This window comes from Nitrosomonas sp. ANs5, from assembly GCF_050584665.1.
Taxonomy (GTDB): domain Bacteria; phylum Pseudomonadota; class Gammaproteobacteria; order Burkholderiales; family Nitrosomonadaceae; genus Nitrosomonas.
In genome coordinates this window covers 1-50,487 of the sequence record NZ_JBEUDO010000019.1, presented here as the reverse complement: position 1 = coordinate 50,487, position 50,487 = coordinate 1, and the positions used below count along the sequence as shown (strand labels likewise).

Sequence of the window (50,487 nt, the reverse complement as noted above, 5' to 3'; positions counted from 1 at the left end):
TATCCTTGAATCCGAGCGCCCGTTTGGCATCAGCCTCGACACCTCGCAAGCGTTCCTGTGCCTTTTCTTCGGTGGCGGTGATGCGGTCGGCCAATCGTTTTTGTGTGCGCTCGTAGTTCTGGGCAACGCTGTCCAGGTGGGCCGCCTGCGTTACCCGTGGATCAGGGCTATTACGAATAGCCAACAAGTTACGCCATGATCTACTGATTTCATCATGGGTGCTTGCGATTGCGTTCAGGGTGCCATCTGGTGATTTCTTGAATTCGGTTAAGAGCGATTCGCCCCATTTGGTGGAATTGAGTAAATCACTGCCTTCGACTTTTGGAAGCGGAAAGCCGCCTAAATTAGTGTAATCGTTCATCTTTTTTCAAAGCCTCTAGTTTCTTAATGCGATTTTCAATATCGGTGTCGCGGATAATTGACACCATAATCTGCAAGATACTCGCGTATTTGGTGGCATCGGATACCGCCATATCACCCAGCCGGGCTGATTTGTAAATTCGTGCCAATTCTCGCAAGCAATCCCGGCTAGTGGATATTCGGAACCGTCGCGATTTCTTACCACCCGCCTGGGGGTCATCGCTAGGTAGATACGTTTCGCCAGTTAGTGTGTTGATTCCATTGACATTTTCACTCATTCCGCGCCACCTTTAGTTGTTCTTGATTAGTTTTTTCCCAATAATAGTCAATCAATCCGTCGACATCATCGGGTTTTAAGTTTGGTTGGCTTCGCGTCAGTATTTTGATAGCGCCGTCCCTGGTGCCATGACAAAGCCGGGCTAGCTTCACGGCATCGAGCGCGGATTTCAGAACTTTCTGGGCGCGTGCCATGTATTTTTTGTTCTGTTCGTTCATATCGTGCTTATTTGTACGTTATTTGTGAGTGTTTATTGAGTAATAAACATGAACAATTATATCACAAAATATATAAGCTTATGATTATTAAAGTTGTTTAAGGTTCAGTTATAAGGCGTTAATTTCTTTATAACGCATTTGCTCATGACGCTGGCATGCTGAACAGTGCTGAAAATTAAGCAGGTTTTGCCGGGTTGTTTTTTTAGTACCTACGCCAAAGAAAGAAGGTTCTTTTTTGCTGGCTAAAATTAGCCCCTAATTAGCCCCTAATTAGCCCCGCTAGAATCAAGCCTAGAGCCATTCTTAGCCCATTAGCCCAATTAGCCTACCCTATAAAAATATTTATTCCCTGATTTTGCTAAGTATTTGATTATAAAGATATATATATACAAAAAAAAACGAATATTAAAATGCTAAACGGCTAATGCAATAAATGAATAAATTTCTATGGGTCGGGCTAATTGGGCTAATGGGCTAAAACCCGCATGGATACTGGAAACACAGGGGCTAATTAGGGGCTAACAAAAGGCTAATTAGCCCCCCCCTTCAGATTGCCGTCCATTCGTTATTTGCTATTCTTGGCGTCATTCCGTTTATAGATTCTGTCGCTTTTTTTATCCGCCCTTGATTCCGCAATACTGCGATAGCTCTATCCCGCTTAGCGGCTGAGCGCAAGTATTTGGGGGTCACATTCTGTAGCATGTCCTTCTCGCTTGCCGTGGCATCCAGTCGGGACGTGAGCCACTTGTGAAGGTCGTTAGCTTCATTCTCGGCCTCCGTATCCTCGCGCTTCCCGAACAGATCACGCCATGAATTTAAGCTGTACATAAACAGCCTGATAGCATCATTTATATTCTTGGCACTCAGGGTGAAATTCGTTTTTCCATTGGTGTGATTTTCATACGCAGCAAGCACCCCAGCAATCCGACAAACCTGTTCAGCTCCACGTGTGCAAAATGGCTTCAGGTCGTTATATTCATTGTCCTTATCGCGTGATAGTTCCATTTCTTCCCAGAAGGCTGCTAGCGGTTTCCGTGCATCTGCGGATAGCCTTATTACCTGGCGATCACCCTCGGGGATCGAATAACGCTCCTTTAGAAATACGTTGCAACGACTCCAATACAATGCTACGTCAGTATTCTCTCCGGGGTAAAATTCACGGTAAAGCCTGGGCTTCATTGGCTCAGGATGGGCAAGTAATACCCGTGGAAAGAATCCAATAGTTTGGAATATAGGATTATTCAGCGCTTGCGCCACAACTGTTGGCTGGGTCATCCAATGCAGGCAAAAGCGCTTCCCGTCCAAGTGTGTGCGCCCAACGCCTCCGCGCATTACTGATATAGACGTGCCGTCCCATAGTCCGTTAAAGGTTGCCAGTGACTCGCGCATCTGCTCCGCACTCATCCCCCAGCCTGTGAGCATTGTTGCGCCCTCATCGGTGAAGTTACCTTGATCAGGCACGCCCTCGCTAAATGATCTGACCATTCCCTGCACTGTGGCCGATTTCACAGTGCGAAAAGGTGCAATTGGTGGCGGTTCATTCTCTTTTGCTTTCTTGCCTAGCCTGTTCCATTCATCCAGTTTTTTGGCGTAAGGCTTATATTCTGATTTCTCCATACTATTGACACATTCCATTGCTATGCCGTCGGTGGTCGATTTAGATTCACCTGATCCTGCAAGCGTTAACGCATACAGGGAAATAGGTTTTACCCCTGATATTGTTTCGACGTCATATAACGCCTGGGCCAACAATGACACGGCGGCAAGCACTGACTGCCCGGCTGTTTCGATGGGAACTTGCACTTCATCCCGCATGTATTCGCAAACGGCCGCTAACGGGCCTAACGCGTCAACTGGGTATACTGGGGGTGTGTATTTTTTAGGCTCGCGTTCGGGCCATGCTGGCATGATCGCGCTTTCTAGTGGGTTAGTTGCACTCATAGCGCACCCCCTTCTGTCAGAATGTCGTTCCAGTCGCCGGGTTTGTCCGGTATCGCTATCTCGGCATTGACAGCACGGGCCGCTCTGATTGCTGCCTCTTGCCCTACGCCTGATACATCGTTATCACCACAGATGATTATTCGCTCATCGGGCCTCTTTGATCGAATAAACCGCGCTACAGATAGCAGGTTGCCAGCGTTCAGGGCTATTAAAACATTATGAGGTGAGTGTTCGTACAACGATGCGCCGGTCGCCCATCCTTCGCAGATCAAAGTAGTATCGGCCTTGTTGCGGATTTTCATGCACCCGAAACAGCCCTTAATCTCGCCCCCCTTTAAAAAGAGCTTTGTGCCGTCGGGGTGGATGAGCTGCACGTTAGCCAATTTATAGCTATGGTTATATATAGGCACAACCAACGCCCCGCGCCAGACTAGCATTGGCTCTGTCAGCCTTATTTTCTTTCGCACCAAATAGGGATGGTCATTCGTGGCTTGCTCGCCAAATTCCCTGATAATGCTGATTTCCCTAATAGCTAGCTCACGTTTGAGCGCTATATCATCCTCTCGGGCCTTCTTCTTCTTGGCGAAGTCTATTGTGCTGAACGGATTTGGCTCCGCTGGTCGTGCGCCAGACTTCCATTTATGAATTGCGCCGCCGTCCTTGTGGTCTTGATACCAGCCGGCGGGCCAACCGTCGGTATGAAGCTTATAAGCGCCGTTTCGTGTGCCTGCTTTGTCGCCTTCTATATGGAAGCGGTGCAACTCTCCATCGGCTATGATCTCGCCATGATATTGAATACCATCGGCAAGCATTGCATGGCGGAATTCTTCAATAGTGTTATAATGCAGCATAGTTTTGTGATTCCTTGTTCTATGCCGCACTGCGTTAATTTATATTGCTTCTTAATCAATATTGATATATATTTACGCAAGCGGCTATTTTTTTGTGAGATTTAAAAAAGCTGCTTCTATCTGTGATGATAGAGTTTTTACTTTTCTAAACTAAAAAAAGATAGGCAGGGATTCCGGCCCGTACCTATCAAAGAGTATTAATGTATTACCCCTTCAATGCCTCGTTGTCATCATGGCTTCGAGGCATTTCCATTCCTGGCTATCCAAGCAACTGGATTCTCTATAAATTCGTGAATCTCTGCGGATTTGTAGAACTTCATCCGGCTACTTAACACGTGCGGTTGAGGCGCTTTCCCTTGCTTGACCAGACCACGGAACCATTCCCCGCTTCCCGGTAACAACGGGCTAAATTGTGGCATGCGTACCATTATATTTTTGGGCATGGCATCCAGTGATGGGAACGGCTGTAATCCTGGTTTTTTTCCTTCTTCTGACATTTGTTAGTCCTTTGTTTAATTGATGATGGGTTAATTATACGTGCTCAAATGGAGCAATCAAGCGTAGTTTGTTACTAACCTGTTGATTCTAATATAAAATTTGCAACTTTTTATATAAAATCTGCGTGACTTTCTTAAGAGTATGTTCTAAGTGTTTGTTTTGTAACGCCATATCAAATCTGCACGATTTTCTTAAGAATGCGTTCTAAGTATATGTTTATTAACGATTAAAAATATATTCACTTTTTTATCATTTCGCTTAATTTATTTCCCCACCAGTCCATAATTTTGCGCCGTTCATCCAAGTGGATGGCGTGGTTGTAGGCTTTCGCAACCTGGCTACCCTGAAAATGGGCCAAGCAAGCTTCGATGATAACCGGGTCAAAGATTCGTGCCTCATATGCTGCGGTGCTAAATACGCCTCTGAACCCGTGCAGCGTCATCCGTCCGTGGTAGCCCAGCTTATACAGAACTTTTAGCCATGCGGTTGTACTCATGCCTCTGGTCTGATCCCACTCGTTCGGGAATACCATTGGCGAGTATTTGAACTGCTCAAGCTCTCGGAATATCTCAACCGCCGGGCTTGATAGTGGCACGATATGCCCACGCGGTAACTTCATACGCTCGGCTGGGATTGTCCAAAGGCCGTTATCTAAATCAAGCTCATCCCATCGGGCATTTTTAAGCTCACCCGGACGCACGGCCAAGTATGCGAGCAGCAGCAAGGCGTGTTTGCTGTGGAAGTGGTTGTCTAGTGAATTGATGCTATTTAGCAGTTCCGGCATCTCGGCTATAGAAACCCGCTGATAATTCTGTACTTTGTGCTGATACCGGAACACGTCATCTGGCTGCACGTTATACAAAAGATTCGTCGATGACCATTTACGCAAGGCTGCTAACTTCATGATCCTTCGCAGATCGGACAACAGCCGCTTAGCCTGGTCGTGTGAATGCTGTTCGGCATTGTCTAGCACTTGCAAAATCATATCTGTATCAATATCTGATATTGGCGTATCTCCAATTTCAGGGAATGCAAGGCGCTGTAATCTACTCAACACTTGTTGGACGTGCTGCGGGTTTTTGATCTTAGTGCGCCAGCGATCCCACCAGGTAAGCGCTACTTGCTCGAATGTCATTACACCCGGATCTGCCTTGACTGTGGGAAACCAACCGGCAAGCGAATGACTTAGATTTATTTGAGTCATCACACCCGGCTCTGATTTAACTATAGGGCGCGGCTGTTTTCTTGCTTGAACAGGGTCAATGCCTGCTTTTAGTAATTCGGCTTTCTCTCGGCGCACATCCCGGATTTTATCAAGTGACGCTTGCGTGACTGGATGCTCAACGGCTCCAAGGCTCATCATCCGCGCTGATCCATTGAAGCGGTAGCGATAGCGCCAATACTTTTCGCCTGTGGTGGTCACATACAATTGCAAGCCGCGACCATCGGCCAAACCATACGGTTTCTCGCGTGGTTTTGCCCGCTCAACTGCCCGAACTGTTAACTTGCCAATAGAACTCACTTTTTTTACACATCCGCCTAAATACTCACAGAATGTATGATATACAGTGAACTACAAATAAGCAAATAAAACTATTGACTGACTGTAAATAGGCGGCTAAGATACAGGTTGTGAGTAGCGAGCAGTACGAAGTTATAAGGTGGTAATGTCCTCATAACGGACACGCCGGTAACGATTCTTTTTATCGATATCGCGGAAATTGGCATTGCGGGGCGGCTCTTCCCCCATGCTCATGGCGGTGAAATGCCAGCTATGGCCGGAATTCAGACTGGTGGCATTCAGAATCAGCACAGGGACTTTGTGCGTGCGCTGGGAGTTGCCCAATACGCTGTCCCAAGGATGAAAAGTCTGCCCCACGCCTTTAGGCTGGATCAGCAAATCACTCATGCGTATCCGCCGCTCTCCGACATCGATCAGCGGCCGGTAAATGATGCGCTCATAAAGTTCGCCGATGGTATCGGAGCGCGAATAATTCGGCATGACCATGCGCATGTTTTTGAAGGGATTGGCGAAAGTGCGCATAGCCAAATTATGCTGAACAGCTGCCAGAAAATGGGCCTCCAAGCGCTGCACAAGCTCAACGTAGTCAGAATCGGTCATCTCCTGATCGGTTTTCGATTCCAGCAGCGCTTTCAACAATAAATAATAAGCAGCCCCAACGATCGAGCCTCCGGAAACAGTAGAAATGGATTCAACATGCTTGAGCATGCCCATTTCCGCCATGCGCGCCAGCACACCGATATGAAAAAATGACGCCCTGAATCCGCCTCCCGATAACGCAAGTCCTAAACGTTGATTGCTGTCTACCGCTTTCATGATTGACTCCCCGTTCTGAAATATCGCCCCAGTTTTTACGCATGCTGCGCCAGATCCCTTCGGCCGAAGAGTTCCGGATTAAAACCCACATGGCAAGCATATAGCTTATACCATGATGACAATCGGCAATGCATCGCATAGCTTTGCTATACTCTGTGTCATGCAAGTCGTCATCATCAGCGGCCTGTCCGGATCAGGCAAATCGGTCGCGCTCAATGTCCTGGAAGACGCAGGTTATTACTGCGTCGACAATCTGCCTGCGCCTTTGATCGTAAACTTGATCGATCACTTGCGCGGACGCCAGCACCGCCATGTCGCGGTGGCCATCGATATGCGCAGCGGGGAAAGCATCACCATGCTGCCTCAGCAGCTGGAAACGCTCAACACCAAACAGATCCAGACCCGGTTCATTTTTCTCAGTGCCCGCAACGATATCCTGATTCAGCGCTTTTCCGAAACGCGCCGAAGGCACCCCCTCACTGCCGAAAACATCACTCTGGAAGAGGCGATCCAGCATGAACGCGAGGCGCTGGCCACGCTGGCTGCCCTGGGCCACCATATCGATACCAGCTCACTGGGACCCAACGCGCTGCGGCTGTTTATCAAGGATTTCATTGCGGAATGCAAAACGCCGCCGCGCCTGACGCTGCTGTTCGAATCGTTCGGTTATAAGCACGGTATTCCACTGGATGCCGATCTGGTATTCGACGTGCGCTGCATCCCGAATCCACATTATGACCCCAAGCTCAGAGAATTGACCGGTCTTGATCCGGAAGTCATCGGTTTTCTGGAAGCGCTGCCCGATGTATCCAGGATGACCCAGGACATTCGCCGCTTTCTCGACACCTGGCTACCCGTCTACATGCGGGACAATCGGGTTTATCTGACGGTCGCGATCGGCTGCACCGGCGGCCAGCACCGTTCGGTTTATTTCGCTGAAAAGCTTGCGCTCCACTTTTGCGACCTGACCCATGTACTGGTACGCCATCGCAGCCTCGCCGAATACCGCAATCACTACACCCGCAGATAATCCTTCCGGCTTCCCAGCCAGCGGCGCATATGGCAGTGCGCCTGCTGCGGGTAATCGCGCAGCAGGGTGTCCGCGACAGCTCTGGCTGCTTCGAGCAAATCGGTATCCTGCTCCAAATCGGCAAAGCGCAGCATCGGCACCCCGCTCTGGCGGGTGCCCAGATACTCACCCGGCCCCCGCAACAGAAGATCCTGACGGGCAATTTCAAAGCCGTCGGTATGCTTGAAAATGACTTGCAGGCGCTTGCACGCCACTTCAGACAGCGGCTGCTGGTACATCAATATGCAAATACCGGTATCGGCCCCACGCCCGATCCGGCCGCGCAACTGGTGCAACTGCGACAATCCCATGCGCTCGGCATGCTCGATCACCATCAATGACGCATTGGGCACATCCACGCCCACTTCGATCACGGTTGTAGCCACCAGTAGCTGCACCGCACCCTGACTGAAGGCGGCCATGATGGCGGATTTCTCATTGCTGTCCAGCCGGCCGTGAATGAGGGCGATTTTAAGATCGGGGAAAGTCTGATTGAGGGTTTGGTAGGTTTCCACTGCCGTTTGGAGCTGCAATGCTTCCGATTCCTCTATCAACGGACAGACCCAATAGGCTTGCCGGCCAGCGTGACAGGCTTCACGGATACGGGCAACTATCTGCTCCCGCCGGCTGTTGTCGATCAATTTGGTAACCACCGGAGAACGGCCCGGCGGCAATTGATCGATCACCGATACATCCAGGTCCGCAAAATAGCTCATGGAAAGCGTGCGCGGGATAGGGGTGGCGCTCATCATGAGCTGGTGCGGCACCCCATCCGCCTCCATGCCCTTCATGCGCAATGCCAATCGTTGACTGACGCCGAACCGGTGTTGCTCGTCGATGATCACCAATCCAAGCCGGTCGAATTGCACCGGCTCCTGGAACAATGCATGTGTGCCGATCACCAGCATAGCCAATCCACCAGTGATTTTTTCCAGCTCGAGCTTGCGCGCAGCTTTCTTCTGGCTGCCGGACAGCCAGGCGACTGACACACCCAGTGGTGCGAACCAAACCGATAGCTTCTGGTAATGCTGCTCGGCCAGGATTTCAGTCGGCGCCATGATGACCGCTTGAAAACCATTGCCGATCGACTGCAAAGCAGCCAAAGCCGCCACCACCGTCTTGCCGCTGCCGACATCCCCCTGCAACAACCGTTGCATGGGGTGCGGTTGCGCCAGATCACGGCTGATCTCGGCAACCACTTTGCGCTGAGCTTCGGTCAGGGTGAATGCGAGCGATGACAGCAACGCCTTCAACAAGCTATCCGGTCGCGGCAGGACAGGCGCCCGGTGACTGCGCCGCTGGCGATAGTGGGCACGCATGGAAAGCTGCTGGGCCAGCAATTCATCAAACTTCACCCGGCGCCAGGCTGGATGAGTGCGTGCTTGCAGTGGCTGCATGGGGGTGCCCGCAGGCGGGCAATGCAGAAAGGACAAGCTGGCCTCGAATGCAGGCAGGCGATGGGTCGCCAGCACGGTTTCAGGAATGATTTCTGTCAGCAGCGCCGCCTGCTGAACATGTTCGAATGCCTGCCTGATGAGTTTGGCCAGTGTCCGTTGCGGCAAGCCGGCCGTCACCGGATAAACCGGCGTCAGCGCCGTCGCGAGACCCATTCCGGCTTGCACCACCCGGCATTTCGGATGGATCATTTCCAGCCCGTTAAAACCAGCACGGACTTCGCCCAGCACTCTCAATCGTGTCCCTGGCGACCAGGCTGCCACTTGACTGGCATAGAAATGAAAAAATCGCAGGCACAATGTGCCGCTGTCATCATGCAGTTTGCAAACCAGCTGCCGCCGCGGGCGAGTCAGCACCTCCCGTTCGCTGACGACTCCCTCGATCTGCGCCGCCTGACCGGGCACCACCTCACTGATGGGTGACAACCGGGTTTCATCCTCATAGCGTAGCGGCAAATGCAGAACCAGATCGAAATCGCTCAGCAGACCCAGCTTGCGCAGCTTTTGCTGCAGGCTGTCACTGAGCGTATCGAGAAATGCGTGCGGGGCATTCAACCTGCATGCCCTCGCTGGATACTACCAGCCCTGGAGTAGGCGCGATTGACGAAAAACCCGCTCTGCATGCGCGCTCCACTGCCGGCAATGCGACAGTTGATCAAGGCTGAAGCATCCAAGTCAGGCCTGCGGCGACGTTCAAGATTTATCCAGCGACATGACAGCATCCATCTCGACCAGCGCAGCACGCGGCAGCGCGGCCACGCCAACGGCGGCGCGCGCCGGATAGGGCTGACTGAAATGTTTGCCCATAATTTCGTTCACCTTGGCAAAATGGTTAAGGTCAGTCAGATAAACATTCAGTTTGACAATGTCGCCGAGATTGCCGCCACTGGCAATCGCCACCGCACGCAGATTGGCGATTACTTGCTCGATCTGCGCATCGATCCCCTGTACCATTTCCATGCTGGCCGGATCGAGTCCGATTTGCCCGGACAGATAAACGGTTTCCTCCTGCACCACCCGCACTGCCTGGGAATATGTGCCGATCGCCTGTGGGGCGTCTTGGGTCTGGACGATAAATTTGCTCATGCTTGCTCCTTGGATAGTACGATAAAATAGTAATGTTATAAGCGCCCCTAGGAGGCTGTCCGAGAATAGACTGATCTACTGCGGACGAGCCTGATTGGCCGGATTTTACGATCCTTTCCGTTATATAGAACGACTATTCGCCTCAAATGATCGAAAAATCCAACTCAACCAGCCTCGCCCTCGCTACGATCGCCATTCTCGGACAGCCTCCTAGCGGCAGTTTTCTAATCTTTAATAGGGATCTGGATCCATGCAAAAACTCATTATTCAGGGTGGCGTGGAACTCTGCGGTGAAGTCAGCATTTCCGGGGCCAAGAATGCCGCCTTGCCCGTGCTCTGCGCGTCGCTGCTGACTGCCGACACTCTTGTGGTCCGGAATCTTCCCCGCCTCAAGGATGTATCGACCATGTTGGCGCTGCTCAAACAAATCGGCGTGCGTATTTTAGCAAACGATACGGGGGAAGCAGAGTTATCCGCAGCCAGCATCACGAATCCGACCGCGCCTTACGATATGGTCAAGACCATGCGCGCCGCCATTCTGGTGCTCGGCCCGCTGCTGGCGCGGACCGGTCAGGCGCATATTTCCTTGCCGGGCGGTTGCGCGATTGGTTTGCGCCCGGTCGATCAGCATATCAAGGGCCTGCAGGCAATGGGGGCCGAAATCAGTATCGAGCATGGCTATATCCGGGCCCAGGCCCAACGGTTATCGGGTGCGCGCATCATCATGGACATCGTGACGGTGACCGGCACCGAAAATCTGATGATGGCCGCCACGCTCGCTTCGGGAACCACCATCCTGGAAAACGCTGCCCGCGAGCCTGAAGTGGTCGATCTCGCGGACTGCCTGATCAGTATGGGTGCCAATATACAGGGCGCCGGCAGCGATACTATCGTCATTGAGGGTGTCGAATATCTGCATGGCGGCGCTCATTCCATCATGCCTGACCGGATCGAAACCGGCACCTTCTTGACCGCCGTGGCCGCCTGCAGTGGTGAAGTGCATTTGACCCAAACACGCGCCGACACGCTGGATGCGGTCCTGGACAAACTGGTCGAGGCGGGCGCGAATATCGATACCGGAACAGACTGGATACACTTGAGCATGAATCACCGCCCCCACTCGGTCAGCTTACGAACCGCGCCCTACCCGGCATTTCCGACCGACATGCAGGCGCAATTCATGGCCTTGAACAGTATCGCCGACGGAATCGCCATCATGACCGAAACCATTTTCGAAAACCGCTTTATGCATGTCCAGGAATTGAAGCGCTTGAATGCCGACATTCATGTCGAAGGCAATACCGCGATCGTATATGGGATCCCCGAATTGGGGGGCGCGCATGTCATGGCGACCGATCTACGCGCATCAGCCTGCCTGGTCATTGCCGGCTTGATCGCCCAGGGGGAAACGGTGATCGACCGTATCTATCATCTGGACCGGGGATATGAGCAGATCGAACGGAAACTGGTCCAATTGGGGGCGCAAATCAGGCGCGCGACAGCAGAATAGCATGGGCCAGCCGTCGTAACCGTCGCCACGAACTGTGCTTCAAATCAAGCAAGTTCTGGAGAGAAACGAACGGCCGACGTTGAATTACGGTTGCCGGGAAAAATCGTGAATGATGAACATGCGCCCGGCAATCCACAAATCAGGATTAAAGTTTGTAAACCGCGTGAATCGGTATAAGATGCAAACATCTGGATATCTCCGGGAGTATGCGAAATGTTTCAGGATCGTGCAGATGCAGCGGCTCAGCTGGCCAAGCGGCTCCACGCCTATCATGGCCAATCTCCATTGATACTGGCCATTCCGCGGGGTGCGGTGCCGATGGCCAGGATTATCGCCGACCGCCTGGATGGCGAGCTCGATGTGGTGTTGGTGCGCAAGCTGCCGGCGCCTGGCAACCCGGAATTTGCAATCGGTTCCATCGATGAAACCGGCTGGGTCTATCTGGCCGATTATGCCGATCAGATTGTCGACACTGCCCAATATATCGAAACCGAAAAAGCCATCCAGCTAGAATTGCTACGCAAGCGCCGCGCGCGCTACACACCGGTACGTCCGGCGATCGACCCCGAGGACCGCATCGTGATCGTAGTCGATGACGGTCTGGCGACCGGGGCGACCATGATTGCCGCACTCCATGCCACCCGGACCAGACAACCCAAGAAACTGGTGTGCGCGGTACCGGTCGCACCGACTGAAACGCTGGAGAAAATCGCACCCTACGCCGACGAGGTCGTTTGCCTGGAGACCCCCTCACCCTTCTATTCTGTCGGACAATTCTACCGTTCGTTCCCGCAAATCGATGACGAAGACGTGATTGCCACGCTTGCCAGGTAATATACTGTCCAGACCAACTCAAAGCACGTCGGCAAACCCTTTGCGCGTTTTCTGGAACCAGGCGAAGCCGGACCAGGCCATCATGCTGGCCAGCAAGGTGTAGAGCGCCAGACTCGCCCAGTTCATGCCGAGTCCCCAAATCATAACCATGCGCGCCTGCTCGATTACAAACGTCAAGGGATTGATCTGCAGCAGCCAACGAAAATCCTCGGGGAGCGCGGTCACGGGATAGAAAATGGGTGACATGAACATCAAGGCACTGGTTATCAATCCGATCACTTGCGCAACATCACGCAAATAAACCCCGAGCGACGCCAGGAACCAGCCCAGTCCCAGCACCATCAGCATGAAAGGCAGCAACAATACGAACAGCAGCCCAAAAGTGGCCTGAGGAATTCCAAAAAATACCAGGTAAAAAACCAGCCAGACCAGCAAGCTGATCAATAAATGAAAAAAGGCCGAACCCAGAATCACGACTGGCAGTACTTCCAATGGGAACACCACCTTCTTGACGTAATTCACATTGCTCAATATCAAAGCCGGCGCGCGCGTCACACATTCGGCAAAAAAGTTATACAGCATCAGGCCCGCAAACAGCACCAGCGCGAATTCAGTCTTCGAATCCGACCCACCCAGCCAGCGGGCCTTGAAAACCACGCTGAATACAAACGTGTAGATGGCCAGCATCAATACCGGATTGAAGAAAGACCACAACAGTCCCAGGATGGACCCCTGGTAACGCCCGATCACTTCGCGTTTGATCAGGCTGTGTATCAGACTTCGGTGGCTTTTAAGCGAACCGAGCAATGCAAGCGGGGAAATTGAATGTGCGGCGTGTGGATTCAATCTGGATTCCTTATATGGGTATGCGCTGCAGGAACAAGGCCCAGCCACTGATGCTGAAGCAGGCTCGCAGCCGCGCATGAAGTAAAACTTTTAGATGCCTCTGAATGGTTTTCCGTTTCGGCAGACGATCAACCCAGGCTTCTCGGCACGGGCGAGTCAAAAAAACGCATGGATAAATCCACCGCCTGCAGATCTTTGGTCAGACTGCCAATGGAGATGCGGTCGACACCGGTTTCCGCCACTACGCGCACGGTCTCAAGCGTGATGTTGCCAGAAGCCTCGAGCAACGCGGATTTATTGGCAATGCGCTGGTTGAGCGCGACCGCGTCGCGCAACCCCGCCAGATCAAAATTGTCCAGCAAAACCATGCGGGCACCTGCATGCAGGGCCAGCGCCAATTCATCCAGTGTTTCGACTTCGATCTGGATAAAAACATGAGCTGGCGCGCTCGCTCTGGCTTTTTGCAGAACTGCCGCAATCCCCCCGGCAGCAATGATGTGATTCTCCTTGATCAGAATCCCGTCATAAAGCCCGATACGATGATTGATACCGCCACCGCAACGGACGGCGTATTTCTGGGCGAGGCGCAAGCCCGGTATGGTTTTACGGGTATCGACAATGTTCACCCCCGTGCCCTCAACCGCCTCGACAAAGCGGCGGGTACGGGTGGCCACGGCGGATAAAAGTTGCAGAAAATTAAGTGCGGTCCGCTCAGCGGTCAGCAGGGATTTCGCCTCGCCCTGGAGCACACACAAGGTCTGACCGGCGGAGACCGCTTGTCCATCCTCAACCTGCCAATCAATTGTTATCGATTTGGCAAGCTGTCGGAAACATTCCTCGAACCAGGCAATACCGCAGACGACAATCGCCTCCCGCGTCATCACGCGCGCACTCAATGGCTCCCCATCCGGCACCAGAGTGGCCGTCAAATCACCTGACCCGATATCCTCGCGCAATGCTTGACGAACCTGATCGCGAATTGCTTCAATGTCTAACATGCTGCACACTCGTTTATTTAACTGTCAAAAATACTGACCGACGTCATGCCTATCAGCCTGAATTATCTGCTCATCTTCAGTATCGGCACCATTCTGGGCTTGATCGCCGTGGGCGCCATCATTTTGTTCTTCATTCGCGATGTCACGCAGAAAGAGCATGCCATCCTGCGTAATTATCCCATTATTGGGCGGTTGCGTTATTTTTTTGAAATGCAGGGGAAGTATTTCCGCCAATACCTCTTTACCGGTGACCGCGACGAGCTGCCGTTCAACCGCGCTACCCGTGGCTGGGTCTACAAGAACGCCAAGAACAAGGGCGGGATCGTCGGCTTTGGCTCCACTTATGACCTGCGCGAACCCGGCGCATTCATTTTCGTCAACGCCGCCTTCCCGATTCTGGAAGAAGACCAGCTCCCCACACCCAAATTAAGTATCGGTGAAGGCTATTGCAGCCATCCCTTTCAGGCGCAATCCCTCATCAATATCAGCGGCATGAGCTACGGCGCCATTTCGGCACCGGCCGTGCGCGCATTGTCGCTGGGCGCGGCCAGGGCAGGATGCTGGCTCAATACCGGTGAGGGCGGACTTTCACCCTATCATCTGGAAGGCGAATGCGACCGCATCATGCAGATCGGCACCGCCAAATATGGCATCCGCAACGAACACGGTAATTTTTCGGCGGCCCGCGCCAAAGAAATCGCCCAATTCGTCAAGGCATTCGAAATCAAACTCTCGCAGGGCGCAAAACCCGGCAAGGGAGGTGTGCTGCCAGCCTCAAAGGTTCACCCGGAAATCGCTGCCATCCGGGGCATTCCCCCCTACAAGGACTCGATCAGCCCCAATCGGCACCATGATATCGGCAATATCGAACAATTGCTCGACCAGATCGCCTTTATTCGTGAATTGACCGGCCGGCCGGTCGGCATCAAGGTCGCGATTGGGGGCTGGCGTTTTATCAACGAGCTGTGCGACGCCATCCTACGCCGCGGCCTGACCTGCGCCCCCGATTTCATCACAATCGACGGCGGCGAAGGCGGAACAGGCGCCGCGCCGCAGACCTTGATGGACCATGCCAGCCTGCCGATTGCCGAGGCATTGCCGCGCGTGGTTGACGCGTTGATCGAGGCCGGCCTCAAGCAGCGCATACGCGTGGTCGCGGCCGGCAAGCTCGTGACGGCCGCCCAGGGCGCATGGGCATTGTCTGCCGGCGCCGATTTCGTCAATTCGGCTCGCGGATTCATGTTTGCACTGGGATGCATCCAGGCCATGCGCTGCCATCTCAATACCTGTCCAACGGGCGTGACCACACACAACCCACGCCTGCAGCGTGGACTGGTGGTGGAAGAAAAATATTTGCGCGTAGCCAATTACGCCACCAATCTGAACCGGGAAATCGACATGATTGCCCACTCCTGCGGACTGCGGCACGCGCGGGAATTGCGCCGGGAGCATGTGCGCATCGTAGAAACCGCCGGCAAAAGCATCGCCCTGAATATGCTGTATCCTTATCCGGATAAACCATGAACACCACCGGCCTTGACCATGGCATGAGAACCACGAATGGACACCCATGAATACGAATCCTCTGCCCCCGCCATGGCGCGGTTTCTCGTTGCCAACAAGGACCATCTCAGTCAGACCACCTCAGCTCAGTACGGTGCATAAAATGCACCCGCATTCTGTGGCAACAGCCTCCGGTGCGCTTGCGCACCGCAAAGCCCGCAACCAAACCAGAACAAGGATATTCACAGGCCCTGTTCAAAATCATGGGGTCAGCACGCTCCATCCTGCCAACTCAAATATAACTGCCGCAGCAGGTTGAAATTTGCTTATTCCGCCATATAGTATTTAACGAAAACAACACCAGTCATTACTTGAGGAGACGGTATGCGGTTTGACAAATTCACGACCAAATTTCAACAGGCTCTGGCCGATGCACAAAGCATGGCAGTGGGACAGGATCATTCCTATATCGAGCCACAACACTTGCTGCTCGCGCTCATGCAACAAGAGGACGGCAGCACCGTCTCGCTCTTGCAGCGCGCAGGAGTCAACGCCCACCCTTTACGTCAGGCGCTGTCCGAAAGTCTGGGCCGTCTGCCCAAGGTTGAAGGAACCGGTGGAGAAATCAACGTTTCCCGGGATCTGGGCAACCTGCTCAATCTGGCTGACAAGGAAGCACAGAAAAGAGGCGATCAATATATCGCTTCGGAAATGTTCTTATTGGCAGCACTCGAGGATAAGGGAGATACCGGGCGATTGCTGAAACAATATGGCGCGGCACGTTCTGCGCTCGAACAAGCGATCAATTCCGTGCGCGGCGGCGAAAAAGTTACGGATGCGGAAGCCGAGGGCAGCCGAGAAGCCTTGAAAAAATTTACGCTTGACCTGACCGAACGGGCACGCATGGGCAAGCTCGATCCGGTGATCGGGCGTGATGATGAAATCCGCCGGACCATTCAGGTCCTACAGCGGCGCACCAAGAACAATCCAGTTCTGATCGGCGAACCCGGCGTGGGTAAAACTGCGATCGTGGAAGGGTTGGCACAACGCATCGTCAATGGCGAAGTGCCAGACACCTTGAAAAACAAGCGGGTATTGTCACTGGATATGGCAGCACTGCTGGCAGGCGCAAAATACCGGGGCGAATTCGAGGAACGGCTGAAAGCGGTCTTGAAAGAGCTGGCACAAGAAGAAGGCCGAACCATTGTGTTCATCGATGAGTTGCATACGATGGTGGGCGCAGGCAAGGCAGAAGGAGCGATCGATGCCGGCAATATGCTCAAACCCGCGTTGGCCAGGGGGGAATTGCATTGCGTGGGCGCGACCACCCTGGATGAATATCGCAAATATGTCGAAAAAGATGCCGCGCTGGAGCGCCGCTTCCAGAAAGTTTTGGTCGATGAGCCCAGCGTGGAAGCCACCATTGCCATTCTGCGAGGTTTGCAGGAAAGATATGAGCTGCATCATGGCGTGGAAATCACCGATCCGGCCATTGTCGCGGCGGCGGAGCTTTCCCACCGTTACATCACCGATCGGTTCCTGCCGGACAAGGCGATTGACTTGATCGACGAAGCAGCCGCACGCATCCGCATGGAGCAGGATTCCAAACCCGAAGTCATGGACAAGCTCGATCGCCGCCTGATCCAGCTGAAAATCGAACGCGAGGCCATCAAGAAGGAAAAGGATGAGGCCTCGAAAAAACGACTGGCGCTGCTGGAAGAAGAAATCAGCAGGCTGGAGCGCGAATATGCCGATCTGGACGAGATCCTGAAAGCGGAAAAAAGCCGCGCCAAGGGTTCCCAGGAAATCAAGGAAGAGCTCGAAAGACTGCGCCGGGAAGAGGAAATTGCGCGCCGCAAGGGTGATTTGCAGCAAGCATCGGAATTGCTCTACGGGCGTATTCCACAGCTGGAAGCGCAACTGGCCGAGCAACTCCGGCAAACCGAAGCAGGGGGCGAGGTTTCCCAGCCCAAACTGTTCCGCACGCAAGTCGGCGCCGAGGAAATCGCGGAAGTGGTATCACGCGCGACAGGCATTCCGGTCTCCAAAATGATGCAGGGCGAGCGCGAAAAATTGCTGCAAATGGAAAGCAAACTGCATGAACGCGTGGTGGGACAGGATGAAGCCGTCCGGCTGGTTTCGGATGCCATCCGGCGCTCACGTTCGGGGCTGGCTGACCCCAGCCGGCCTTACGGCTCCTTCCTGTTTTTAGGGCCAACCGGTGTTGGCAAGACCGAATTATGCAAGGCGCTGGCTGCGTTTCTTTTCGATTCCGAGGAACATCTGATCCGGATCGACATGTCCGAATTCATGGAAAAGCATTCCGTCGCGCGTCTGATTGGCGCGCCGCCCGGCTATGTCGGTTATGAAGAAGGCGGACATTTGACCGAACAAGTACGCAGAAGGCCCTATTCGGTCATTTTGCTGGACGAGGTGGAAAAAGCCCATCCCGATGTCTTCAATGTGCTGCTGCAGGTGCTGGATGACGGGCGCATGACGGATGGCCAGGGGCGCACTGTCGACTTCAAGAATACCGTCATTGTCATGACTTCCAATCTGGGTTCACAGATGATCCAGCAGATGAGTGGCGATGATTATCAAGTCATCAAGCTGGCAGTCATGGGAGAAGTCAAAACTTATTTCCGCCCGGAATTCATCAATCGTATCGATGAGGTCGTGGTCTTCCATGCACTGGATGAGCGCCACATCAAGTCGATTGCCGAAATCCAGTTGCGCTATCTGGAAGCCAGGCTGGCACAAATGGAAATGAAGCTGGTCATTACCGAATCGGCATTGACAACACTGGCCGAAGCCGGCTTCGACCCGGTATTTGGCGCTCGGCCGCTGAAACGCGCCATCCAGGCGCAAATAGAGAATCCACTGGCAAAAGAACTATTGGAGGGCCATTTTGCAGCCAAGGATACGATCCAGGTGGAATACGTAGACGGCCACATGCAGTTTTCCAAGCAAGCCTGATAACAGGTTTGCTACGCACTGCGAATCTGCTGGCAGCGCAAGCAATCGCACCCGGCAACGGATTCACTTTCAAGCCTGCAGGGTGCGCACCTTGTTGCGCGACCCTCACTCGCGCCAACCTGTCCAACTGGCATTTCCGGGAACCTGGATTCATTCGGGCGGCAAGGCTGTCTTGCAAACCGCCCCATCATCAACCCGGTCCTCGCGGAAAATCCCGGTTGAAGTTGAATGAAGACAGATCCTTTCAGGTAAAATAATCACTTTTATTTGGATCAAGCGCCATGTTTAAAGGCAGTCTGGTGGCTATCGTTACCCCCATGTTCGAAGATGGGGCGTTGGATCTGGACAGATTCTGCGCCCTGATCGACTATCATATTGAACAAAAAACCGATGGCATCGTAGTCGTCGGCACTACTGGCGAATCCCCGACCGTGGATTTCGACGAGCATCATCTGCTCATCCGCACTGCCGTTGCCCATGCGGCCGGCCGCATTCCAGTGATCGCCGGAACCGGCGCCAATTCGACACGGGAAGCGATCGAGCTGACCGTATTTTCGAAGAACGCCGGTGCGGATGCCTGCCTGTCGGTCGCGCCCTACTATAACAAACCGACCCAGGAAGGCTTGTACCAGCATTTCAAGGCAATCGCCGAGGCGGTCGATATGCCCATGATTCTATATAACGTACCGGGGCGAACGGTTGCGGATATCGCAAACGACACAACATTACGGCTGGCACAAGTGCCTGGCATCATTGGCATCAAGGACGCGACCGGCAATATCGCGCGCGGATGCGATTTGTTGCAACGCGTACCGCCTGATTTCCTGGTGTACAGTGGCGATGACGCGACTTCGCTCGCCCTGCTGCTACTGGGCTGTCATGGCGTGATATCCGTCACTGCCAATGTTGCACCCAGCCTGATGCATGCTATGTGCAGCGCAGCATTTGCCGGAGATCTGGCACAAGCTCGCGCCATCAACAACCAGCTGTTCAAACTGCATACCGACCTGTTCGTGGAAGCGAATCCAATCCCGGTCAAATGGGCGGTTGCAAAAATGGGGCTGATCGGCAGCGGCTTACGCCTGCCGCTCACACCACTATCCAGTCAATATCACGAACAAATCCAGGCAGCCATACAACAGGCTGGCGTCAGAGTTTAAAGGTTGGCAATGCTCAAAAAGCGGCAACGCAGGTTTCTCGTATTAAATTTTGTACTCGTAGCACTCATTTCGGGTTGCAACTTAATGCCCGAAGGCAAAAAAATCGACTACAAATCTGCTGGCAAACTCCCTCCCCTGGAAATTCCACCCGATTTGACCATCCCGCAAACAGATGACCGGTTTGCGGTGCCAGATTCTGGTCCGTCTGGCAGCGCCACCTTCTCGGCCTACAGCAGAGGCACGCAAGATGGGCAGCCAAGGATGCGTTCGGAATCATCGGTATTGTCTGTGATGGCCCAGGAGGACATTCATATCGCCCGCGCGGGCACCCAGCGCTGGCTGGTCGTGCCACAGGCACCGCAAGCTGTATGGCCGGTAGTCAAGGAATTCTGGCAGGATATGGGGTTTCTGCTCAAGCTCGAAGCACCGGAGATTGGCATCATGGAAACCGACTGGGCGGAAAACCGGGCAAAAATCCCTCAAGATATCATCCGGAGCGCATTATCCTTTGTTCTGGATAGTCTGTATTCCACCGCCGAGCGCGACAAATTCCGCATCCGCCTGGAACAGAGCGAATTCGGCGGAACGGAAATCTACATCAGCCACCGGGGCATGATAGAAGTGCTGGCTGATCGCAACATCAACCGCACCGTCTGGCAGCCCCGTCCAGCGGACCCGGAACTGGAAGCGGAAATGCTGGCACGCTTGATGCAGCACTTCGGGGTGGAAGAAAAACGCGCGACCGCTGAAATCGTCGCGAGCAGCGAAGCGGTTGAGGAACGGGCGTTTATGGATAAAACCAGAAATGGCGTGCTGATCGTCAGGGAAGCATTCGACCGGGCATGGCGGCGCATTGGGCTGGCACTCGACCGGGTCGGCTTCACCGTTGAAGACAGAGACCGCTCGAGCGGCATCTATTTTGTCCGCTATATCAATCCCGACGAGGAATCCCGCAAAGCCAGCCAAGGGGAAGGCATTCTCTCAAAACTGGCCTTCTGGAAAAGTGACGACGATACAAAAGCGGAGAAATATCAAATCCAGATCAGCGAAGTTGGCCTCAACAGCGAAGCCAGAGTCTTGAATGAGGATGGCACGCCTGAAGAATCGGGCACAGCCAAGCGCATTCTCAACTTGTTACACGAGCAGCTCAAATAAAGTTTCTGCAATCAGTGCCGCAATTGCGGCACCTGAGGCAGGTTGAAAATGCCGAATCTGTCTAATAACGGAGTAACCTGTGCGGATGAGTGCATAAAGGTTGTTCCCAGACCTCCCGGCTGCCGCCATCGCATGGAAAACCATCGCCCCTGTCTGTTTTTTGTCTGCCTGCCTTGATGGCAAAATCGCAGCATTGTAACTGGCTCTGACAATCAACTGCCCGGGGAGCTGCATTCACTCAGAAGCTGCTTGGGGATACTGGATGGTTGTTCATACAGCAGCATAATACATGTCAATATGCGCTGCTTTGTCTAAAACTTGCAAACTCCCCTGCCACCTGTCTGGCAAGGCACCCGGTATCCAGGCCAGTTGACGTTGAGCTGGATACCATGCCCCACTTGAGCGGCTCGCAAAACGGTAGGTTGCGCTTGCGCACCGGCACATACTCGTCATTCACGAAACTGAAAATTGCGAAGCCAGACTTTTCCCGACCACCGTAATTTAACGTCAGCGGGATTTTTCGATCCTTTTCGTTGAATAGAACGACTATTCGCCTCAAATGATCGAAAAATCCCGCTCAACCAGCCTCGCCCTCGCTACGATCGCTATTCTCGGACAGCCTCCTAGACTGCGGCCATCCAGACGCTTTTCGGCGGCAATACATCGCCGCAGTGGACATGACGTTGAAGAAATAGGCCTAAATCGGAGATTTCTAAACAGCTTTTTAGCGATAGTCAATCATTAACCCTACCCAATCAGGCTTTTATACAGGCTTGCGCTTTGCGCCATGCACAACGCCAAATATCCTGACAACCTCATTCGCAGGCATGCGCACAGCGCACCGAGTACACATAAAAAAACCGCCTTACCGGCGGTTTTTTTGACACTCTATGTGACTTAGTGTCCGTCAGGGATACCGCTATCGCCTTCTTTCAAGCACTTGCCGTTTCCGTCCAGGCCATGTGGGCAATCCATTTTTTCACCGGCAACAATTTTTTCGTAAGCTTCTTTCTCGGTTTCAGGAAGCGCTTGCGAAGGACGTCCACATGCAGATAAAAACAACACAGCCGTGACGATAGCAATTGCGTAAACAACTTTCATTATGAGTTTCCTTTTGTTAAAAATTACATAAAACCCTACAGCAAGGTTCAGTATATAACACAATCGTTTCACAACTCAAGCCCTAAAATTCCCCGTCGCGATCTGCTCACGCAGCCGCAAGATAAAACCTGCTACAAGACATTGAATTCAAACTCTTGCGATATAACCACTCCGCAAGAATTGATAAAAAAACAGAATTCAGCACACAATATGCCTAAAGACCATACTCGTCAAGAGGAGATTAAAACTGCACAATCCAACCCTCCTCGACCAGGCTTTTGATCCAAATGGAGACAAAACAACGTTGGCTACCAAACGGTGCGCAAGCGCACCCTGCGCCTCGGCGGCAACAACAACTCCGCAGAGTGTGCTTGCGCACCGCAAAACTTGTGACAAGCTTGACTGCAGGCATCTGCCTGCATGCTGCTAACAATCCAACTCAAAATAGGCATCCCTCTCCTTTTTCGCGGTCACCTCGCCCAAAGTCGATAGCACAACAAGGTTCCGAGGCCGCAGCCAGACAAGCATAGTCAGCGCAATCCATCACGCCACCACGTTATCCAGACGGGGAGCGCTGCAATGACTTACAGCTTTTGCCCGATCACGATAAAATCCCGATTAAAAATAATTTTTCAGTATCATCAATTTATATAAAATGGCTCGGGCTTTGTAATAAGGGAGGGTGGATGGAAAACAAAGAGCGCAATACATCTGAATTACTGCAATTAATCGTGGTACAGAACACCAATGCAGTCATCACAGTCAATCAAATAAAAAACTCACTGCATGAGCGAGGATTTGGCGTTTTACTGGCCATTGCCGCCCTGCCGCTTTGCCTGCCTGTTCCCGTCCCACCGGGATACACGACCTTTTTTTCAATCCCGCTTTTCATTTTCTCGATACAAATGATGTGGGGCATGAAGGCGCCCTGGATTCCCAAATGGCTGGCCGACAAGGAAATCAAGAAAGACAATTTGGAAAAATTAGTCAGCAAGGCGATGCCCTGGCTGCGCAAAATTGAAAGCTATCTGCATCCCAGACTGACTTACATCAGCGTGCACGCCTGGGAACGCATTATCGGGATTTTCGCGTTCATCTTCTCCATTTCCATCGCACTCCCCATTCCCCTGACCAATTTTCCACCCGGCTGGGGCATTCTCATCATGTCGCTGGGACTGCTCAGCAAGGATGGGCTCACCATCATCATCGGCATGATAGTCGGCACCATCGGCATTGGCATCACGGTCGTGGTACTCGCCTTGCTATGGATGGGTATTTCCATGCCGTCCTTTTATGGTTGATCGAAGCGCAGCACATGTCGATTCTTTTTACACTACTTACACCCGTCTTGGCCTCATTCCAAACTACCCTAAGATTCCCATTCATAAACATTTAGTTACACGCCATCACCGCACTCTTAAACGACTTGGCACATATTTTGCTTCATTAGAACTGTATGAAAATATATGCCCATGAAGCATTTTCAGTAACGCTTCAGACAGTTCAGACAAAATGATCATCGCGTTCACGGCGAGCCGCAACAGGTGCGCCAAGCCATCCATTGCTGAGCCGGTAGGGTGCCGCCCGCGCACCATAAAAAACCGGCAAGGGATTATTGCCGGGCCCATGTTCATCATTCACGAAATTGAAAATTGCGAAACCAGGGCTTTTTCCGGCAACGGCAATTTAGTATCAACCGAATGGTGCGCAGGCGCACCCTTGCACTGACTCAGGTTTGACAGCTAGCCACTGAAAGTGGCGTGGAAGCATAAATAAACACAAACCCAGGGCGGAATATTCCAAGGAGGCCTCAGCATGCGCATAGATTCCAGATTATTAGCGATATGGTTGGCTTGTTTAATGACGAGCAGCCTTGCACTCGCTCAGGACAAAAAAACGTCGCCCAGCCAAATCGCACAGGACACCGAAATGCTCGTGGCAGAGGCTCGGCGCCACGAACACGGTGAAGGTGTTCCCCAAGACAGAGAGAAAGCACTGGAATTGTATTGCCGCGCCGCGCAACGGGGTTCAGCCGAGGGACAATACGCGCTGGGATGGATGTACGCCAACGGCCGGGGCGTTGAACGCGACGACAACATCGCCGCACAGTTACTCACCATGGCAGCCGCCCAGGAGTATCTTCCCGCAAAAAAACTGCTGCAATTCATTCCGCCGCCGGATGAAACAAAAACACATTTCCCCGATTGCTGGCAAACATACCTCCACCGACCAACCAAAGAATTTTATGTCAGCCAGCCTGTCTTCGCATTGGTACAAAAATTAGCCCCCCAGTACCAAATCGATCCCTATTTGGTACTGGCAGTCATTTCCGTAGAATCGGCCTTCAATACACAAGCAGTCTCTTCTAAAAACGCACAGGGGCTGATGCAGCTCATTCCCGCCACAGCGGAAAGATTTCAGGTCAAAGATGCATTCGACCCGGAGGAAAACATCAAGGGCGGCATGGCTTACTTAAGATGGCTACTGGCCTTTTTCCAAGGCGATGTCGCGTTAGTGGCCGCCGCATACAATGCCGGAGAAGGCGCCGTGGAAAAACATGGCGGTGTCCCACCCTACCCGGAAACCGTCGACTACGTCAAAAAGATTCTTGGCCGCTACCAGAAAACCACCCATCCCTACCAGCCTGAAGCCACCAACAGAACTGCTTTTATTTTCACTCGCGCCGATCATTGAAGGCGGCTCGACCATAAATCAGGCCGGTATTTTGCACATTTGATCAGGCAGCATCGCACACCGACCTGATGTGTGCGCAGATGAATTTCCCAAAACAGCTCTCCGGTCACACCCTCTCACGACACCACCACAATCCAGAAAGATTAGGCAGCCCGAGCATGCAGGCCACTCCGCAGCCGCGCCAGACAGAAAATCACTTCGGACAGAAGACAAGATAATCTGTCTCCTTTATGAGACAAATAAAACACAAATAGAACAACCAGTTAGAAACTGTAAGTGATTTTTGTCACAAATACGACGACAAAAATTGTCGACACCCTCTAAAAATCTTTATAACACACTGATTAAACATCATTTATATTATTGGCACGAATATTGCTTATATTCCACCAGCGTTTCAATTTATAACTGATCTTTACCTACACTACTGCTTATATATGCAGAACTTTATAGACTGACATGCATTTGATTCGGACAAATAATCTATGAGGAATCGCTACCCATGCAGACCATGAACCAACCTCAGCTAGGAGCTTCAAGAAAAGCCCTTCAAGAAACATACCCGATACAAGATCAATATTCCTCTAATTACTTGGCCTTTGAAAGAGCTGCAGACCCCCTTCCCACTCTGCAATATCGCCCATCGCAAAACTGGATACACCCCACAGATCGAGCGGCCCAGACAGATTGTTTATTGCAAACTGATAGCTACAGCATTCATCTGGTAAGCACGCTCAAGCAACGCATCAAAGCCAGCACTCTCATCAAGCGCATGTACGCCTCTCGCGGCTACCAGACTGACAGTGCGTCAGTCTTCTCCGCAATCCCTTTTCAGTACACTTTCGAAGCACGCTGTGGGCAGCGAATCATTGGCACATTGACTTTAACCATAGATAGCAACAATGGATTGCTTGCCGATACACTTTATCAATCCGAACTAGACCAATTCCGTGAACAGGGACACAAGCCATGTGAAGTATCAAAATTAGCCTTCGCTCCCAACAGCAGCTCCAAGGAAATCTTTGCAGCCTTGTTTCACATTGCCTATCTCTACGCACACGTACTGCATGATGCACAGGATGCTTTTATTGAAATCAATCCACGCCATATGTCTTTTTACCGGCGCATGCTGGGCTTCTGCCAAATTGGACAACAACAAACCTGCCCCCGGGTCAATGCCCCAGCAGTACTACTTCATTTGGATTTGGAATACATGGGCGCGCAAATTACCGCCATGGCAGGACAACTCAGACAGAGGGAAAAAAGCATATACCCCCTCTTTCTCACACGAAGCGAAGAAGAGGGAGTTATTCAGAGAATGCAGCCAGAAAAAACAATCACACACACGCAACGTAAGTGCAACACTGATACTCGATTATCGCTGGCTAGAACATGATCACAGACGCGCCTGCTGCATTTATTCAGCAGCAAAAGGGGCTTGACAATCTTCAAGACACATCAGATCGCGCAACTCGTTATTCCTGTCATCTGTAACAAGCCGCCGCACCCAATCTGTCAGCCTAACACCCCCTGCGCTGTTCTCCAGGTAGAAATAACCATCTGGCGGCACGGGCTTGAACAGATCTATCAATGCTGCATGGAACACTCCTGCGCCTATGTAGTAATTTACATTTCTACTGGCAGCGACCCCATCAAAAGTGTCGCGCATTCTGACATGCCATTGCAGCCATGATTCGGGCGGTATATTGCCCCACTCATCCGGATCGTTAATTCCTGCATCGGTCTTCAGCATGGTATTCAAGAAAAATGCTTGAATACTATCCCATGCAGTGGAATAAAAGGCGAATCGGTCCCTTCTGAAATGGCCAGACAAGTCTGACACCAGCTGCTGATAAAAAGTATTTGCGTCATAACTACCCACACGATCAATACCGGGAATCCAGGTCGCCAGCGTATCTCTAACCCCCCAAGGCCCTCCGTCAACCGAATTAAAAACACGGTTGACAAAAGGTTGTGTGAACACCCCCGCAGCCGCATCTACCAGCAAGGCAACGATAGTTCTATTTGGATAAAGGCTTTGCAATCGTGAAAAATTAAGCACGGCACCATAAGCACCTGCACTTGAACCTGCTATCAGCACTTTTTCAGTATTTTTTCTGTCAAGATTCTGTTTCATCCATTCCCTGACTGCCATGAAATTATCGAATCCCCGATGCTGAACCATTACCGGGTTGCCGGAATTCACGAACCCAAGTGGGTCACTGTACAGCATGTCACGCGAACCGATATGCACATCGCCCGTACAATACGGAATAAAGATGATATTCCATTCACGAGTGGGATTGTCTTCGCGCGCAAGATCCATGATACCGCCGACTATTTCTGGCATATTTTCCGCTTCAATGGTCGGGTTATAAACCGGGCGCTCGCCTGCCACCAAGGAAGTCAAGCAAGTCGCACCATTCCAGCACGCCCCGCCTCCATTGAAATAGATAAGTGTCTTGTCCTTCTTGACACCCTCCCGGAAATAGAAATGAAAAGGCTGATTGGGCACACCCACTTCGTCTGGCAAATAGCTGAATGCGCAGCCTGGTTTGATACTTCTATCTTGACCATTATCATCTTCCACGGTCATTGTCGTACTTGAAACGTCTATTTTTTGCCAACCACTTGCAGCCACATTGAAAGCTAATAATACACATAAAAGATTTAGCAAGAATTTTATAAACCCCAGAAATCGGATCAAGTTCATTACCAATCCTCCCAAATGTAAAAGGCCACCAATATTATTATTGGCGGCCTTCAACTAATTAATTTAGGTACTTCAGAGTTGCTTAGGTAGCAATACCGCGTTGCCTTCTTCCTATACCAAGTCCAACAAGCCCCAGGCCCAATAACACCAATGTTGCCGGCTCTGGCACATCTACAAACGTACCACCGGAAATATCAGCAGTACCACCAAAGCACCAATCTCCCTCACCCGCAGTACCGTCGAAGCAACTTCCATCTACCACAGCTGCATCAAACTGATTTAAACGGCTTCGTAGATTTGAAAATGAGGCAGTAATATCTATATCCGCAAAACCGCCGCTGCCATCAGGTATTGAACTTCCATTCAGGAAACTTGCCACCGAACCAATACCGAAGCTACCGCTCAAGTCAACATCATAGAGTCCAGAAGTACTGCCAGAAAGGGTTGATGCTCCGACCAAAGTTCCAGTGCCGGTAATCTCACCATGGTTATTGAATCTAGCCCATTCGGTCAGTCCACCAATATCTATTAGATTACCCGGAGAACCAGCCGGGTTGGTCAGCAAATTTGGAAGCGGCGCATCGGCGCGATAGATGTCAATCATGCCCGTATCAAATGAAACCGCCGATCCCGCTGATTCTGTGAAGCCAGCAGAATTGTTAAACGTGGCGATGTAATACAAAGTACAAGCGCCACCACCCGCACAATAACTGCCTTCGCCATTAACAGTTGTAATCTGGCCATAGGCAGTTACGTTCTGGCCGTTTCCATCAATTAGTGTTTGAGCTAAAGTAGCTGTTTCAAAATGAAAATTTAATGGATTATCACCTAGAGCACCAAAATCAATACCCCCGACAACAATAGCATTAGCCGACATCGAGGCAACCAAAGCACCACCCGCAAGGGTAGCAATCGCCATTTTCTTAAATTTGTTTATCATCATCTTGCTCCTTAGATTAAGGTCTAATTAGACTTACGTCTCACTTATGAAGACTAGAATTCTAGCTCACTTCAATATAAGCAAGTTGCATGCCACTTCATTGGCAAGGTATAAACAACATATATTACAACAGGTTAGGACTGGCCTGCTTTTCACAAGGCGCTCAGCACATAATAGTGTAAAAAATCCCGACAGAACCGATAATGGAATCATTAATCAATTCCATACCTACCAGGCGCCAAAATTCCTGCAGGATCGAGTGCAGCCTTGAGTTTCTGATTAAATTCCTTCAATTCCGGACAGCACTGGTACAATTTCTGCCATCCGTTAACCCCGGCACGGAAATGCTGATATCCCTTGCTATGCGATAAATCCAGAATGGCACTGTAAAGCTGTTCGGCACGCGCACACTCTGTTTCATCCAGGCGATCGTACAAGATAACCATCAATGGACAAACGCTACGCGCATTGAAAATCATGGTCGTCATGTAAAAATCGAAGTTGAATTTTTCAAACAACAGCTCGCATTCCCGCGTAAACGCCACGACTTCACTTCCGCGAAAAGGAAGCACAGGCACAGACCACAAAATACCCAGATCATCGCGCCCAACGTGAATATCCTTTACCGGGCGCTTCTTTCTGTATCGAAAATACCCCCGTCGTACAACGGTCTCTACAGGCTTTCCTTCATGCAGGTCGATCAGACCCGGAAAGAGTCGAACTAATGCCAGCGAAGTGCCGAGTATTTTTCGTATGGCAAAATCGATCAGCTTCAGCCACAACCCAGATTGGATTGTTTCCACTGCTTCAATTTGTTTACGAATGAAATGCGCACGCTTTTTAGTGAACACATTGATGCGTGTACAGGAATCCGATGCTTTCAATATTTTTTTTGCAAGCCGACTCGCGGTTTTGACCATGGAGCTGTGCCCATAAATACCAAAAGAACCTGTCCAGCCAGGAACGGAATATTTATGCTTGAGCGCTTCGAGCTGATCGCGGCTGATAGCCTTTTTAGGCTCTATGCCCTCATCAATCGCCTGTGTCAATAGCGTCAGAATCGCGACGCTGTTGGAAAATCGGCCGGTTTCATGGATCACACCCGACAGCATCAATTCCCGCACAGTGTCCATGCATTTTGCCAGCGCGGCATTATCCTGGATATTCAGGCTGAACAGAGTGTAGTCCTGCGGCTTGCGCATCAGCCAAATTCCCGCTTTGGTGACAACACCGTAATTCGACTGACTGAATAGGCCTTCTATATACGGCCCAACGCCCCATTTGTATAAATGGGCAGCGCCTTTCCCAGCTTCTTTATTGGCAATACCGGTATGGATCATACTGCCATCGGCAAGCACGACCTCATAACCGCACAGATGTGCAAAGTGGTCACCGTATTTGGTCACACCTACGCCACGGTCCAGTGCATTACCTATGACACTGCCAGTTGGTGGTCCGCCGGGGGAATCCGTCCACAATGGATAATTATTTTCCTCGAGAAAGCGATTGAGCGCTTCATAAGTCACACCAGGCTCAATAATGGCATAGGCTAACTCTTGATCAACATGAATGATTTTGTTCATTCGATTCAACAGGACCACAAACGAATCCTCACTTGCACTGGTATTCAAATAACCCCAGTTCTTGCCTGTACTGTAAACCCAGAGTTTGACCTTATAATCAGCGGCAAGCCTGACCAGGGTTTGTATTTGTTCACTTGATTCCGGATAAATAAATGCCTGGGGCCTGCGTGCGTTGACAACCGGATCCTTTGCCAGCAAGTCATAATCATCGCCTGATCTGATGATTTGGGTCTCATTAAAATGCGTCATGAGCAACTCGATAAAGATATCCGTCTTTGTGCTCATCTCATCACCGTCATTGTCCAGTTTTGTAACATTCGCCAAACTCATTTAGTATTCCCCGCGAAAAATGATCGGGACACTTTTTCATACTCCTGTTTGAATTGGCATCCCTGAAAGCAGAAAGCGCCACCGCAAACCAACCTTGCAGCGCGGCTTGCAATGAAAGAATTTTCACCATGTATATTTATTAGCGACAGTTTATACTGATAGATTGAATTCCAACATTTCGACATAACTTTTTTGAAACAAATCGTGTAGATGCTACCCCTCGGGTTGTATACCGCCTAAGACAAACATGCTGAGAATCTGGTCAAATTTTTCATTGTCACTCCGCAATCTCACACGCCACAAACGACGCAGTGGCATTTCGATCGGGTCAGTCGCTTTCGGGATCACTGCGCTGATTCTGGCCAGCGGTTTTATCGAATGGATTTTCGATGACTTTCGGGAAACCACTATCAAATCCCAGCTGGGCCACTTGCAAATTGTCCGGCCCGGGTATCATGAAATGGGCAAGTCCGATCCTTATGCCTTTCTCCTGCCGGATAATTTGCCACAGCTGAACGACCCCGGTGATGAGATACATCAAATTGCGGCAATTGTGCCGCGGCTGAGCTTCAGTGGTTTGATCAGTCACGACGAGGCGACGCTCTCATTCATCGGCGAGGGCATCGATCCACAGGAACAGCTTTACTTCGGCGACGCCCTACAAATTTCGGCAGGCAAAAACCTGTCGCCCGACCGGCCTCACCATCTCATCATGGGCGAAGGCTTGGCGCGCAACCTGGGCGTCACGGTGAACGACCAGGTGGTGTTACTGGTCACTACCGCCTCGGGGGGGCTAAATGCCGTTGAAATGACCGTAGGCGGGCTGTTCTCCACCGTAACCAAATCCTATGACGACAATGCGCTGCGATTGCCGATTGAGACTGCCCGCAAGCTGCTGCGCACACCGGGCGCGCATAGTTGGGTCGTGCTGCTCAACGACACCGATCAAACCGATACGGTTCTGGCAAAATTGCGCGATACGCTCCCCAGCGATCAATTCGAGATTGTGCCTTGGTATGAACTGGCTGATTTCTATAACAAAACAACCGTATTGCTTGCCAAACAGGTTCAGGCCGTCAAATTGGTCATCGCACTGATTATTCTGCTCAGCATTTCCAATACGATGACCACTAACGTGATGGAACGAACCGGCGAAATCGGCACGGCCATGGCGCTAGGCGTCAAACGTGCCGGGATTTTGCGCCAGTTTCTGCATGAAGGGATGTTAATCGGCTGCATTGGCGGCTTGATTGGCATAGGGCTCGGCATGCTGCTCGCCGAGATGATCTCCAATATTGGTATTCCCATGCCACCGCCCCCCGGGATGGCGCGGGGATATACCGGCGAGATACTTGTTTCGTCAAATATGATGCTGGAAGCCTTTCTTCTCGCCATTCTCACCACGCTCGCAGCCAGCGTTTATCCCGCCTGGAAGGCTTCGCGCATGCAGATTGTGGATGCGTTACGGCATAATCGGTAATTATCATAGCGAGACTTGCAAATCCGATACCATGCGGATCGTTGTGTATAATTCTGGGTTACCGCGCCGCTTCGCGGCTCGCAACGACGAGGTGTGCAGCGTACGCTTGTGTACCATGAGACCCAGATTGCTCCGCTGTGCTCACAGTGGCAGTGGATACAGATGCCAGTTACCTTTGATCTTTGGTGTGTTTGCCCCCATAATGCCAGTCATGAAAACTTTTTCTGCAACAGAATGAAAATACTGACTTTATTGGCCTTCTGCTTGTATTCCCTGCCAGCTTTCCCAGTGGATGTTGCGCCGCGCATTTCTGATCGGGAAATTATTGAATCGCTGGCGGAGCTGAAAGCTGGGCAAAGATCGCTTCAGGAAAAGATGGACCAGCGCTTTACTGCCACGCAGGAACAAATGGATTTGCGCTTCAACACTATGCAGGAACAAATGGAATTGCGCTTCAACACTATGCAGGAGCAAATGGATCTGCGCTTTGCTGCCATGCAGGAGCAGATCGATCAACGGTTTGCTGCTGTCGATCAGCGCTTTGTTTCGATTGATCAGCGATTCGAGTTTCTGCAACAGTTGATGCTGGTAATGATCGCCGCCATATTCGGATTGATCGGTTTCATCGTTTGGGACCGGTACACCACGCTGCGCCCGATGGATCAGCGGTTGCGGCGAATCGAAGAGGATCTGGAGAATGATCTCGAGCTGAAAGCACCCGATGGTTCGCGCATTATCCGCCTGATCCATGCGCTGCGCGAGCTCGCCAAGGAAGATAAAAAGCTGGAAGCCGTTCTGCGCAGTTTCTCGTTGCTGTAGCACGCTTGTGGAAAGATGGAATAAATCCCTATTGATCGCTGCGGACATAGCACAGCAATCCCGAACAACGGCAGAACCCGAGTCACGGATCACTGCCGCGCGACTAACTAACCAGTGTTTCTTTGTTACATATGTTTAAACTCGCTCTGCGTAACGTTTTCCGGCAAAAAACACACACCCTCATGACACTGGTAGCGATCATTGCCGGGGTGGTCAGTATTATTCTGGCTGGAGGATGGGTGCAGGATATTTATGTGCAATTGGGTGAGGCCCTCATCCATTCACAGAGTGGCCATTTGCAAGTCTACCGCCAGGGATACTATGAGGCTGGCTCACGCTCTCCGGAAAAATATCTGATGGAGACGCCTGACTTGATCAAACAGCGCATTGCGAAGGAAGCAGAAGTCGAACAAGTGATGGCGCGGCTCAATTTCTCCGGCCTGCTCAATAATGGCAGAAGCGATCTACCCATTATCGGCGAAGGCGTGGAGCCCGGACTGGAAAGCGAATTGGGCAGCCTGGTCATGCTGACAGCTGGACGCCAGCTAACCGATAGCGACGCTTTTGGTATCTTGCTGGGTAAAGGGGTTGCACAGGCGCTGCAACTCAAGCCGGGTGATCCAGTCACTTTATTGGCCAACACACTGGATGGTGCGCTCAATAGTCTCGATTTCGAGGTCATTGGCATCTTTCAGAGCTACTCCAATGACTTTGATGCACGCGCAGTCAGGATTCCGCTGCCTGCCGCCCAGGAATTGCTGGGCACAACGGGCGTTAACGCGCTTGTCGTTTCGCTGCAGCACACTGAGGCTACTGAGCAGGTCGCGTTCCGGTTAGCGCAACGGCTTGAGGCATTCGGACTGGAAGTCAAAACCTGGATGGAACTGAACGATTTTTACGAGAAAACCGTGGAATTGTATAAGGGCCAGTTTGGCGTGCTGCAATGGATCATTCTGGTCATGGTCATACTTAGCGTTGCCAACAGCGTCAACATGAGTATTTTTGAACGTGTCGGTGAATTTGGCACCATGATGGCCCTGGGTAATCGCAGCAGCCAGGTGTTCTTACTCATTCTTTACGAAAACTTCCTGCTGGGGCTGATCGGCGGCGGATTGGGTGTCGGCCTGGGTATTTTCCTGGCCACGACCATTTCTGCCATTGGCATTCCGATGCCGCCGCCACCCAATGCCGATCTGGGTTATGTCGCTCGTATCCAGGTTGTTCCCTCCGTCATATTGCTCGCACTGAGTATCGGCTTCATCGCCACAGTCATTGCAGCATTACTTCCTGCCAGGCATGTGGCACGGATACCCGTTGTCGATGCCCTCAGACAGAACCTGTAGGGGGAAAGAAGCATTTTTTATTGCGTTACCGCTGCACGGTGCATGGAGCCCCCAGGAGGAATAGCTATCAAGCGTAGCGTGTGTTTACGCACCGTGACAAACGCCTTGTCTAACCGCCTCTCCGTTGCAAAGACCAGCCAGCGGCAAGTTAAGCTGTTATATTGTCGCTGAGATTCAGAATCCCGCTCAACTTCCAAGTGTAAAGTTTTCCGACACTCGCTTATAGGCTCCTCAATCTCATCAAAAAGAGAACCGCAATTCGGTATAGACCCTGTCATTATTTGCAAACCTGCCAAAGAGTCCGGTCGGCGGGCCATCGAAGATATCGGCGCCAACCGCTATGCGCCAGTTTCTCGCGAAATTCCAGCCAAGACGGGGTCGAAGCATGCGTTCGCTGCGATTAAGGCTTTGAATCAGTAACACCTGCGCATCAAAATCCCGCCAGAAGTTGCCTTGCAGGAAAACGCTTGCACCGTTTTCGTATCTGTCCGCAAAAATATCCCGGTCGTAGCCCAGAAAAACGCGCTGAAAGAACTGCAAATTCAGGCGCACATCCTCGGGCAGTGGAAAATCCAGGCCGAGTGCATAGTCGATCGTATCCTGCCGCACCAGGCCATCGGGTTCGGTCATGCGGGTAACGTTGAAGCGGCGTCCATGAGTGTAAACAAATTCCGCCTTGAGCACCGCGCCGCCCAGATCTTTGGTCAGTGTTCCGCCTGCCTGATCGATTTGGCCATGGCGCGCCTGAAATAGCAGCGGTTCATCGGGCTGACTGACACGATGGAAAGTAGGACTGGCATCCAGGCTGTGATAATAAAATGCCGAGATATCCCAGCCCCGGATCAATTGGGAGAGACGTATACCATAATTCGAATTGGCCAGATTTCTGCCTGAGCGATCTTCCCCCAGGAATCTGACTGGTACCGGCTCAGGCAATGCGAAGGGATAAAACTGTGCCCCCGGCCGGCCGATTTCATCCAGGCTCGCGAAGGGAATCCAGACCAGGTCGGCGTGAAAGTCATGCTTTGAGTATTCGGTACGAATGGCCCACTGCGGTATACGCAAGATATCGAAATCGGGCAGGACGAATTCGCGCATATCTCTTGCAGACACAACATCCGCAAAAAATAATCCGACCATCTCCCCCCAGATGATGTGCTGGCGGCCCACACGGATATCGAAATCCTTGACCGAAATATCCAGGTAATTTTCCCGCAGAAACAGTTCAAAGCGATGATCTCGGCGCACAGACCGTGGATAAAAATCCGAAATATCATGGATGGCATCATAATCAATCCGGGCGCTCAATTTCCATTTGATGTTTGGACTCAACTGACCGAGATTGGACAGCTCCGAACGCAACCGCAGCTTGGATGCATGCGCCGGTTCTGCATAAGTGTGCGCGAACTCCAGTTGAGAAAAACCGCGCCAGGAAGCTGTCTGCTGAAACACACGTTGAGGAAAACCGGCATCGGCACCGTTATCATCCTCATCTTCGAATAAATCGTCCAGGGCAGTAGCCTGTGCCACATGCGTCGCAAAAACCACATCCGGAGAAAAGGCTGGTGTCCGGGGGCCGCTGTCCAGGGAACCGCATTCCGCAATGCCGCTCCATAACGCCAGGCATGACAGCAACAGGTTCCCCAGTTTTTGGGTCGACCATTTCATGGCACTGAAAAATGCTGCATCATCTCTCATTAAGCTGATTAGCGTTTTGAGTTCCGGAAAGCTGTTTGGTTATGCGAACAAAGCCGGCCTGAAACAGGCATATCCAATCAAGCTCCTGCTGGTAAAGCCCGTCACAACGTTATTCAAGGTGCATGATTGCAAAAAATTCCTGGCATCCCTGCTCACAAGACGGCATGCTCTTCGACAAGTTGTCCGTCTTCTATCTGTACGAGCCGTTCGGCCAGCGCCATGACTTTGGCATCATGGGTGGAAAACACAAAAGTCGTGCCGCTATCCCGGTTGATCTGCTTCATCAACTGTAGAATACCCTCTCCTGTTTGATGGTCGAGATTCGCGGTGGGCTCATCGGCCAGGATAATTTTGGGGTGCGTGGCCAGGGCACGTGCAATGGCCACGCGCTGACGCTGGCCACCGCTCAGTTGATTGGGCCGATGACGTGCAAACTTGGCCAATCCAACGATGTCGAGAAATTTTACAGTACGTTCGCGGCGCGCCTGTGCATCCAGCTCCTTGAATTGCAGCAGAGGGTATTCAACATTCTCTTCTGCGGACAATACCGGAAAAAGATTAAATGTTTGGAAAATAAAGCCGATAGTTCTAGCTCTAAGCTCGGCCAGTTGATCGGGTGTTTGTCCGCTCGTATCCTGACCATTGATAAGGATCTTTCCAGCAGAAGGCTTGTCGATACAACCAATCAGATTAAGCAGTGTGGATTTTCCGCTACCCGATGGACCGGCGATGGCAAGAAATTCACCGGCCTCTATTTGTAGATTAATGTCCTTGAGCGCCTGGACTCGGTTGGTACCGAGAATATATTCTTTGCAGACGTTTTCAAAATACACAATACACATTACCTGACCCTGAACAAATCGTTTGTAGGGCACCTCTAAAAATCCATATTTCGTCACAATACGTCGTTGTTCACAAAAAATGTCTCCTCACATATCCATCATATGCTGCATCAACATTTTTTGTTCTCGCCTCGTCTTGTTTAAAACCCTGAATTTTTAGAGATCCCCTGTAGTTTAACTGGATAACTTTCTTATAAAAGCCCAATATGACACTTAATCCTCATGCATATTTACTGATTGCCGGCACTTTTTTACTGGTCCTGGCACAGAACCTGTTTTTACCTTCGGCCAAGGCGGAAGAAGTCGATACTTTGGCTCAGAGTATACTGGAAAAAGCGGATGAGATTCGCTTCCCGCGCGACAGTTTCCAGGTCGAAGTTGCCATTCGCACCACTTCAGATAATCAGCCTGAAGCTCTCCACCGCTACCGGGTGCTTTCCAAAGGCAATGAGAACAGCATCGTCCTGGTGACCGAACCCGCTTCCGAACGTGGCCAGGCCATTCTCATGAAAGGACGCGATCTATGGATTTTCATGCCCAGCGTATCACAACCCATTCGATTATCGCTTTCACAACGATTGACGGGCCAGGTTGCCAACGGCGATATCGCTCGCGCTAATTTTTCAGGAGATTACCACCCCAGACTGCTGCACGAAGAAAATATCGACAATGAAAATTATTATGTACTCGAGCTGACGGGCGTGGATCGGTCCGTCACCTATCAAAAAGTACGATTATGGGTAAATAAATCCCGTTATTCGCCGTTTAAAGCAGAGTTCTATTCTGTATCTGGCCGCTTGCTCAAGACCAGTCATTATGAAAACTTTGAAATGGTACTAGGCAAGCTGCGCCCGACACGCTTGATCATGGAAGACGCACTGAAACAAAACGAAATTTCGGTGCTAGATTATTCGAATATGAAATTACGCAATCTACCCGACAAGGTTTTTACCAAGAATTACCTAAAGAGGCTCGAGTAGGTCAGCGACCACCTGTTGATATCTGAGTTTGTGAAGACATCATAGCACGCGCCCGGGCGGTCATGGATTGACGTTTTATAACCGGTGAAGCAGTCGTACTGCTGTACCCAATACAACCTGGCCGCAGATTAATCAGGTCATTCACGAACGCTTAAACCATTTCAAAGAGGTATCGATATGTTCTCGCGAGAATCCGCACACCTGGGCACGTCCTTTGAGCAATATTTCAGGATCGTGCCAGCATTAACCGAGGCATTGAAACACGAAGCTTATCGCGTTCGTCACTCGGTTTATTGTGATGATCTGCAGTTCGAACTGACTCGATACAATAAATTCGAGATGGACGAGTACGACGCGCATGCATTACATCTCCTGATTCGCAGCATCCGGAGCGAAACCTTTATTGGCTGCACCCGCATCATTCGCCCCTCGTCGGATGTGGCCGACGGGCTCTTGCCGTTCGAAAGCGCTTGTGCCGGAACCCTGGATCGCTCCATGATAGACCCATCAAAGTTACCTAGAGATAAAATTGCCGAAGTCTCTCGCCTCGCTGTCGTGGCAACCTTTCGCCGCCGCAAAGGCGAAGAAATTAGACCTCTCGATATCACGGAAGCGGACTATGGTGCCGGGCCCATTCCCCGTTTCCCTTATATTCCACTCGGCCTGTATATCGGAACTGTCGAATTGGCGCGTATACATAATATCCAGATACTGTTCATGCTCACCGAAGAACGGCTGGCAAAACATTTCAGCCGGCTAGGCGCCCAACTTGAATTTATTGGCGCACCTGTCGAGCATCGTGGCCTACGCTTCCCATCCATGGTATATGTCGGCGACATTATCAACAATATGCGGCCGATCTTTCGTCCGCTTTATCAGACCATTGCCACAGAGATCAGAGCCTGTCTGGCGGAAAAAACAATTGTGACCCCATCCATCGAGGCAGAACACAGAATCATCGGTTTTTAGTCTGATCAGGAATGGGCCCTGTCAGCAATGCCCATTGGAAAGGTGAGAAGTCATCCAGCTTACCCATAACACCTGAATCTGGCCTTCTCAAACGAGAGGCCTGTCGTATTCGGTTCTCAAAGTACAGATCAAGACGTAACTTTACTGAATGGGTGGTCCATTCCAGGGCGTCAGAACATGTCACCAATCGAGAATCCGTGCCAATGCCTTTGCATCAATAACCTGCATATCCCCATACCAGGCCGGATAGCGACACAATAAAATCACTGACTGTAATCAAATTGTCACAATCGGGCGCGATAATACTCGAATTGTTGGCTGTCATGACGATTACGCTGTCACCGGTTATGGTAAACCCTAGTACTCCGTTCCGCCAAAACGCTTACATGAAATCGCGCCTTCGCCTGTCATGCGTTGTTGCAAATCCTCGCCATAGCTACGGCTATGACTGCGGTTTGCGCCTAGCCTGGCAGGCGAATCCATCGATTTCATTTGTAAGCTAATTGACGGAACGGAGTACTAGGAGGCTGTCCGAGAATAGACTGATCTACTGCGGACGAGCCTGATTGGCCGGATTTTACGATCCTTTTTGTTAAGTAGAACGACTATTCGCCTCAAATGATCGAAAAATCCAACTCAACCAGCCTCGCCCTCGCTACGATCGCTATTCTCGGACAGCCTCCTAGCATTTACCGATAATAGATCAAACTGGTTTTTACTTTTCCTGCAGAACTTTCCACACACGAAAATGCTAAAAAGATTCAACCATCGCGCCCTTGTTGCTGCGCTGTTGGCTTTGTTTATTTCACACGGCACACACGCACAACAACTGATTTTATACGTCGATACAGTCACCAAACAGGTCTACACAGAACCCGGTAAAAACAGGGTAAGACTTGGCACTTTTCAGCAAGTGGAAGATAAATCGGCACTGACTTCCGATGAACCTGAAACCAGGCCGGACAAACCAGCGGTCAAACAATCGGAAATCGACCTTGAACAAACCAAGGAGGAACTCCGCAAAGTCCAGCGAGAGCTTGAAGAACAGCTGATGGCCAAGGAAAAGGCTGCCGAGGAAATGCTCGAGCAGGCAATCGACAAAAAGCTTGATAAAGCAACTCGTGCGGCGGATGCGATCATGCGCAGCAAAGTTCCCACAGCCATCAAACCTGATGTGGAAAAGAAATGGCATGACCGGATCGGTGTGCGCGGCTATGTCCAGTTCCGTTACAACAAAAGTTTGTGGGGCGATAAGGACCAGGTCTCGTTCTGGCCGGATAGCTCAGTCGGGCCGGATAAATCATTCCTGATCCGGCGTGCGCGGCTGATTCTTTTCGGCAACATCACCGACCATCTCTACCTGTATATCCAACCGGATTTTGCCAGTACGCCGACAGGTTCCAGCACGACACATTTTGCGCAACTGCGCGATGCTTACGGTGATATTTTCTTTGACAAGAAAAAGGAGTTCCGTATTCGGGTCGGGCAATCCAAGATTCCCTACAGCTTTGAAAACATGCAGTCCAGCCAGCTCCGCCTGGCACTGGATCGTAACGATGCGCTTAATAGTTGCTGCCGGGACGAACGTGATATCGGGGCATTCTTTTACTGGACGCCTACCCACATCCGGGACCGGTTCAAAGACCTTATCACCAAGAACCTGAAAGGCTCGGGCGATTACGGGATGTTTGCCTTCGGTGTTTATAATGGACAAGGCGCCAACCGCGTCGAACTGAATGACCAGGTCCACATGGTCAGTCGCTTTACCTACCCCTACCAATTCGACAACGGTCAAATTTTCGAAGCGGGTGTGCAGGCCATCCACGGACGTTTTGTTCCGTCAGCCGGTCCTAACGCCGATGGCATCACACCAACGAAAGATGCGCCCAATAAGGGCTTTAAAGACCAGCGTCTTGGTGTGCATGCGGTACTCTACCCTCAGCCATTCGGTCTGCAAGCCGAATGGAACTGGGGCAAAGGCCCGCAGCTAGATGGCAGCCAAACGGTAATCGGCAATGGAACCTTGAATGGCGGTTATGTGCAGGCCATGTATAAATATGACAGTGAACGATGGGGTACCCTGTTTCCATTTGTCAAATGGCAATACTTTGATGGCGCGCTGAAGTTCGAGCGCAATACCCCCCAGAACCGCGTGAGAGACCTGGAATTTGGTCTGGAGTGGCAAATTTTTCCGGAGCTTGAAATTGTGGCAACTTATGCCATGATGAATCGTACCGATGTCAGAAACTCGCCCTACGATCGATTCAAGGCCGATATTCTCAGATTTCAGCTGCAGTGGAATTATTTCTAAATACAGCTGCCTGTACCTGCATAATTGAGTTGAGTGCAATAGCTGCATTGCATCCGTTCCGCAACCTGTGTGGTGCACCTGTGCACCGATTAGCTGGTGACTGTACCATATGCGGCTCATTTGCCAGTGGGTAGGATTTCCTGCACATGAGTAGTCCACCGCACGTTGCCATTGCAAGTCATGCGGGCAGCGTGGTGGCCCGGAAAGTCGCGTGATCACCCGTGTCTCGCCTTGCTGAAGCTTCAGGGTGCACAAGCGCACCCTTGGGTGGTGCAATGTGCATGGGAATACACGCGCCGTACGGTGAATGCAAAACTTTAGCTGAATAAAGCAGGCGTTTTAATCCCGGAAATTACGGAATTGTAGGGGTTGCTCGTTAATGCTGCTTTTAACGAGCTGTATCACTTCCTGCAAAATATCACGCTTGGTGCTGGCCACGCGCACCACTTCGCCCTGGATGCTGGCCTGGGCTTTAAGCTTGCTGTCCTTAATCAGCTTGATGATCTTTTTTGCCAGATCGCTCTCCACCCCGGTTTTTACCGTGACTTTCTGCCGGACTTTATTGCCACTGATCTTTTCAATCGTGCCTTTATCCAGACTGCGGACATCGATTTCACGTTTGGTACACTTGGCGATCAAAATATCCATCACCTGGGAAAGCTTGAATTCATCATCGGCATAGACCTGGAGCTCGTAATCGCTCTGCTCGACTCTCGCATCCGAACCCTTGAAATCGAAGCGTGTCCCCACTTCCTTATTGACCTGATCGACAGCATTGCGAATTTCCTGCTTATCCACCTCGGAAACAATATCGAATGAAGGCATAAATTTTTCCCCAATTCAGTTATTTCACTACCTTCCGATTAGCTGGAAAGGAAATGATGCCATTATTTCATGCGTTTATAGACCATTTTCAGAATGCATGCAGCCCGAAAAAGTTCATCATCGGTGATTATGATGCGCAAGCGCACCCTACAATGGTCCGTCAACCATCGCCATGCATCAGGTTTTACGACGCGCCTGTGCAATACGCATTCTCAATGCATTGAGCTTGATGAACCCTGCTGCGTCAGCATGATTGTAAGCGCCTTCGTCGTCTTCAAAAGTCGCGATATTGGGATCGAACAATGAATCCGTCTTCGAATCGCGCCCGATCACCATAACGTTTCCTTTGTACAGCTTGACACGTACCCAGCCATTCACGGGAGTCTGTGATGCATCGATCATGGTTTGCAAAAGTTTCCGCTCCGGACTCCACCAGTACCCGTTATAAATCAAGGCTGCATAACGCGGCATCAGGTCATCCTTCAAATGCGCCACTTCCCGGTCGAGCGTGATGGACTCGATCGCACGGTGCGCACGCAACATGATTGTACCGCCCGGGGTTTCATAGCAGCCGCGTGATTTCATGCCAACATAGCGATTCTCGACCAGATCCAGGCGGCCAATGCCATGTTTGCCGCCCAATTGATTGAGTTTGGTCAACACGACGGCTGGAGAAAGTTTCTCGCCGTTCAGTGCAACAATGTCACCATGCTCGTATTCGATATCCAAATACTCCGGTTCATCAGGCGCAGCCTCAGGAGATACCGACCAACGCCACATGGATTCTTCAGGTGCTTGGGCAGGATCTTCCAGCGCGCGCCCTTCATAGGAAATATGCAGCAAATTGGCATCCATGCTATAGGGGGAGCCTGCCTTCTGCTTCATCTCGATCGGAATCCCCTGTTTTTCCGCATAAGCCAGCAGCTTCTCACGCGAGGTCAGATCCCATTCCCGCCAGGGCGCGATGACATGAATATCTGGTTGCAATGCATAATAGCCCAACTCAAACCGGACTTGATCATTACCCTTTCCGGTTGCGCCATGCGACACGGCATCCGCCCCCGTTGCGCGGGCGATCTCGACTTGCCGCTTGGCAATCAAAGGCCTGGCAATACTGGTGCCAAGCAGATATTCTCCCTCATAAACGGTATTGGCACGAAACATGGGGAATACATAGTCGCGCACAAACTCCTCGCGCAAGTCTTCAATAAATATTTCCTTGATTCCAAATTGTTTGGCCTTGGCGCGTGCCGGTTCGATTTCCTCACCCTGGCCAATATCAGCGGTGAAGGTCACGACCTCACACTGATAAGTATCTTGCAGCCATTTTAGAATGACCGAAGTATCCAAGCCCCCTGAAAACGCCAGAACAGTTTTCTTAATTTTATTCATATCGTTAATTCTCAATCAAAATTTTTGCCAGGCCCAGGAGGCTGTCCGAGAATAGACTGATCTACTGCGGACGATTCTGGCTGGCTGGATTTTCCGATCCTTTTCGTTGAATAGAACGACTATTCGCCTCAAATGATCGAAAAATCCCGCTCAACCAGCCTCGCCCTCGCTACGATCGCTATTCTCGGACAGCCTCCTAGGAAATCACCTGATATCAATCTTGCCCAGCAGCAAGTACTCCATCAAAGCCTTCTGGGTGTGGAGGCGATTCTCTGCTTCATCCCACACCACGGACTGCGGCCCATCGATCACTTCCGCATCCACCTCTTCCCCTCGATGAGCGGGCAGACAATGCATGAACAGGGCATCCTGCTTCGCATAGGCCATCATCTCGGCGTCGACTCTGAAATCGGCAAAATCATTCTTGCGTACAGCAGTCTCTTCTTCAAACCCCATGCTGGTCCAGACATCTGTGGTAACCAGATCGGCATCCTTGACCGCATCAAACGGGGAGGAAAACTGCTCATAATGATCTGTTCCATACAAACCAGCCCGTTCGGGTTCCACTTCATAACCCGGCGGGGTGGCCACATGCACGTTGAAATCGAAAATTTCCGCTGCCTGTAGCCAGGTATTGCACATGTTATTCGAATCACCGATCCAGGCCACCGTTCTGCCAGCAATGCTGCCACGGTGTTCTGTAAAGGTAAAAATGTCTGCCAGGATCTGGCAAGGATGGTATTCATCGGTCAGGCCATTGATCACCGGCACACGCGAATTCTCGGCAAAACGTTCGATGATCTGGTGCTCGTAAGTGCGAATGGTGATGATATCCACCATCCGTGAAATCACGCGCGCCGCATCCTCTACCGGCTCGCCACGCCCCAGTTGCGTGTCGCGCGTGGAAAGGTAAATAGCGCTGCCACCCAGTTGGTGCATCCCTGCCTCGAATGACAGACGGGTACGGGTCGAATGTTTGTCAAAAATCATGGCCAGCGTGCGATCCGTCAATGGCCAGTAACGGCGGTATTGCTTGAATTCGTTCTTGATCCAGCGTGTCCGGTCGAACAGATACTCGTATTCCGTCCGCTCGAAATCCTTGAACTGCAAAAAATGCTTGGTTTGCATAAACTGTACTGCCTGCTAGTAAAAAAACATCGTAACGATCGAGCATGCGGCTGATTGGCCCGGTTTGCCATGCCATATGCTTGAAACAGCAGCGAACTGTCCGGTTACATGAAAAATATCGAATATCCGCCCATATTCGGCTATGGGCCGATCAACGATTCTCAGCCCGATATCCTATCTTGCCAAGCAAGCACCTCAAGTGGGATTGCCAATAAAATTCGGGTAGATTGCAGCATCATAACTTATCGCAGGTTTTGCGGTGCGTAAACACACCCCGAGCATGAGGGGCATGCCATGCGCCATGCTGTGCTGAGCATCGAAACCCAGACGGTACCGAATAATCCAGGCAAGGGCCGGCTACTTCAGCCGATCCGCAAGCAACCGGTCGATGAGGTCGGATGTCTGGGCCACCACTTGCTCCGCCTCCGTCTGCTGCATATTCAATGCAGGTAACAAACGCACCACTTTTTCAGAAGTCACATTGATCAACAACTGACATTCCAGCGCCTCGCGCACAAGTTCTCCACAAGCGATCGGCAGCTCGATACCAATCATCATCCCCTGCCCCCTGATTTTCAGAACCTCTTGCCAGGCCTGCAGCCGCTGCCTGAATTGCTCGCGCATAAAATCGCCAATGGTAACCGCATTGGCCAGCAATGCTTCCTGCTCGATTACTTCTAGGGTCGTCAATGCCGCTCTGCATGCAAGCGGATTCCCGCCAAAGGTCGAGGCATGGTTGCCCGGATTGAATAATGTGGCCGCTTTCCCGCTTGCCAGACAGGCGCCGATAGGCATGCCAGACCCCAGCCCCTTCGCCAGCGTCATGACATCCGGCAGGATATCGCTGTGCTGAAAAGCGAACCATTTACCGGTCCGCCCCAGGCCACATTGCACTTCATCCAGCATTAACAGCCATTCATTCTGATCACATATTTGGCGCAAGCCTTGCAGATAGCTGGCTTGTGGAAAATTGACCCCGCCTTCGCCCTGATAGGTTTCAAGCAGGACAGCAACGATATTCTTGTTATGTGCAGCGACTTGCTGGACCGCAGCCAGATCGTCATAGGGTACGCGCACAAAGCCGGTGAGCAGAGGCTCGAAACCCGCCTGAGTTTTACGGTTGCCGGTTGCGGTCAATGTCGCCATCGTACGGCCATGGAAGGAACGCTCCATGACGATAATGGTCGGCAAATCGATCCCTCGATTATGACCGTATAGCCGCGCTAGTTTGATGGCAGCTTCATTGGCTTCTGCACCGGAATTACAAAAAAAGGCGTTATCCAGCCCTGACAGTTTGGCCAACCGCTCTGCCAGCAATGCCTGATTCTCGATATGATAGAGATTCGAGGTATGCACCAGGGTCGCGGCCTGCTCACATAACGCGCGCGCCAATGCCGGATGGCAATGCCCAAGTCCGCAAACAGCGATACCTGATAGTGCATCGAGATAGCGAACGCCCCGGTCATCCCACAGCCAAACCCCCTCTCCCTTCACAAAGGTCACGGGCAGCCGTGCATAAGTATTCATCAAATAGGACACAGCAAGTACACTCTTTTCTAATCTGAAAACAGGACGGCGGCTTACGCCGCCGTGCAAAAATCAATCGTTCAATCTATCGCAATGCTGATTGCAGTACAAGCCAACCCATCCAGGGATAGGCCTATCCAACCATGAAACCCTCGCTCTGGCTAGGAGGCTGTCCGAGAATAGCGATCGTAGCGAGGACGAGGCTGGTTGAGTTGGATTTTTCGATCATTTGAGGCGAATAGTCGTTCTATTTAACGAACAGGATCGTAAAATCCGGCCAATCAGGCTCGTCCGCAGTAGACCAGCCTATTCTCAGACAGCCTCCTAGCCAGATCAGCATTTAGCCAAAGGTCTCAGACCGGGCAATATTCACTTATTTATCATTTCATTTCAAGCGAAATTTCTCGCCGGAAATGGCAACCCCAGCGTTGACCCGGCACGGCATGACTTATTTTTTGCGCCAGGAACCATCCGCCTGTTGATACCACCAACCTGGTTTCGCCAACGAGATCCAGCGCTGGCTAAAAGTGGCGCGAATATTGCTTTCCCACTCAGGATGACTGTTGGCACGTGCAATTTCCCGATAAAGCGCATTGCGGTCCTGGTTTTCCGCAGTCACTAGTTGATTGACCGTTTGTCGTGCAGCAAGGGGTACAGCATTTGCATCGCGCAACATGATAAGCCCGTCGCGGGTCAGCCCGACCGCACCACTGTTATAGTAGGATTCCAGCTGGCTATGGCGCTGCTGCATGCTTTGCTTAAGTCTCGTAATCGCAGGTGTATTGGCTTCCAGATCGGCAACAGCTTGACCGATCCCTGGCAAGCACAACAAAATCAGCATCATTAGCCGCAATATTACAGTATGCATGAACGCGCCCCTTTCAATCAAATAACGATGAGTAAACAGCCCAGCCGGATCATTGGGGTGTTGTGTGTTCACCCGCTTCACCCTCCGTCACCGCCGGTTCTTCAATCTGCCACACTTCCTCGATGATCTTGTCGGCAACCTTCTCTGCCGCGGCGGCCGGAAAGTAGATATTGATCGTGACGCACGCGGATAACAACAGCCCAGCAAATATCAGCAATACCGGACCCAAGTAACTTTTTGTCATAGCATTTCAATGAATAATGGGGCTGCCGCTTTTGATGGCATGCTCCAGACGTTTGATCAGTTCCGGCCAGTCCACCTTCCGATTATAGCCCGTGATGGTAATCGCCGGCACACCACTTCCTTTGACCAATACATAACCCCGTTCGTTGTTGGATGATGGCTCGACCCCCCCCATCTGGCAGACACTGCCGCGCAATCGACAGCGCCAGCCTATCTCGGCGTATCTGAATTGCTCAAAAAAACTTAGAAAGCGCCGCTGGATCGCCGGCATGGCCGACGCGCCGCCTAAAGCCGTCAGATTCTGAATCGCTGCCTGGCTGATACGCCGCTTATAGCGGCCCGGGCTGCTGGCAAGTCTGGCATCAAACCTGACCGGCTCCCAATTGACGAGCTCAAGATTACTGACCTCGGCATCAACTCGTCCTTGTATTCTGCCAAACGAATAGGCCCGTGTCAGCAAATCGAGATCGATATGGTGCATCGCCATATCCATGGTCAAATGGGGGATTCGGCTGAGGGGTTCGGTCAGCACCAGATCTCGCGCCACCACCACGCCGTCAAACAAGTTGAAAACGAGCACCCCTTCCATCGTCATCACGGAGGCAGCATAGTTCATTTGAGGAATGATGCCAGACAGGGTGCCGAACATGGGCTGGATTTGCAGCGCCTCTGTCAGTTTTTCCATGGATACAGGGAAGAGCCGTCCATTGAATTGCCACTGCCAATCAGTCACCTGCCGCGAAGCATTGAAATTTTCCACCACCACTTTGCCGTCCAGCACTGGCAATTCCACATAAGGCACGCCGAAATGCATGCCATCGGTCTCGAAAGGAAATTGCACCGAACCCAGCGGGATCTGCAAAATCTTACCGCGCTCAAGTCGGATCGTTCCAGTCGATCGCTCATCACTCTGCCATGGGATATGCGCGAAAAGCCCCTCAAACGAGAAACGCTCACGCTCGTCGTTCAAGGTCACATCCTGCAAATCGAGCAGCAACGATTGCTGCCCGGTATCTTGATAATGCCAGACAAAACCTGCCTGACCGCTGGCCTCAGTTTCAGCCAAAGCTGTTTCTGCAGCCAGCGGCTGAATGATGGACTTGAATAAAGCAGCCATCTCCAAACTCTCTGCCTGCAGCTGCGCTTGACGCAATGCCAGTGTTGGAAGGTCGGCTTCTCCGGAGAACGCCACCTGACCGATACCCGACAACGTCAGACTCCCTTGCTCTATACGCAGAGACTGTCCATTGCTCGCGCCACTGGCAGCCAACCGATGACCTTCGCCAGTAAAATAAAAAGGCTGCCAAAACACTCCCCCCGCCAACCAGGCAAGCTTGCCCCGCCACTGCCAGCCACCCTGCTGCTTTCGTTGCGCATTTGCCTCCAGCTGCAAATGAACGTCTTCACCGGCACGCAAGCCCTTGGCATCACTGAAAGATAATTCCGTGATCGCCAGTTTCGCAGCCCATTCCGTCAGCGAGGCTTCACCTCCGCTCAGACCGATTGTGCCATTGATTCTTGCTTGCCGAAGCTGCGGCAACAAGCCGGCCAGGCGCTTTCCTTGCCCATTTACAATGCGCAACGAGCTTTGCCATCCTTCCGGGTGCCATGCCACAGTCAGATGCCATTTTTCTCTTCTGGCGGGTTCGACCGTCAGGACAAGTTTTTTTTGCCGCAAAAATAGCTGCAATGAAACCGGATAATGTTTGCCAGCCAGTTGCAACCGACCGGTATCACAGTCAATCGATTGGTGGCCAAGATTGAGACGATCGCAGGAGAACCGCAGATTGCGCCACACCCTTTCCCCGACAAGCAACTCATCCAGGCTGATTTCAAGGTGTGGCATTTGCGCGCCGGTCAAATGCAACTCGACCGACCGTGCGCTGAAAGCAGGATGCTGAACTTTCTCAAACGTGAAAGTGAAGGATGGAATAGCCGCCTGCGCTGAAACAGAAGCCAGACAAGCCAAAGCAGCCAGCCACAAATAGAGCATTCGCCTATACCGGCAGCCGGTCCAATCAACATGACAGGATATTGCCATGAAACCTCCCTGGTTTCAGGCCCCTCAGGCAGCAAAGACGCCGGTCGATAGATAGCGATCTCCCCGGTCACAGACGATGAAAACAATCACCGCATCGCTGACCTGAGCCGAAACCTTCAATGCGGCGGCCAGCGCGCCGCCGGAAGAAATACCGGTAAAGATCCCTTCTTCCCGCGCCAGACGGAGCGTCATCTCCTCGGCTTCCTGTTGGGATACCAGCAGGATACGATCAATCAGCTCGGGCTTGTAAATTTTGGGCAGGTACGCTTCCGGCCACTTGCGTATCCCTGGAATTTGAGCACCTTCCTGCGGCTGGACACCGACAATCTCTATCTCCGGATTCTTCTCCATAAAGTATCTGGCGCACCCCATGATGGTGCCGGTTGTGCCCATACTGCTCACAAAATGCGTGATCCTGCCCCCGGTCTCATGCCAAATCTCGGGAGCCGTTCCTTCATAATGGGCCAATGGATTATCAGGATTGGCAAACTGATCGAGAATGATACCCTGACCGGCATCGCGCATTTGCTCGGCGGTATCGCGAGCCTGTTCCATGCTGCCCTCTTTGGGCGTCAGAATGATTTCAGCGCCAAATGCAGACATCACCTGGCGCCGTTCCATGCTTTGATTCTCCGGCATCACCAGGATCATTCGATACCCCATCATCGCGGCTGTCATAGCCAGCGCTATCCCGGTGTTCCCGCTGGTCGCCTCGATCAGCGTATCGCCCGGCTTGATGTCACCTCGTTGCTGCGCGCGCATGATCATAGAAAAAGCTGGCCTGTCTTTGACCGAGCCGGCCGGATTATTGCCTTCCAGTTTCGCTAAGATGACATTCCCGGTATCTCCCGTAATACGTTTGAGTTTGACCAAGGGCGTATGGCCAACGAAATCCTCGATAGTCTTATACATAAGCCAAGCGTGGGCAGTAATGGACAAAACATGATTATCTCACAGATAGCTCTATCCATCCGATCTGCGGTCGAATCGGAAACTCTCGGGAAATGCTCCGCCAAGCATTGCGGGTGATAAACCATCCCCGGCAAACATCTCACCGACCATCGCCGGCATCATAACAACAAGCCCCGCATGACTTTCACCATGCGGGGCTTATTTACAAAAGATTGTTGATCGTACCAGGCTTGCTATTCTGACTGGAGAATCATTGCGCTTCCATCGCCGAATCCATCACATTGCCATCCTGAGTCGTTATTTGATCGCCAAGCTGTCTGATCATGCCAGCGCCAATACCACTGACACTGGCCAAGTCCTCAACTGACTGGAACAAACCATTCTTATCACGGTGCTCGATGATCGCTTTTGCCTTGACTGGCCCTATCCCTTTCAATGCTTCAAGATCGGACTGGGTGGCGGTATTGATATTGACTGCGGCAAAAACAGGGATATTGAAAACAAAAAGTGCCAGGAAAACCAGGAAAACTTTCTTCATAATGATCTCCATTCAGAAAAAATGTTAAAGAACAAAGTTCTTCTCACTTTACGATCTATTTTTTCACTCCGCTGAAACTGCTTGGCTCAACCGGCAGTGAAAATCAATCATCGGCACAATTTTTTTCTGACTTTAG

44 protein-coding genes are annotated in these 50,487 nt (G+C 51.5%); 16 read left to right on the top strand and 28 right to left on the bottom strand.

Going from position 1 to position 50,487, the window contains the following annotated elements:
• From ABTW62_RS06615 to ABTW62_RS06580, 8 genes are all read right to left on the bottom strand, one after another.
• The coding region (locus ABTW62_RS06615; protein ID WP_430903805.1) for a hypothetical protein at positions 1-361 on the bottom strand (361 nt) is incomplete at its 3' end.
• Positions 345-638, bottom strand: coding sequence for a hypothetical protein (locus tag ABTW62_RS06610; protein ID WP_430903804.1), 294 nt, complete (start codon positions 636-638; stop codon positions 345-347). The genes ABTW62_RS06610 and ABTW62_RS06615, both read right to left, overlap by 17 nt.
• Positions 631-855 carry a hypothetical protein gene (locus tag ABTW62_RS06605; protein WP_430903803.1) on the bottom strand — a complete coding sequence of 75 codons (225 nt, stop codon included), beginning with the start codon at positions 853-855 and terminating at the stop codon, positions 631-633. The genes ABTW62_RS06610 and ABTW62_RS06605 overlap by 8 nt, the downstream gene beginning before the upstream one ends.
• 546 nt (positions 856-1,401) lie before the next feature.
• Complete coding sequence (locus tag ABTW62_RS06600; protein ID WP_430903802.1) at positions 1,402-2,670, bottom strand: DUF3987 domain-containing protein; 1,269 nt, start codon at positions 2,668-2,670, stop codon at positions 1,402-1,404.
• 122 nt (positions 2,671-2,792) lie between these two features.
• Positions 2,793-3,647, bottom strand: coding sequence for a toprim domain-containing protein (locus ABTW62_RS06595; RefSeq protein WP_430903801.1), 855 nt, complete (start codon positions 3,645-3,647; stop codon positions 2,793-2,795).
• 230 nt (positions 3,648-3,877) lie between these two features.
• Positions 3,878-4,144, bottom strand: a complete 267-nt coding sequence (locus tag ABTW62_RS06590) for a helix-turn-helix transcriptional regulator (protein WP_430903800.1) — start codon at positions 4,142-4,144, stop codon at positions 3,878-3,880.
• Between the two features lie 239 nt (positions 4,145-4,383).
• On the bottom strand, positions 4,384-5,667 hold the full coding sequence (locus ABTW62_RS06585) for a tyrosine-type recombinase/integrase (protein WP_430903799.1): 1,284 nt from the start codon (positions 5,665-5,667) through the stop codon (positions 4,384-4,386).
• Between the two features lie 132 nt (positions 5,668-5,799).
• Complete coding sequence (locus tag ABTW62_RS06580; protein ID WP_430903798.1) at positions 5,800-6,483, bottom strand: patatin-like phospholipase family protein; 684 nt, start codon at positions 6,481-6,483, stop codon at positions 5,800-5,802.
• A 160-nt stretch (positions 6,484-6,643) separates the two neighbouring features.
• On the opposite strand from ABTW62_RS06580, the gene rapZ reads away from it, so the two are divergent.
• Positions 6,644-7,513, top strand: coding sequence for an RNase adapter RapZ (rapZ, locus tag ABTW62_RS06575; RefSeq protein ID WP_430903807.1), 870 nt, complete (start codon positions 6,644-6,646; stop codon positions 7,511-7,513).
• On the opposite strand, the gene recG is transcribed toward rapZ, so the two are convergent.
• Together recG and ABTW62_RS06565 are read right to left on the bottom strand one after the other, a co-directional pair.
• Positions 7,498-9,561 (bottom strand): ATP-dependent DNA helicase RecG, encoded by a 2,064-nt coding sequence (gene recG, locus ABTW62_RS06570; RefSeq protein ID WP_430903797.1) that lies wholly within the window; start codon positions 9,559-9,561, stop codon positions 7,498-7,500. The two genes, rapZ and recG, sit on opposite strands and share 16 nt — an antisense overlap.
• Positions 9,562-9,699: 138 nt before the next feature.
• Positions 9,700-10,092, bottom strand: coding sequence for a Rid family detoxifying hydrolase (locus tag ABTW62_RS06565; protein ID WP_430903796.1), 393 nt, complete (start codon positions 10,090-10,092; stop codon positions 9,700-9,702).
• A gap of 250 nt (positions 10,093-10,342) precedes the next feature.
• On the opposite strand from ABTW62_RS06565, the gene murA reads away from it, so the two are divergent.
• A complete protein-coding gene (murA, locus tag ABTW62_RS06560; protein WP_430903795.1) occupies positions 10,343-11,602 on the top strand; it encodes a UDP-N-acetylglucosamine 1-carboxyvinyltransferase in 1,260 nt (419 codons plus the stop codon).
• A gap of 213 nt (positions 11,603-11,815) precedes the next feature.
• Complete coding sequence (locus ABTW62_RS06555; protein ID WP_430903794.1) at positions 11,816-12,436, top strand: phosphoribosyltransferase; 621 nt, start codon at positions 11,816-11,818, stop codon at positions 12,434-12,436.
• Between the two features lie 18 nt (positions 12,437-12,454).
• Here the strand turns inward: ABTW62_RS06555 and ABTW62_RS06550 are convergent, their stop codons facing one another.
• Positions 12,455-13,282: an ABC transporter permease gene (locus tag ABTW62_RS06550; RefSeq protein ID WP_430903793.1), complete on the bottom strand. Its 828-nt coding sequence runs from the start codon at positions 13,280-13,282 to the stop codon at positions 12,455-12,457.
• Between the two features lie 128 nt (positions 13,283-13,410).
• Positions 13,411-14,280, bottom strand: coding sequence for a carboxylating nicotinate-nucleotide diphosphorylase (gene nadC / locus ABTW62_RS06545; protein WP_430903792.1), 870 nt, complete (start codon positions 14,278-14,280; stop codon positions 13,411-13,413).
• A 45-nt stretch (positions 14,281-14,325) separates the two neighbouring features.
• On the opposite strand from nadC, the gene ABTW62_RS06540 reads away from it, so the two are divergent.
• The 4 genes from ABTW62_RS06540 (at position 14,326) to bamC (ending at position 21,074) form a co-directional block, all read left to right on the top strand.
• A complete protein-coding gene (locus ABTW62_RS06540; RefSeq protein WP_430903791.1) occupies positions 14,326-15,804 on the top strand; it encodes an FMN-binding glutamate synthase family protein in 1,479 nt (492 codons plus the stop codon).
• 363 nt (positions 15,805-16,167) lie between these two features.
• Positions 16,168-18,759 carry an ATP-dependent chaperone ClpB gene (gene clpB, locus ABTW62_RS06535; RefSeq protein ID WP_430903790.1) on the top strand — a complete coding sequence of 864 codons (2,592 nt, stop codon included), beginning with the start codon at positions 16,168-16,170 and terminating at the stop codon, positions 18,757-18,759.
• 281 nt (positions 18,760-19,040) lie between these two features.
• The gene (dapA, locus tag ABTW62_RS06530) at positions 19,041-19,919 is read left to right on the top strand and encodes a 4-hydroxy-tetrahydrodipicolinate synthase (RefSeq protein WP_430903789.1); all 879 of its coding nucleotides are present in this window, start codon (positions 19,041-19,043) and stop codon (positions 19,917-19,919) included.
• 9 nt (positions 19,920-19,928) lie between these two features.
• Entirely contained in the window at positions 19,929-21,074 is a 1,146-nt protein-coding gene (bamC, locus tag ABTW62_RS06525) for an outer membrane protein assembly factor BamC (protein WP_430903788.1), read from the top strand.
• Positions 21,075-21,971: 897 nt separating this feature from the next.
• Here the strand turns inward: bamC and ABTW62_RS06520 are convergent.
• On the bottom strand, positions 21,972-22,175 hold the full coding sequence (locus ABTW62_RS06520) for a hypothetical protein (protein ID WP_430903787.1): 204 nt from the start codon (positions 22,173-22,175) through the stop codon (positions 21,972-21,974).
• 686 nt (positions 22,176-22,861) lie between these two features.
• Here ABTW62_RS06520 and ABTW62_RS06515 point away from each other — a divergent pair.
• Positions 22,862-23,476, top strand: coding sequence for an exopolysaccharide biosynthesis protein (locus ABTW62_RS06515; RefSeq protein WP_430903786.1), 615 nt, complete (start codon positions 22,862-22,864; stop codon positions 23,474-23,476).
• Positions 23,477-23,678: 202 nt separating this feature from the next.
• Here ABTW62_RS06515 and ABTW62_RS06510 read toward each other — a convergent pair whose 3' ends face one another.
• Positions 23,679-23,816, bottom strand: a complete 138-nt coding sequence (locus tag ABTW62_RS06510) for a hypothetical protein (RefSeq protein WP_430903785.1) — start codon at positions 23,814-23,816, stop codon at positions 23,679-23,681.
• A 219-nt stretch (positions 23,817-24,035) separates the two neighbouring features.
• On the opposite strand from ABTW62_RS06510, the gene ABTW62_RS06505 reads away from it, so the two are divergent.
• On the top strand, positions 24,036-24,869 hold the full coding sequence (locus ABTW62_RS06505) for a transglycosylase SLT domain-containing protein (protein WP_430903784.1): 834 nt from the start codon (positions 24,036-24,038) through the stop codon (positions 24,867-24,869).
• A gap of 502 nt (positions 24,870-25,371) precedes the next feature.
• Positions 25,372-26,265, top strand: a complete 894-nt coding sequence (locus ABTW62_RS06500; RefSeq protein ID WP_430903783.1) for an N-acyl amino acid synthase FeeM domain-containing protein — start codon at positions 25,372-25,374, stop codon at positions 26,263-26,265.
• A 21-nt stretch (positions 26,266-26,286) separates the two neighbouring features.
• On the opposite strand, the gene ABTW62_RS06495 is transcribed toward ABTW62_RS06500, so the two are convergent.
• The 3 genes from ABTW62_RS06495 to ABTW62_RS06485 all read right to left on the bottom strand — a co-directional run bounded on the left by ABTW62_RS06495 (position 26,287) and on the right by ABTW62_RS06485 (position 30,435).
• Positions 26,287-27,636, bottom strand: coding sequence for a pectin acetylesterase-family hydrolase (locus tag ABTW62_RS06495; protein ID WP_430903782.1), 1,350 nt, complete (start codon positions 27,634-27,636; stop codon positions 26,287-26,289).
• A gap of 28 nt (positions 27,637-27,664) precedes the next feature.
• On the bottom strand, positions 27,665-28,522 hold the full coding sequence (locus tag ABTW62_RS06490) for a PEP-CTERM sorting domain-containing protein (RefSeq protein WP_430903781.1): 858 nt from the start codon (positions 28,520-28,522) through the stop codon (positions 27,665-27,667).
• A 212-nt stretch (positions 28,523-28,734) separates the two neighbouring features.
• Positions 28,735-30,435 carry an FAD-binding protein gene (locus ABTW62_RS06485; RefSeq protein ID WP_430903780.1) on the bottom strand — a complete coding sequence of 567 codons (1,701 nt, stop codon included), beginning with the start codon at positions 30,433-30,435 and terminating at the stop codon, positions 28,735-28,737.
• A 247-nt stretch (positions 30,436-30,682) separates the two neighbouring features.
• Here ABTW62_RS06485 and ABTW62_RS06480 point away from each other — a divergent pair, with 247 nt between their 5' ends.
• The 3 genes from ABTW62_RS06480 to ABTW62_RS06470 all read left to right on the top strand — a co-directional run bounded on the left by ABTW62_RS06480 (position 30,683) and on the right by ABTW62_RS06470 (position 34,077).
• Positions 30,683-31,915 carry an ABC transporter permease gene (locus ABTW62_RS06480; RefSeq protein ID WP_430903779.1) on the top strand — a complete coding sequence of 411 codons (1,233 nt, stop codon included), beginning with the start codon at positions 30,683-30,685 and terminating at the stop codon, positions 31,913-31,915.
• Between the two features lie 234 nt (positions 31,916-32,149).
• A complete protein-coding gene (locus ABTW62_RS06475) occupies positions 32,150-32,734 on the top strand; it encodes a hypothetical protein (RefSeq protein WP_430903778.1) in 585 nt (194 codons plus the stop codon).
• A gap of 131 nt (positions 32,735-32,865) precedes the next feature.
• On the top strand, positions 32,866-34,077 hold the full coding sequence (locus ABTW62_RS06470) for an ABC transporter permease (protein WP_430903777.1): 1,212 nt from the start codon (positions 32,866-32,868) through the stop codon (positions 34,075-34,077).
• Between the two features lie 240 nt (positions 34,078-34,317).
• Here the strand turns inward: ABTW62_RS06470 and ABTW62_RS06465 are convergent, their stop codons facing one another.
• Positions 34,318-35,745: a DUF1302 family protein gene (locus ABTW62_RS06465; RefSeq protein ID WP_430903776.1), complete on the bottom strand. Its 1,428-nt coding sequence runs from the start codon at positions 35,743-35,745 to the stop codon at positions 34,318-34,320.
• A gap of 182 nt (positions 35,746-35,927) precedes the next feature.
• Entirely contained in the window at positions 35,928-36,617 is a 690-nt protein-coding gene (locus ABTW62_RS06460; protein WP_430903775.1) for an ABC transporter ATP-binding protein, read from the bottom strand.
• 206 nt (positions 36,618-36,823) lie between these two features.
• On the opposite strand from ABTW62_RS06460, the gene ABTW62_RS06455 reads away from it, so the two are divergent.
• From ABTW62_RS06455 to ABTW62_RS06445, 3 genes are all read left to right on the top strand, one after another.
• On the top strand, positions 36,824-37,597 hold the full coding sequence (locus ABTW62_RS06455; RefSeq protein WP_430903774.1) for an outer membrane lipoprotein-sorting protein: 774 nt from the start codon (positions 36,824-36,826) through the stop codon (positions 37,595-37,597).
• Positions 37,598-37,774: 177 nt separating this feature from the next.
• Entirely contained in the window at positions 37,775-38,566 is a 792-nt protein-coding gene (locus ABTW62_RS06450) for a PEP-CTERM/exosortase system-associated acyltransferase (RefSeq protein ID WP_430903773.1), read from the top strand.
• Positions 38,567-39,314: 748 nt separating this feature from the next.
• On the top strand, positions 39,315-40,877 hold the full coding sequence (locus tag ABTW62_RS06445; RefSeq protein ID WP_430903772.1) for a porin: 1,563 nt from the start codon (positions 39,315-39,317) through the stop codon (positions 40,875-40,877).
• 339 nt (positions 40,878-41,216) lie between these two features.
• Here the strand turns inward: ABTW62_RS06445 and ABTW62_RS06440 are convergent, their stop codons facing one another.
• The 9 genes from ABTW62_RS06440 to ABTW62_RS06400 all read right to left on the bottom strand — a co-directional run bounded on the left by ABTW62_RS06440 (position 41,217) and on the right by ABTW62_RS06400 (position 50,351).
• Positions 41,217-41,702, bottom strand: a complete 486-nt coding sequence (locus ABTW62_RS06440; protein WP_430903771.1) for a YajQ family cyclic di-GMP-binding protein — start codon at positions 41,700-41,702, stop codon at positions 41,217-41,219.
• Between the two features lie 177 nt (positions 41,703-41,879).
• On the bottom strand, positions 41,880-43,094 hold the full coding sequence (locus tag ABTW62_RS06435; protein ID WP_430903770.1) for an argininosuccinate synthase: 1,215 nt from the start codon (positions 43,092-43,094) through the stop codon (positions 41,880-41,882).
• 204 nt (positions 43,095-43,298) lie between these two features.
• Positions 43,299-44,222, bottom strand: coding sequence for an ornithine carbamoyltransferase (gene argF, locus ABTW62_RS06430; protein WP_430903769.1), 924 nt, complete (start codon positions 44,220-44,222; stop codon positions 43,299-43,301).
• Positions 44,223-44,579: 357 nt separating this feature from the next.
• A complete protein-coding gene (locus tag ABTW62_RS06425) occupies positions 44,580-45,761 on the bottom strand; it encodes an aspartate aminotransferase family protein (RefSeq protein ID WP_430903768.1) in 1,182 nt (393 codons plus the stop codon).
• Between the two features lie 436 nt (positions 45,762-46,197).
• Positions 46,198-46,617: a YdbL family protein gene (locus tag ABTW62_RS06420; RefSeq protein ID WP_430903806.1), complete on the bottom strand. Its 420-nt coding sequence runs from the start codon at positions 46,615-46,617 to the stop codon at positions 46,198-46,200.
• 49 nt (positions 46,618-46,666) lie between these two features.
• Entirely contained in the window at positions 46,667-46,861 is a 195-nt protein-coding gene (locus ABTW62_RS06415; RefSeq protein ID WP_430903767.1) for a hypothetical protein, read from the bottom strand.
• Positions 46,862-46,867: 6 nt separating this feature from the next.
• On the bottom strand, positions 46,868-48,853 hold the full coding sequence (locus tag ABTW62_RS06410; protein ID WP_430903766.1) for a hypothetical protein: 1,986 nt from the start codon (positions 48,851-48,853) through the stop codon (positions 46,868-46,870).
• Positions 48,854-48,925: 72 nt separating this feature from the next.
• The gene (cysM, locus tag ABTW62_RS06405; RefSeq protein WP_430903765.1) at positions 48,926-49,813 is read right to left on the bottom strand and encodes a cysteine synthase CysM; all 888 of its coding nucleotides are present in this window, start codon (positions 49,811-49,813) and stop codon (positions 48,926-48,928) included.
• Positions 49,814-50,063: 250 nt separating this feature from the next.
• The gene (locus ABTW62_RS06400) at positions 50,064-50,351 is read right to left on the bottom strand and encodes a ComEA family DNA-binding protein (RefSeq protein ID WP_430903764.1); all 288 of its coding nucleotides are present in this window, start codon (positions 50,349-50,351) and stop codon (positions 50,064-50,066) included.
• Between the last annotated feature and the right edge of the window lie 136 nt (positions 50,352-50,487).

What these genes read in the sequence shown, in the direction of transcription:
- ABTW62_RS06610 (WP_430903804.1), bottom strand. Translation starts at nt 638, where the DNA reads ATGAGTGAAAATGTCAATGGAATCAACACACTAACTGGCGAAACGTAT.
- ABTW62_RS06605 (WP_430903803.1), bottom strand. Translation starts at nt 855, where the DNA reads ATGAACGAACAGAACAAAAAATACATGGCACGCGCCCAGAAAGTTCTG.
- ABTW62_RS06600 (WP_430903802.1), bottom strand. Translation starts at nt 2,670, where the DNA reads ATGCGGGATGAAGTGCAAGTTCCCATCGAAACAGCCGGGCAGTCAGTG.
- ABTW62_RS06595 (WP_430903801.1), bottom strand. Translation starts at nt 3,647, where the DNA reads ATGCTGCATTATAACACTATTGAAGAATTCCGCCATGCAATGCTTGCC.
- ABTW62_RS06590 (WP_430903800.1), bottom strand. Translation starts at nt 4,144, where the DNA reads ATGTCAGAAGAAGGAAAAAAACCAGGATTACAGCCGTTCCCATCACTG.
- ABTW62_RS06580 (WP_430903798.1), bottom strand. Translation starts at nt 6,483, where the DNA reads ATGAAAGCGGTAGACAGCAATCAACGTTTAGGACTTGCGTTATCGGGA.
- rapZ (WP_430903807.1), top strand. Translation starts at nt 6,644, where the DNA reads ATGCAAGTCGTCATCATCAGCGGCCTGTCCGGATCAGGCAAATCGGTC.
- ABTW62_RS06565 (WP_430903796.1), bottom strand. Translation starts at nt 10,092, where the DNA reads ATGAGCAAATTTATCGTCCAGACCCAAGACGCCCCACAGGCGATCGGC.
- murA (WP_430903795.1), top strand. Translation starts at nt 10,343, where the DNA reads ATGCAAAAACTCATTATTCAGGGTGGCGTGGAACTCTGCGGTGAAGTC.
- ABTW62_RS06555 (WP_430903794.1), top strand. Translation starts at nt 11,816, where the DNA reads ATGTTTCAGGATCGTGCAGATGCAGCGGCTCAGCTGGCCAAGCGGCTC.
- nadC (WP_430903792.1), bottom strand. Translation starts at nt 14,280, where the DNA reads ATGTTAGACATTGAAGCAATTCGCGATCAGGTTCGTCAAGCATTGCGC.
- ABTW62_RS06540 (WP_430903791.1), top strand. Translation starts at nt 14,326, where the DNA reads ATGCCTATCAGCCTGAATTATCTGCTCATCTTCAGTATCGGCACCATT.
- clpB (WP_430903790.1), top strand. Translation starts at nt 16,168, where the DNA reads ATGCGGTTTGACAAATTCACGACCAAATTTCAACAGGCTCTGGCCGAT.
- dapA (WP_430903789.1), top strand. Translation starts at nt 19,041, where the DNA reads ATGTTTAAAGGCAGTCTGGTGGCTATCGTTACCCCCATGTTCGAAGAT.
- bamC (WP_430903788.1), top strand. Translation starts at nt 19,929, where the DNA reads ATGCTCAAAAAGCGGCAACGCAGGTTTCTCGTATTAAATTTTGTACTC.
- ABTW62_RS06520 (WP_430903787.1), bottom strand. Translation starts at nt 22,175, where the DNA reads ATGAAAGTTGTTTACGCAATTGCTATCGTCACGGCTGTGTTGTTTTTA.
- ABTW62_RS06515 (WP_430903786.1), top strand. Translation starts at nt 22,862, where the DNA reads ATGGAAAACAAAGAGCGCAATACATCTGAATTACTGCAATTAATCGTG.
- ABTW62_RS06505 (WP_430903784.1), top strand. Translation starts at nt 24,036, where the DNA reads ATGACGAGCAGCCTTGCACTCGCTCAGGACAAAAAAACGTCGCCCAGC.
- ABTW62_RS06500 (WP_430903783.1), top strand. Translation starts at nt 25,372, where the DNA reads ATGCAGACCATGAACCAACCTCAGCTAGGAGCTTCAAGAAAAGCCCTT.
- ABTW62_RS06490 (WP_430903781.1), bottom strand. Translation starts at nt 28,522, where the DNA reads ATGATAAACAAATTTAAGAAAATGGCGATTGCTACCCTTGCGGGTGGT.
- ABTW62_RS06485 (WP_430903780.1), bottom strand. Translation starts at nt 30,435, where the DNA reads ATGAGTTTGGCGAATGTTACAAAACTGGACAATGACGGTGATGAGATG.
- ABTW62_RS06480 (WP_430903779.1), top strand. Translation starts at nt 30,683, where the DNA reads ATGCTGAGAATCTGGTCAAATTTTTCATTGTCACTCCGCAATCTCACA.
- ABTW62_RS06475 (WP_430903778.1), top strand. Translation starts at nt 32,150, where the DNA reads ATGAAAATACTGACTTTATTGGCCTTCTGCTTGTATTCCCTGCCAGCT.
- ABTW62_RS06470 (WP_430903777.1), top strand. Translation starts at nt 32,866, where the DNA reads ATGTTTAAACTCGCTCTGCGTAACGTTTTCCGGCAAAAAACACACACC.
- ABTW62_RS06465 (WP_430903776.1), bottom strand. Translation starts at nt 35,745, where the DNA reads ATGAAATGGTCGACCCAAAAACTGGGGAACCTGTTGCTGTCATGCCTG.
- ABTW62_RS06460 (WP_430903775.1), bottom strand. Translation starts at nt 36,617, where the DNA reads ATGTGTATTGTGTATTTTGAAAACGTCTGCAAAGAATATATTCTCGGT.
- ABTW62_RS06455 (WP_430903774.1), top strand. Translation starts at nt 36,824, where the DNA reads ATGACACTTAATCCTCATGCATATTTACTGATTGCCGGCACTTTTTTA.
- ABTW62_RS06450 (WP_430903773.1), top strand. Translation starts at nt 37,775, where the DNA reads ATGTTCTCGCGAGAATCCGCACACCTGGGCACGTCCTTTGAGCAATAT.
- ABTW62_RS06445 (WP_430903772.1), top strand. Translation starts at nt 39,315, where the DNA reads ATGCTAAAAAGATTCAACCATCGCGCCCTTGTTGCTGCGCTGTTGGCT.
- ABTW62_RS06440 (WP_430903771.1), bottom strand. Translation starts at nt 41,702, where the DNA reads ATGCCTTCATTCGATATTGTTTCCGAGGTGGATAAGCAGGAAATTCGC.
- ABTW62_RS06435 (WP_430903770.1), bottom strand. Translation starts at nt 43,094, where the DNA reads ATGAATAAAATTAAGAAAACTGTTCTGGCGTTTTCAGGGGGCTTGGAT.
- argF (WP_430903769.1), bottom strand. Translation starts at nt 44,222, where the DNA reads ATGCAAACCAAGCATTTTTTGCAGTTCAAGGATTTCGAGCGGACGGAA.
- ABTW62_RS06420 (WP_430903806.1), bottom strand. Translation starts at nt 46,617, where the DNA reads ATGCATACTGTAATATTGCGGCTAATGATGCTGATTTTGTTGTGCTTG.
- ABTW62_RS06415 (WP_430903767.1), bottom strand. Translation starts at nt 46,861, where the DNA reads ATGACAAAAAGTTACTTGGGTCCGGTATTGCTGATATTTGCTGGGCTG.
- ABTW62_RS06410 (WP_430903766.1), bottom strand. Translation starts at nt 48,853, where the DNA reads ATGCTCTATTTGTGGCTGGCTGCTTTGGCTTGTCTGGCTTCTGTTTCA.
- cysM (WP_430903765.1), bottom strand. Translation starts at nt 49,813, where the DNA reads ATGTATAAGACTATCGAGGATTTCGTTGGCCATACGCCCTTGGTCAAA.
- ABTW62_RS06400 (WP_430903764.1), bottom strand. Translation starts at nt 50,351, where the DNA reads ATGAAGAAAGTTTTCCTGGTTTTCCTGGCACTTTTTGTTTTCAATATC.